This window comes from Cohnella xylanilytica (assembly GCF_014212175.1).
Lineage (GTDB): Bacteria > Bacillota > Bacilli > Paenibacillales > Paenibacillaceae > Cohnella > Cohnella xylanilytica.
This window is the reverse complement of the sequence record NZ_JACJVR010000011.1, coordinates 1-56095: the sequence shown is the minus strand read 5'-3', so window position 1 is coordinate 56095 and position 56095 is coordinate 1. Positions and strand designations below refer to the sequence as shown.

General features: G+C 59.5%; 56 protein-coding genes and 1 pseudogene. 16 read left to right on the top strand and 41 right to left on the bottom strand.

What is annotated here, in order from left to right; translation table 11 throughout:
* Window positions 1-172 precede the first annotated feature (172 nt).
* The 3 genes from H7B90_RS03675 to H7B90_RS03665 form a co-directional block, all read right to left on the bottom strand.
* Window positions 173-832: a hypothetical protein gene (locus H7B90_RS03675; RefSeq protein WP_185134521.1), complete on the bottom strand. Its 660-nt coding sequence runs from the start codon at window positions 830-832 to the stop codon at window positions 173-175.
* Window positions 833-1305: 473 nt separating this feature from the next.
* Window positions 1306-2184 carry a UTP--glucose-1-phosphate uridylyltransferase GalU gene (galU, locus tag H7B90_RS03670; protein ID WP_185134520.1) on the bottom strand — a complete coding sequence of 293 codons (879 nt, stop codon included), beginning with the start codon at window positions 2182-2184 and terminating at the stop codon, window positions 1306-1308.
* A 17-nt stretch (window positions 2185-2201) separates the two neighbouring features.
* On the bottom strand, window positions 2202-3572 hold the full coding sequence (locus tag H7B90_RS03665; protein WP_185134519.1) for a UDP-glucose dehydrogenase family protein: 1371 nt from the start codon (window positions 3570-3572) through the stop codon (window positions 2202-2204).
* Window positions 3573-3867: 295 nt separating this feature from the next.
* On the opposite strand from H7B90_RS03665, the gene H7B90_RS03660 reads away from it, so the two are divergent.
* A complete protein-coding gene (locus H7B90_RS03660) occupies window positions 3868-4089 on the top strand; it encodes a hypothetical protein (protein WP_185134518.1) in 222 nt (73 codons plus the stop codon).
* Window positions 4090-4158: 69 nt separating this feature from the next.
* On the opposite strand, the gene H7B90_RS03655 is transcribed toward H7B90_RS03660, so the two are convergent.
* The 4 genes from H7B90_RS03655 to H7B90_RS03640 form a co-directional block, all read right to left on the bottom strand.
* A complete protein-coding gene (locus H7B90_RS03655; protein ID WP_185134517.1) occupies window positions 4159-6681 on the bottom strand; it encodes a U32 family peptidase in 2523 nt (840 codons plus the stop codon).
* 129 nt (window positions 6682-6810) lie between these two features.
* On the bottom strand, window positions 6811-8724 hold the full coding sequence (locus H7B90_RS03650) for a stalk domain-containing protein (protein ID WP_185134516.1): 1914 nt from the start codon (window positions 8722-8724) through the stop codon (window positions 6811-6813).
* Window positions 8725-8743: 19 nt separating this feature from the next.
* Window positions 8744-9865 carry a S1C family serine protease gene (locus H7B90_RS03645; RefSeq protein WP_185134515.1) on the bottom strand — a complete coding sequence of 374 codons (1122 nt, stop codon included), beginning with the start codon at window positions 9863-9865 and terminating at the stop codon, window positions 8744-8746.
* A 213-nt stretch (window positions 9866-10078) separates the two neighbouring features.
* Window positions 10079-10285, bottom strand: coding sequence for a hypothetical protein (locus H7B90_RS03640; RefSeq protein WP_185134514.1), 207 nt, complete (start codon window positions 10283-10285; stop codon window positions 10079-10081).
* Window positions 10286-10516: 231 nt separating this feature from the next.
* Between H7B90_RS03640 and H7B90_RS03635 the strand changes: the two genes are divergently transcribed.
* The 5 genes from H7B90_RS03635 to H7B90_RS03615 all read left to right on the top strand — a co-directional run bounded on the left by H7B90_RS03635 (window position 10517) and on the right by H7B90_RS03615 (window position 15614).
* Entirely contained in the window at window positions 10517-11245 is a 729-nt protein-coding gene (locus H7B90_RS03635) for a hypothetical protein (RefSeq protein WP_185134513.1), read from the top strand.
* A gap of 54 nt (window positions 11246-11299) precedes the next feature.
* Window positions 11300-11818: a DinB family protein gene (locus H7B90_RS03630; protein WP_185134512.1), complete on the top strand. Its 519-nt coding sequence runs from the start codon at window positions 11300-11302 to the stop codon at window positions 11816-11818.
* A gap of 166 nt (window positions 11819-11984) precedes the next feature.
* Window positions 11985-12773, top strand: coding sequence for a hypothetical protein (locus tag H7B90_RS03625; RefSeq protein ID WP_185134511.1), 789 nt, complete (start codon window positions 11985-11987; stop codon window positions 12771-12773).
* An 8-nt stretch (window positions 12774-12781) separates the two neighbouring features.
* Window positions 12782-14968, top strand: a complete 2187-nt coding sequence (locus H7B90_RS03620; RefSeq protein WP_185134510.1) for an ATP-binding protein — start codon at window positions 12782-12784, stop codon at window positions 14966-14968.
* Window position 14969: 1 nt separating this feature from the next.
* Window positions 14970-15614, top strand: a complete 645-nt coding sequence (locus H7B90_RS03615) for a response regulator transcription factor (RefSeq protein WP_185134509.1) — start codon at window positions 14970-14972, stop codon at window positions 15612-15614.
* 75 nt (window positions 15615-15689) lie between these two features.
* Here H7B90_RS03615 and H7B90_RS03610 read toward each other — a convergent pair whose 3' ends face one another.
* The 6 genes from H7B90_RS03610 to H7B90_RS03585 form a co-directional block, all read right to left on the bottom strand.
* Window positions 15690-16442 (bottom strand): SDR family NAD(P)-dependent oxidoreductase, encoded by a 753-nt coding sequence (locus tag H7B90_RS03610; RefSeq protein WP_185134508.1) that lies wholly within the window; start codon window positions 16440-16442, stop codon window positions 15690-15692.
* 296 nt (window positions 16443-16738) lie between these two features.
* Window positions 16739-17575, bottom strand: a complete 837-nt coding sequence (locus H7B90_RS03605) for a DUF817 domain-containing protein (RefSeq protein ID WP_185134507.1) — start codon at window positions 17573-17575, stop codon at window positions 16739-16741.
* A gap of 191 nt (window positions 17576-17766) precedes the next feature.
* A complete protein-coding gene (locus H7B90_RS03600) occupies window positions 17767-18486 on the bottom strand; it encodes a YwaF family protein (RefSeq protein WP_185134506.1) in 720 nt (239 codons plus the stop codon).
* A gap of 143 nt (window positions 18487-18629) precedes the next feature.
* Window positions 18630-19301 carry a response regulator transcription factor gene (locus H7B90_RS03595; protein WP_185134505.1) on the bottom strand — a complete coding sequence of 224 codons (672 nt, stop codon included), beginning with the start codon at window positions 19299-19301 and terminating at the stop codon, window positions 18630-18632.
* Complete coding sequence (locus tag H7B90_RS03590; protein ID WP_185134504.1) at window positions 19298-20761, bottom strand: sensor histidine kinase; 1464 nt, start codon at window positions 20759-20761, stop codon at window positions 19298-19300. The genes H7B90_RS03595 and H7B90_RS03590 overlap by 4 nt, the downstream gene beginning before the upstream one ends.
* Before the next feature lie 109 nt (window positions 20762-20870).
* Entirely contained in the window at window positions 20871-21467 is a 597-nt protein-coding gene (locus H7B90_RS03585) for a TetR/AcrR family transcriptional regulator (protein WP_185134503.1), read from the bottom strand.
* A 160-nt stretch (window positions 21468-21627) separates the two neighbouring features.
* Here H7B90_RS03585 and H7B90_RS03580 point away from each other — a divergent pair, with 160 nt between their 5' ends.
* Window positions 21628-22518: an ABC transporter ATP-binding protein gene (locus H7B90_RS03580; RefSeq protein ID WP_185134502.1), complete on the top strand. Its 891-nt coding sequence runs from the start codon at window positions 21628-21630 to the stop codon at window positions 22516-22518.
* Entirely contained in the window at window positions 22515-23327 is an 813-nt protein-coding gene (locus tag H7B90_RS03575; RefSeq protein ID WP_185134501.1) for an ABC transporter permease, read from the top strand. Before H7B90_RS03580 ends, H7B90_RS03575 begins: the two co-directional genes overlap by 4 nt.
* 5 nt (window positions 23328-23332) lie before the next feature.
* On the opposite strand, the gene H7B90_RS03570 is transcribed toward H7B90_RS03575, so the two are convergent.
* The 3 genes from H7B90_RS03570 to H7B90_RS03560 all read right to left on the bottom strand — a co-directional run bounded on the left by H7B90_RS03570 (window position 23333) and on the right by H7B90_RS03560 (window position 29677).
* Complete coding sequence (locus H7B90_RS03570) at window positions 23333-26626, bottom strand: ATP-binding protein (RefSeq protein ID WP_185134500.1); 3294 nt, start codon at window positions 26624-26626, stop codon at window positions 23333-23335.
* Between the two features lie 143 nt (window positions 26627-26769).
* Window positions 26770-27447 carry a ribose-5-phosphate isomerase RpiA gene (gene rpiA / locus H7B90_RS03565; RefSeq protein WP_185134499.1) on the bottom strand — a complete coding sequence of 226 codons (678 nt, stop codon included), beginning with the start codon at window positions 27445-27447 and terminating at the stop codon, window positions 26770-26772.
* Window positions 27448-27469: 22 nt separating this feature from the next.
* Window positions 27470-29677: a LuxR C-terminal-related transcriptional regulator gene (locus H7B90_RS03560; RefSeq protein ID WP_185134498.1), complete on the bottom strand. Its 2208-nt coding sequence runs from the start codon at window positions 29675-29677 to the stop codon at window positions 27470-27472.
* Between the two features lie 131 nt (window positions 29678-29808).
* On the opposite strand from H7B90_RS03560, the gene ilvB reads away from it, so the two are divergent.
* The 3 genes from ilvB to H7B90_RS03545 all read left to right on the top strand — a co-directional run bounded on the left by ilvB (window position 29809) and on the right by H7B90_RS03545 (window position 32835).
* Window positions 29809-31560 (top strand): biosynthetic-type acetolactate synthase large subunit, encoded by a 1752-nt coding sequence (ilvB, locus tag H7B90_RS03555; RefSeq protein WP_260410707.1) that lies wholly within the window; start codon window positions 29809-29811, stop codon window positions 31558-31560.
* Between the two features lie 8 nt (window positions 31561-31568).
* On the top strand, window positions 31569-32048 hold the full coding sequence (ilvN, locus tag H7B90_RS03550) for an acetolactate synthase small subunit (RefSeq protein ID WP_185134496.1): 480 nt from the start codon (window positions 31569-31571) through the stop codon (window positions 32046-32048).
* 346 nt (window positions 32049-32394) lie between these two features.
* Window positions 32395-32835 (top strand): hypothetical protein, encoded by a 441-nt coding sequence (locus tag H7B90_RS03545; protein ID WP_212960059.1) that lies wholly within the window; start codon window positions 32395-32397, stop codon window positions 32833-32835.
* A gap of 80 nt (window positions 32836-32915) precedes the next feature.
* On the opposite strand, the gene uvrA is transcribed toward H7B90_RS03545, so the two are convergent.
* The gene (uvrA, locus tag H7B90_RS03540) at window positions 32916-35774 is read right to left on the bottom strand and encodes an excinuclease ABC subunit UvrA (protein ID WP_185134495.1); all 2859 of its coding nucleotides are present in this window, start codon (window positions 35772-35774) and stop codon (window positions 32916-32918) included.
* 206 nt (window positions 35775-35980) lie between these two features.
* Here uvrA and H7B90_RS03535 point away from each other — a divergent pair, with 206 nt between their 5' ends.
* Both H7B90_RS03535 and H7B90_RS03530 read left to right on the top strand, forming a co-directional pair.
* The gene (locus tag H7B90_RS03535) at window positions 35981-36514 is read left to right on the top strand and encodes a GNAT family N-acetyltransferase (RefSeq protein WP_185134494.1); all 534 of its coding nucleotides are present in this window, start codon (window positions 35981-35983) and stop codon (window positions 36512-36514) included.
* Between the two features lie 30 nt (window positions 36515-36544).
* Window positions 36545-37336 carry an SDR family oxidoreductase gene (locus H7B90_RS03530; RefSeq protein WP_185134493.1) on the top strand — a complete coding sequence of 264 codons (792 nt, stop codon included), beginning with the start codon at window positions 36545-36547 and terminating at the stop codon, window positions 37334-37336.
* 59 nt (window positions 37337-37395) lie between these two features.
* Here H7B90_RS03530 and H7B90_RS03525 read toward each other — a convergent pair whose 3' ends face one another.
* From H7B90_RS03525 to H7B90_RS03495, 7 genes are all read right to left on the bottom strand, one after another.
* Window positions 37396-38460: a LacI family DNA-binding transcriptional regulator gene (locus H7B90_RS03525; protein ID WP_246578531.1), complete on the bottom strand. Its 1065-nt coding sequence runs from the start codon at window positions 38458-38460 to the stop codon at window positions 37396-37398.
* A 42-nt stretch (window positions 38461-38502) separates the two neighbouring features.
* Complete coding sequence (locus H7B90_RS03520) at window positions 38503-39474, bottom strand: glycoside hydrolase family 113 (protein ID WP_311772675.1); 972 nt, start codon at window positions 39472-39474, stop codon at window positions 38503-38505.
* Window positions 39475-39539: 65 nt separating this feature from the next.
* Window positions 39540-40496 (bottom strand): ABC transporter ATP-binding protein, encoded by a 957-nt coding sequence (locus H7B90_RS03515; RefSeq protein ID WP_260410702.1) that lies wholly within the window; start codon window positions 40494-40496, stop codon window positions 39540-39542.
* Window positions 40486-41472: an ABC transporter ATP-binding protein gene (locus H7B90_RS03510; RefSeq protein ID WP_185134491.1), complete on the bottom strand. Its 987-nt coding sequence runs from the start codon at window positions 41470-41472 to the stop codon at window positions 40486-40488. Before H7B90_RS03510 ends, H7B90_RS03515 begins: the two co-directional genes overlap by 11 nt.
* Before the next feature lies 1 nt (window position 41473).
* On the bottom strand, window positions 41474-42373 hold the full coding sequence (locus tag H7B90_RS03505; protein ID WP_185134490.1) for an ABC transporter permease: 900 nt from the start codon (window positions 42371-42373) through the stop codon (window positions 41474-41476).
* A gap of 38 nt (window positions 42374-42411) precedes the next feature.
* The gene (locus H7B90_RS03500) at window positions 42412-43374 is read right to left on the bottom strand and encodes an ABC transporter permease (protein ID WP_185134489.1); all 963 of its coding nucleotides are present in this window, start codon (window positions 43372-43374) and stop codon (window positions 42412-42414) included.
* Between the two features lie 70 nt (window positions 43375-43444).
* A complete protein-coding gene (locus H7B90_RS03495) occupies window positions 43445-45379 on the bottom strand; it encodes a peptide ABC transporter substrate-binding protein (RefSeq protein ID WP_246578521.1) in 1935 nt (644 codons plus the stop codon).
* On the opposite strand from H7B90_RS03495, the gene H7B90_RS32690 reads away from it, so the two are divergent.
* Window positions 45369-45722 carry a hypothetical protein gene (locus H7B90_RS32690; protein ID WP_260410721.1) on the top strand — a complete coding sequence of 118 codons (354 nt, stop codon included), beginning with the start codon at window positions 45369-45371 and terminating at the stop codon, window positions 45720-45722. The genes H7B90_RS03495 and H7B90_RS32690 overlap by 11 nt on opposite strands.
* Window positions 45723-46533: 811 nt before the next feature.
* The gene (locus H7B90_RS03490) at window positions 46534-46959 is read left to right on the top strand and encodes a PH domain-containing protein (RefSeq protein WP_185134487.1); all 426 of its coding nucleotides are present in this window, start codon (window positions 46534-46536) and stop codon (window positions 46957-46959) included.
* Window positions 46960-47002: 43 nt separating this feature from the next.
* Here H7B90_RS03490 and H7B90_RS03485 read toward each other — a convergent pair whose 3' ends face one another.
* The 5 genes and pseudogenes from H7B90_RS03485 to H7B90_RS03465 all read right to left on the bottom strand — a co-directional run.
* On the bottom strand, window positions 47003-47230 hold the full coding sequence (locus tag H7B90_RS03485; RefSeq protein WP_185134486.1) for a hypothetical protein: 228 nt from the start codon (window positions 47228-47230) through the stop codon (window positions 47003-47005).
* A gap of 51 nt (window positions 47231-47281) precedes the next feature.
* Window positions 47282-47632 carry a VOC family protein gene (locus H7B90_RS03480; protein WP_185134485.1) on the bottom strand — a complete coding sequence of 117 codons (351 nt, stop codon included), beginning with the start codon at window positions 47630-47632 and terminating at the stop codon, window positions 47282-47284.
* 83 nt (window positions 47633-47715) lie between these two features.
* A complete protein-coding gene (locus H7B90_RS03475; RefSeq protein WP_260410695.1) occupies window positions 47716-48045 on the bottom strand; it encodes a DUF3024 domain-containing protein in 330 nt (109 codons plus the stop codon).
* A 31-nt stretch (window positions 48046-48076) separates the two neighbouring features.
* On the bottom strand, window positions 48077-48517 hold the full coding sequence (locus tag H7B90_RS03470) for a GNAT family N-acetyltransferase (RefSeq protein WP_260410716.1): 441 nt from the start codon (window positions 48515-48517) through the stop codon (window positions 48077-48079).
* Window positions 48518-48550: 33 nt separating this feature from the next.
* Window positions 48551-48907: pseudogene (locus H7B90_RS03465) on the bottom strand (NUDIX domain-containing protein); the annotation flags it as partial.
* Window positions 48908-49061: 154 nt separating this feature from the next.
* Between H7B90_RS03465 and H7B90_RS03460 the strand changes: the two are divergent.
* Window positions 49062-49289, top strand: coding sequence for a hypothetical protein (locus tag H7B90_RS03460; protein ID WP_185134482.1), 228 nt, complete (start codon window positions 49062-49064; stop codon window positions 49287-49289).
* Window positions 49290-49355: 66 nt separating this feature from the next.
* Here H7B90_RS03460 and H7B90_RS03455 read toward each other — a convergent pair whose 3' ends face one another.
* From H7B90_RS03455 to H7B90_RS03400, 12 genes are all read right to left on the bottom strand, one after another.
* The gene (locus tag H7B90_RS03455) at window positions 49356-49730 is read right to left on the bottom strand and encodes a glyoxalase superfamily protein (RefSeq protein WP_185134481.1); all 375 of its coding nucleotides are present in this window, start codon (window positions 49728-49730) and stop codon (window positions 49356-49358) included.
* Window positions 49731-49767: 37 nt separating this feature from the next.
* The gene (locus H7B90_RS03450; protein ID WP_185134480.1) at window positions 49768-50289 is read right to left on the bottom strand and encodes a hypothetical protein; all 522 of its coding nucleotides are present in this window, start codon (window positions 50287-50289) and stop codon (window positions 49768-49770) included.
* A gap of 18 nt (window positions 50290-50307) precedes the next feature.
* Window positions 50308-50730, bottom strand: a complete 423-nt coding sequence (locus H7B90_RS03445) for a GNAT family N-acetyltransferase (protein WP_221481904.1) — start codon at window positions 50728-50730, stop codon at window positions 50308-50310.
* A gap of 24 nt (window positions 50731-50754) precedes the next feature.
* The gene (locus tag H7B90_RS03440; RefSeq protein ID WP_185134479.1) at window positions 50755-51138 is read right to left on the bottom strand and encodes a nuclear transport factor 2 family protein; all 384 of its coding nucleotides are present in this window, start codon (window positions 51136-51138) and stop codon (window positions 50755-50757) included.
* 12 nt (window positions 51139-51150) lie between these two features.
* Entirely contained in the window at window positions 51151-51597 is a 447-nt protein-coding gene (locus H7B90_RS03435; protein ID WP_260410693.1) for a VOC family protein, read from the bottom strand.
* An 8-nt stretch (window positions 51598-51605) separates the two neighbouring features.
* Window positions 51606-52127 carry a GNAT family N-acetyltransferase gene (locus H7B90_RS03430; protein WP_185134478.1) on the bottom strand — a complete coding sequence of 174 codons (522 nt, stop codon included), beginning with the start codon at window positions 52125-52127 and terminating at the stop codon, window positions 51606-51608.
* 30 nt (window positions 52128-52157) lie between these two features.
* Window positions 52158-52538: a VOC family protein gene (locus tag H7B90_RS03425; protein WP_185134477.1), complete on the bottom strand. Its 381-nt coding sequence runs from the start codon at window positions 52536-52538 to the stop codon at window positions 52158-52160.
* 505 nt (window positions 52539-53043) lie between these two features.
* Window positions 53044-53994, bottom strand: a complete 951-nt coding sequence (locus tag H7B90_RS03420; protein WP_185134476.1) for a peptidoglycan-binding protein — start codon at window positions 53992-53994, stop codon at window positions 53044-53046.
* A gap of 227 nt (window positions 53995-54221) precedes the next feature.
* On the bottom strand, window positions 54222-54539 hold the full coding sequence (locus H7B90_RS03415) for a GRAM domain-containing protein (protein WP_185134475.1): 318 nt from the start codon (window positions 54537-54539) through the stop codon (window positions 54222-54224).
* Window positions 54536-55075, bottom strand: coding sequence for a DUF4275 family protein (locus H7B90_RS03410; protein ID WP_311772674.1), 540 nt, complete (start codon window positions 55073-55075; stop codon window positions 54536-54538). The genes H7B90_RS03415 and H7B90_RS03410 overlap by 4 nt, the downstream gene beginning before the upstream one ends.
* 343 nt (window positions 55076-55418) lie before the next feature.
* A complete protein-coding gene (locus tag H7B90_RS03405; protein ID WP_185134474.1) occupies window positions 55419-55802 on the bottom strand; it encodes a retropepsin-like aspartic protease in 384 nt (127 codons plus the stop codon).
* Window positions 55803-56045: a hypothetical protein gene (locus H7B90_RS03400; protein ID WP_185134473.1), complete on the bottom strand. Its 243-nt coding sequence runs from the start codon at window positions 56043-56045 to the stop codon at window positions 55803-55805.
* Between the last annotated feature and the right edge of the window lie 50 nt (window positions 56046-56095).

Below are 56095 nucleotides of genomic sequence, written 5' to 3'. Positions count from 1 at the left end.
ACATCCCCCTTCGGAGTCCCTTGCGCCTCTCTAACTGACGTTTCTTCCGTTACATCCCCCTTCGGAGCTCCTCGCGCCTCTCTAACTTACGTTTCTTCCGTTACATCCGCAATCGGAGCCCCTCACGCCTCTCTAACTGACGTTTCTTCCACTCTGACCGCGCCTCACCACACTATTGAAAGTAACTAATTGCCATCCCGCTTAAAAAATAGCCGTGATATCGAATGCCTCCCGTTCCAGTCGGTATTAGCAGCTGTTTTTCTACCATGCGATGCAGCGTCTGACTTGTCGAACGCTGGCTTAGAAGCAAGCACTCGCTTGCCTCGGCCAATGAAAAGGAATCGTTGAGAGTCATCCCGAAGCGAAGGATTTCTCTTTCGTACACGGGTAGCTTGGAGAGTTTGGAGCGGGGGACGCTGCCGTATCTTCCGAGCAGCTCGTACACCGTCCGCCGACAGGCTTCGGCCCTCTTGTCCAGTTCATCGTTGCTGTAAGGGACATAGCGGAAGCCGCCTACGGTTATGGTGCGCACCCGCATCCGCTCGAACGAGAATTTGTCTCGGGTCAGGTTCTCTCCATGGGCGACGAATCCGTCGCTTTCGAACGCGGCCAGAAGCGGAGGATACATGGCGTCAATGTAAATGCGCACGCCGGACTGGCTGACGATCTCGTGCTCCAGGATGATTCCGTCCAACGTTTTGAGAGTCGGAAGCAGAACGGTCTCCACAAGCTTCTTCGTCCCGGACAAATCGCGGCCCAGCATCTCCAGTCTTTGGCCGCTCGCCTCTTTTTTCTGCTTCTCCAACAGTTCTTCGAAAGTCGTAATTCCCATCTTAATCCCTCCGAATTTTGGTTTGTTAAAGACTTGAATTAGTTGGTTAGCGACCTGTGGCGGATTGCGTACTTGCGGCTGCTTCGGCGGTTGCGGTCCTGATGTTCGGCACGAATGCGGATCATGTTGTCGTTAAATCGCTCGGCGCTATCATGGTTCGGTTGGTGGTTCGGTAGTTGGTTAGGTTCAGCAGTCGGCTCGGTTGCAGCGCGGTATGAATTCATTTCTTTGGTTCGGGCTTGTCCGATATCGCTCACCTCCTCTCAAGCCCATCCCCCTCCGCAAGCGAAAAAAAATACCGCCTGTCCCACCTAAGGGAACAAGCGGCATGTGCTTCATGCGCATAAAGCCTATTTATCATTGCTCGTATCTGCACCAATTTATCATTGCCAGCACATACACCAAATTACCATTACTCGCATCCACATCTATTTATCATTGCTAACCTCTAACCCTATTAACGATTTCTAGCCTTAAGGACGAAGCTTCTCTTCCAGATACGCCCTGACCTGATCCCCCAGATCCGGACGCTCCAGCGCGAAATCGATGATCGTCTTCAGGTAGCCCATCTTCTCGCCCGTGTCGTAGCGCTTGCCTTCGAACGTGTAGGCGTAGATGGCCTCGTCGCCCAGCAGCCGGAAGATGGCGTCGGTGAGCTGAATCTCCCCGCCCGCCCCGGTGTTCTGCGTCTCCAGAAGATCGAAGATAGCCGGCGTCAAAATATAACGTCCCATAATGGCGATGTTCGAAGGCGCCTTATCGGCGGCCGGCTTCTCGACGACCCCGCGGACGCGGATCAGCGACGAGTCGATATCCGCCCCTTCCGCGGGATCGACGATGCCGTAGCGGGAAATCTCGTTCTGCGGAACCCGCTGAACGGCGAGCACGCTGCTCTGCACTTCCTCGAACACGTTCATCATCTGCTTGAGGCAAGGCACCGGCTCGGAACGCACGATGTCGTCCCCGAGCAGGACGGCGAACGGCTCGTTCCCGATGAACTTGCGGGCGCACCAGATCGCGTGCCCGAGTCCCTTCGGCTCCTTCTGCCGAATATAGTGAATGTCCGTCAGGTCGGAAGCCCGCTGCACTTCGGAGAGCAGGTCGAACTTCCCCTTCTGAAGCAGGTTCTGCTCAAGCTCGTAATAGCTGTCGAAGTGGTCCTCGATAGCCCGTTTGCCTTTGCCGGTGACGATCAGAATATCCTCGATCCCCGATGCGACGGCCTCTTCCACGATATATTGAATGGCCGGCTTGTCGATGATCGGGAGCATTTCCTTGGGCATGGCTTTGGTCGCGGGCAGGAATCGGGTCCCCAATCCGGCTGCGGGAATGATGGCCTTGCGAATTCTCATGGTGCTGCATCCTCTCTCTATGGCTCTACTTCCGTTTGAAATGCAGTCAATTCCGCCGCGCCTAATGCGTCGGAGGGAGTCGCGGGAAGACGTCCGACCCCGATGCAGACGACCCCTTGGGCGTTCAGCGTCTCGGCGTCCAGCGCGTTGCGTCCATCCAGGAGTATCGGACGCTTCATCCAGTTCTTGAAGTCTTCCGCTTGAATCTTGCGGAATTCCGGCCATTCGGTGACGAGAATGGCCGCGTCCGCGCCGCGAAGCGCCGCTTCGGCCGAATCGCACAGCTGGACGGCGTTCGGCAGCGCCCGCTTCGCGTGCTCTCCGGCGGCGGGATCGTAAGCCGTCAGCACGATGCCCGGATGGCGGCGCAGCAGCTCCGTCGCCAAGCGGATGGACGGCGCCTCGCGCATGTCGTCCGTGCCGGGCTTGAACGTGAGGCCGAGCAGCGCGACCCGGCGGCGCGACGGCCCGGACAGCGCGGCCTCCAGCTTGCGCACCATGCGCAGCGGGAGCATGACGTTCGCGCGGATCGCGGCCGCGACGAGCGTCTGGGGCGCGCCCGCCTCGTCCGCCAGGCGGACCAGGGCGCGGGCGTCCTTCGGCAGGCAGGAGCCGCCGAAGCCGAGACCGGCCCCGAGGAAGTGCGGGCCGATCCGCGGGTCCATCCCGAGCACGCGCGCGATCGCGGGGTAATCGGCGCCGGTCTGCTCGGCGAGCGCCGCCATCTCGTTGGCGAAGCTGAGCCGGACCGCGAGGTGGGCGTTCGCCGCCAGCTTGGAGAGCTCCGCCGTCCGGCGGTCGGTGCCGAGAATCGGAGCGGGCAGCCGACGGTGGAGCAGGTCGAGCCGCTCGAACGTCTCCGGATCGTTCGTGCCGATCACGATGCGGGCCGGCTCGAAGAAGTCCCGAACCGCGCCGCCTTCCCGCATGAACTCGGGGATCGACGCGACGTGGACCTCGCAGTCCGCCGGCAGCCGGCTCCGGAGCCTCGCTTCGAGCCTGTCCGCGGTGCCGACCGGCACGGTGCTCTTGACGACGACGATCCGCCGCCCTCCGCCCGGCCAAGCGGTCAGCTTGTCGGCCGCCGCCCACAGCGGGGCGAGCTGCATATGGCCGTCATCCGCGCTAGGCGTGCCTACCGCGAGGAAGATCACTTCCGCCTGGCTCGTCAGCTGCTCGGGAGCGAGCCCGAAGCGCAGCCTGCCCGCCGCGACGTTGCGTTCGACGAGAGACTGCAAGCCCGGCTCGTGATAAGGAACGGCTCCGGCCGTAAGCAGCCCGATCTTCCCCGCGTCGATGTCGTAGCATTCGACCTGGTGCCCCAGCTCCGCGAACCCCGCTCCCGTCGTCAACCCGACGATACCGGCTCCTACCACCGCCAACTTCATGCTCCGCAGCCTCCTTGAACCTTATTCTTATTGTAAAGGAAAACGCCGCCCAATGCGACAAATGCTGGGAAACGTTCGTCGTACAACCTCATCATACGATCCCTCTCTCTAAATGCGAATGGGTGTTGACCGATTTTATCACCCGAACGACAGCGCATTTCCCGGTTTATGTAAACCCGCCGTTAATTCTGTACTCGGCTTCCGCCGCTTTATCGAAGACGGCGGTCGGGTCGTCCAACCTTCCACCCGAGGCTCCGAATAGCTTGTATCAGTCAAGGGGAAAAGGAGGGATCGCATGTCCAGCCGCAAAACCGCCGCGAACAAAGCGACAGCCGCCCGGGCCGCCAGCGCGGCCAAGAAGAGCCGCCAGGTCCGCAAGTCGGTGAACTCGGAGATTGCGCAGCAGAAAAGGGCGGCCGCCGCCGCCGTCCAGAAGCTTCGCGATTCGGTCGGTACGAACGCCGGCTCCGTCTTCTGCACCAAGGACGGGTGCACGTTCGCGCTCTTCGACGAGTGACGCGAAGATAAAAAAACGTCTGCTCCGGCCCCCTCGTATCAGGGAGCCGGGGCAGACGTCGTTTTGTTATCAGCGCACGAGCTGGCCGCGGGTGACGCCGAGCTGGTTGGTCGCCTTCAGCTTGCGCCACACTTCGCTTCCTCCGATGCGGCCGTCTAGGGCGGAGCGATACAGCGACAGCACCTCCTGCACCTTCTCCGCGTTCTCTTCCAGGAACTCGACCCGGTAGGACGGAACGCCCAGCTCCTTGAATTCGCTCAAGTATTCGGCGCCCGACTGCTCGATGGCGTTGTAGACGGTGTTGCGGCAGCCTTCGTCGACTCGCACCGGATGGGACATGCCGATCCGGTCCTGCAGCGAAGCGCGATGCTCTTCGCACGGACGGCCGCAGTTCGTATAGTCGGTCCCTTCGCTCAGGAACGTGCAGTAGACGCAGTGCTCCGTGTGGAACATCGGCAGATGCTGGTGGATGACGATCTCCAGCCTCGACGTGTCCGCCATCCGCAGCATGTCGACCATCTGCTGGATGTTGAGGTCGTACGACGGAGTTACCCAATCGAGACCCGCCTCGCGGAACAGCTCGACGGTCTTGTGGTTGGACACGTTCAGGGAGAAGTCTCCGATCAGCAGCGGGTGCTTCTCGCCCGGCTTCTCGGCGCGCTCCCTCAGGTAATAATAGAGCGCCCCCGTGTTGCGGACGAGCACCGCGTCCGGCTTCAGGTTCAGAATGTTGCGATGGTAGCCGTTCTCTCCCGGCATATGGATGCGCGGCGTCGCCAGCGCGATCGGCTTGCCCGCCTCGCGGCAGACGGCGATCGCGTCGGGGAACTGCTTGATGAACTCGAAGTCGGCGTAGATCATCGCCGCGTCCGTTCGCACGGCCGCCTTCACCTGCTCGAGCGTGCGGCAGAGCGCGGTCAACCGCGGCGAGGTTACCGGCTCCGGGTCCGCCTTGAACGAGACCTTGGGCGCCAGAGCGCCGGCTCCCTGCAGCCGGGTATACTTCGGCGGCAGCTCCCGCATCGCTTCGAGACGCTCTGCCGCGTCGCGGCGAATGCGGTTCAGCTCGCTCTTGGGCACGATAACCTCGCCCTCCAGCGACACCGTCAGCTGCTCGAGCCGATAGAGCGTTCCGCCCAGCCGGCCGAGCTGCTCCTCAAGCACCTCGCGGCCGAGCGGCCGCTTCTCGGCGCGCTCGAGCGGCATCTCCGACTGCGCGACGACGGTCGACCCTTTGTCCAGGTCCGTCCAGATCGTCCGCAGCGGCGCCCCTTCGCGCCCTTCCACCGTCACCGCCACCGGGAACGTCCGGTACGGCTTCTCGGTCTCGAACGTGCTCCGCAGCCGCTTGTCCAGAGCCGGGTCGCTCGTCTTCCAGATACGGTCGCCCTCGTGCAGGCGCGTCAGGTCGACGTCGCTGCGGCCCATCACGATCTCGATGCGCTCGCCTTCCGGCACTTCGCCCTCCAGCTTCGTCCCGCTTCTGCGCACGTCGTACACCCGTCCGCCCTCTTCCTTCTTCGTCGGGTCCCCCGCGTCGAAGACGAGGCCGTCGCCGCGCTTGAGCGGCGCTTCGATCGTGCAGACGACGCCGTCCCGCAGAATCTTCTCGACCCGGCCGAGGTACACGCCGCGGCTCTTCGGGAACGTCCCGTCGACGAGCTTCTTGTTGTTCGTCCCTTCCAAGAATCCGTGCGTGAACCCGCGCGAGAAGCTCTGCTGCAGCTCGCGCACTTCCTCGGCCGACGGCTCCGACTCGTCCCCTTCGAAGTACTTGTCGATGGCGCGCCGATACTTGCTCACGACGTTGGCGACGTATTCCGGGCTCTTCAGCCGGCCCTCGATCTTGAACGACGTGACCCCGGCTTCGATCAGCTCCGGCATCAGGTCGAGCGCCGCGAGGTCCTTCGGCGACAGCAGGTACGCGATGTCGCCCATCGGCTTCTGCACGCCGTCGACCATCAGGTCGTACGGCAGGCGGCACGCCTGCGCGCATTCGCCGCGGTTCGCCGAGCGGCCGCCCCAAACTTCCGACGTCAGGCACTGGCCGGAGTAAGAGACGCACAGCGCCCCGTGCACGAACACTTCCATCGGCAGCTTCGCCTGCTCGCCGATCTTCTTGATCTGCTTCAGGTTGTTCTCCCGGCCGAGGACGACCCGCTCGAGGCCGAACGGCTTCGTGAACTCGACGGCTTCCGGAGAAGTGATCGTCATCTGCGTCGACCCGTGGATCGGGAAGTCCGGGGACATCTCCCTTATCATTTTCACCAACCCAAGATCCTGCACGATCACCGCGTCCACGCCCGCTTCGATGCATGCGTCCACCAGAACGCGCGCGTCGCGGAGCTCGTCCTCGAAGACGAGAATGTTGAACGTCAGGAAGCCCTTCACCCCGTAGCGGTGCAGGAACCTCATGATCTCTGGGAGCTCTTCCATCTTGAAGTTGTTGGCGCGAGCCCGCGCGTTGAACTTCTCCACGCCGAAGAAGATCGCGTCCGCTCCGTTCGCGACCGCGGCCTTCATGCACTCCCAATCTCCGGCCGGAGCCAGCAATTCGATATCTTCACGCCGTATGACGGCTTTGTCTGTCATTGCGATTTATACCTCCATACCGCCGGCAGGCGGTCGACTGACCCTAGTATATCAAACCGCGCCGCGCGGGGCCAAAAGAAAAGTCCGGAAACGGCCTGCGAAGCCGATCCGGACCTTGCGAATCCTCTCTCAGGATTCCGTGAACTTGAAGGAGTTCATAACATCGTCCAATTGCTTGAGGTTGAATTCGGTCGCGTTCGGATTCTGAACCATCCACTGCACCAGATAGACGTTGCCGCCGTTCTCCAGAAGGTACAGCTTGACGAGTCCGCCGTCTCCTTCTTTGGCCGCCACGATCTTGAACGACATCTCGAACCCTTTCGCCGCGCCGACCGCGATCTCTTTCTTGTCGGTCAATTCCATGACCCCGGAGCTCGTATACTGCTTCTGCACCAGATCGGGGTACAAATCCAGCTTGGTGTCGGGGTTGACGGCGATCAGGAAGCTGAGCCCTACTCCGGAATATGTGACGCTCTCCTTCTCGAAATCCTTCTCGCCTCCGACCCAATACTTCGGAATCGAGACGCTGTATCCGTACTTCTTGCTCTTCTTGGCGACGACTTCCTCCAGCTTCTCCGAGTCGATCGGATCGGGCAGCTCGCCGATCGTCCGCTCCACCTGGGAGAAGTCCACCTTCATGTTGTCCAGAACGAGCTGGAGCGCTTCATCGCCCTTCGCCTTGTCCTTCTTGTCGAAGCTCAGGGAGATCATGTACTTGTAAGACCCGCGCACGGCGAAGATGTCGTATTCTTCCGACCAGCCCGTATCCGTCAGATACGAATAATGGACTTGCTTGGCCGGAACGCCGTTCCATACGATATCGGAGGATTCGGGTCCCGTCCGGGACGTCTCCGCGAAGAACTTCTTGAATTTATCCGTGTACTTCTCCGACCAAGCCGCGGCCGTGTCGCCGGAAGGGGCCGAGTAGACGTAGAAGGACAAATCCGAAGTCTCGTTGTAATAATAGGCGGAGGAATCCCCGTCGCTGTCTTCCACCCAATCGGGAGGCAGCTTGAGCTCCAGGCCGTAATCGTCGTTCGCGAAGGCGACAAGCCCGTCCTTCACCTTCGTCAAGTCCTTCAGCGCCTTGTTCGAAGCGTCGAACTTGACTTCGAAGCTGTCCAGAATGGACGAGCTCGCGTTCAGCTCGTCGACGGACTTGGCCTTCTTGCCGAAGGAGAGCGTGTAGAAGCGCCCGTTGGCTTGAATGCCGCGGTAATCGTAGTAGAACCCGGTCTCGGACGACTTGGCGACGACTCGCTGGAACGTCAGTCCCGAGCGCTTGACCGGCTTCGAATCGAGCACCGTCTCGTCGTACAGCACGTTGTCCTTCAGATAATCCAGTTGTTCGGCCGCATCCATCGGCTCTTCGGCCTCTTCCGCGCCGACGGACAAGTAGAACTCCTTCTTCACGTCCTGGAACGACAGGTAATCGCCGTTATCGGATTGGAAGTTCTGCGCCAGTCCCGTCGGGTAGTTCATGGACCACTGGAAGTAGCTGTCGCCGATCCGGGACTTGCCGGCATCGGTGTCGATGCCGCCGGCTCCTCCGGTGCCGGCTGCCGATCCGGTCGCGGACGTAATGCGGATCTCCTTCGTCGCGGCGACGACGGCGACCTTGCCTCCGAACGCTTCGACGACGCGAATCGGAACCATCGTCACGCCTTTGACCACGACGGGGGCGGCGGCCAGCGTCGCCTTCTTGCCGTCGATCCACGCCGTCTTGCTTCCGATCGTCAGAACGACCGTATGGGTCATATACTTCAAGGTAATAATCTTGTTATCCTTAAGCTGAAGGCTCGCGCCGAATCCCTTGGTGATGACGCTGAGCGGCACGTAGGTCGTTCCCGATTGTTGGAACGGCGCCTGCACGGCCACCGCCTTGCCGTTCACGGTCATCGATCCGCTGCCGGCCTTCAGGCGGATATCCAATCCCGAGGCGGCCGCTTCGTCGGCCGCCGAAGCGGACAAGGCTAACGAGAAGAAGAGCGCGATAACGAGTAAAAAAGATAAGGACGTTCGGGCGAAGCGATTCAGAACCATCGACGGATGTTCTCCCTTCCTATTTGGCCGAGCTCGCCGCGAGCACGAGCTTGCGATTGACGAGATCCCCGTCCGACAGCAGCGTAACCGTCACCGTCTGTCCGGGCAAATAACTTTTGAGCAATTCGTTCAGTTCGACCTCGGTGGAGACCTGTTTGCCGTTCACCGAGTACAAGGCGTCGCCCGCTTGAATTCCGGCGTTCCGGGCTTCGGCAGACGAGATTCCGATCACCTTCATCGGCTCCTCCGTCGGCAGCCCGACGACGGCCGACCAGCTCTCCTCCAGATCGAGGCCCAGCGTCGGCCGCATCACCTTGCCGTACTTGGCGATCTGGTGGATGATGTATTGCGCCGTGTCGGCCGGAATGGCGAAGCCCATGCTGTCGATATCGACGTCCACGAACTTCATCGAGTTGATGCCGACGACTTCGCCCTTCAGATTGACGAGCGGTCCCCCGCTGTTGCCGGGGTTGATGGCCGCGTCCGTCTGCAACAGGTTGTAATGCGACGAGACCGACCGGTTCATCCCGCTGATCACGCCTACGGTCGCCGTGTTGCGCAGCGAGAAGGAGACCGGGGTTCCGATGGCGACGACCGTCTCGCCGACCTGCACCTGGAGAGGCGAAGCGGCGAACTTCGCCGGCTTCAAGCCGGTCGCCTTGATCTGCAAGAGAGACAGGTCGCTGGTCGCGTCCATGTACTTCCGCGTCCCCTCGTATTCCTTGCCGTCGGACGTCACCACGACGATATGGTCCATTCCGTTCACGACGTGCGTGTTGGTCAGGATCAGCCCGTCGCTCTTCAAGATCACGCCCGTCCCGTGGGCGAGCGAGAACCGGTTCGAAGCGTTCTGGTCTTGGGGCTTGCCGATAATGGCGACGACGGAAGGAGACACCTTCTTGACGACGTCCGGCACCGCGTCGGCCGCGGCGTAATTGTACTTCTTCGTGCCGGGATCGTAAGACCCCGAACCGCCCAGTTGGGCGACGAGCGACGAGGCCTTGACGTAGACCTCTCCGTTGATGACCTGGGCATCCAAGGACGCCTTCGCGGGCGCCACCGCTTCCGCATCTCCGGCCGCGAATCCGATCGCGGCGCCTAGCGCGATAACCGCCAGCCGGCGGCTCGAACGCTGCTTCAAACCCTCTCCTCCAGTCAAGCAAATTAGGATTTTCTCAGACTAGAATAATTTAACATACTTCTCCGCTCCGCCACAGATAGATTCGAACGACATCGCCCACAAAAAATCGCTCCCGATTCCGCAAGATTCGCGGATCGCAGCGAAAAACGGCACAAAAAAGCGGGCCGGAGATTCTCTCTCCAACCCGCTTCCGGTTCGCGCGCTATGGAACCATTACCAGCCGCTGACCATCTTGACGTCTGCGATGAGGAATACGATCAACGCCACCAATCCGAATCCGATGGCGAAGAAGTTCTTCTTCGGGCGCGCCATCAGCAGACGCACGATTCCGATCGCAATCAGCACGGTAAAGATAACCATAAAGATGTCGAACGGAGTGAACAAGCTTGCCGATTCCTCCGCGTTTGCCGCCAGGAACATGGGTGCGACCTCCTTTTGTTCATAAGCTTCCCATTATCCTATATGTTATATTCCGGAAGCGTCGGACGCAAGTCCGAAAATTCCTCCGTAACAACTTTGTCACAAGACGGCCCCTTCCTAAAATGCCCCGTTCCTTCCGCATTTATGACGGTCCGCCATGGAAACATATGGTTCGGAAGTGACGTCTAAGTGAACAAACGAAAAAAACAAAGACGAATTGGGGGATAAGAGATGCGAATCGTCAGGCTCGCGGCCTGCCCGCTTCTCGCGATCGCGCTGCTGGCGTTGGCCTTGACGGGCTGCCGTGGCAATCCGCTGGTCCGGGCGAACGTCTCGATCGATTGGGTCGACTTCGTGAAGTGGGACGGCCGTTCCTATGAGGCGATGTACAACAGAGCGCTGACGGATCCCTCCGATATCGGGCCCGGCGTCGGCGAGGTGAAGTTCAAGCTCGAGGGCAACGTTCATACTCCCGGGTATCGGTCGAAGAACGGGGACGCCGCTTACCTCGAACCGGGCACGGTGCTCTATGAACTGAAGAGCCGCCCCGACCGGTCGATCCTCGCGGTTCGAGACGACAAGGCGATCGGCGGGTACGCGCTCTATGCCGACCCGGAGAAGCAGACCGGCTACCCTTGGCATTTCAAAGATATTCCGAAGGACAAAGTAACCCTCGTCGAGATCTATCGATACGGCCCGGACGACGAACCGGCGATGACGAATCTTCTCGAAGGCGAGAAGGCCGCCGCCTTCGTGAACCTGCTCGAACGGAGCGCCGCCTCCGAATCCTACTCCCCCGCTCCCGGCGGTCCGGATCCCGAGATCTTCACGGTCGTGCTGTCCGCGGGCGGGACGGTCGGCTTCCGATATCATCTTTTCCATGACGACAAGAGCTATTATTGGTCTCCGTGGGACACGGTTCCGCTGCCCGGGGAGATCGGAAGTTATTTGAATTCTTGACAGGACCTGCTCGGGAAAATAATCTACTATTAAATTCCGGTTAGGAGGGTTCTTATGAGAGGCAGACCAGGCACGGACGAATACGGCTCGTTCTTCGGCAATTACGTATCGCTGACGCCCGAAGGCGATCTGATCGAGATCTTAAGGAAGCAGGGCGAGGGTACCCTCGAGCTGCTGGGTTCCTTGACGGAAGAGCAGGGCGCTTACCGGTACGCGCCGGGCAAGTGGAGCCTCAAGGAAGCGTTCGGCCACATCGTCGACAATGAACGGATCATGAGCTACCGGCTGTTGCGCATCGCGAGAGGCGATACGACGCCCTTGCCCGGCTACGACCAGGACATTCTCGTCCCCGGCGCCGGCTTCGACTCGCTCCCGATCCGGCAGCTGGCCGAAGATTACGCGGCGGTGAGGCAGGCGACGCTGACGCTGCTTCGCGGCCTGTCCGAGGAAGCCTGGCTGCGCAAGGGAACGGCCAGCAACACGACGATCTCCGCCCGCGCGCTGGCTTGCGTCATCTGCGGCCACGAGCTCCACCATCTCCGGATCATTCGGGAACGGTATCTGAACGCTTAGCCGTCTCCCCTCTCCGAATAGGGACGGGTATCGACAAGTCCACTCTTCGTATCGGCGGATTCCCGGCGGAACTTCCCGGATTCCCGGGAAGCCTCCACTGGCTGGCCGCGGCCGACCGCGATTACGCTGGAGGAGTACGATACCATCCCTGAAGGAGAGATTTTCTATGGAAGTACAGACGCCTCTTGCTATGGAACGCCGGCCGACCAGATGGCGAATGGCGGTATTCCGCATTCTCGCCGCCGTGTTCGCATTGGGAAGCTTCGCCGCCCTCGACGGCTTTATCGAGCTGCTTCTGCCCTTCACGAGATCCGAGAGCTACTTGCCGTACGAGCTTCATTGGCACGGCGGCGTTCACGGCGCCTTGATCGGCCTGCTGCTCGGAGGCAGCCTTGTGATGCTGCTCTTCCGGCCCGCAGCCGGTCCCGCCGTACTCCGATTCTACATTCTCGGGCACGGGGTGTTCTTGGTCGCTCTCGCGATCACCGACTGGAACCTGTACGTGAAGAAGCTGTTCGTAACCGGAATGTTCGCCGTCGTCTGTCTCTCGCTGTATGCCGCTTATCCTTATCGGGACCAAGTCTTCCGGTCCTCCGGCGAGACGCGGACGCCGAGCCGCCCCGTCGCGATGTTGACGGCCGCGGCCGCCGCGGCTCTGCTCCCCTTGATCTGGAGAGGAATATCGAACCAATGGGCCGGCCTGGACGATGAGTTCCGGTGGGGAGAGAACTCCGCCCTCTACCTCAACTTAATCATGGCCGGCTTCTTCGCGGCCGGAAGAAGCCGCGACAGCGTCCGTCTTGGAATACTGACGGGAATCGTCTATCTCTATCTCGCCGCCGCTGCGTTGACAATTCCCCACCATGCTGGTAGTTTGGGGACATGGGGCGGAATCGCTTCGGCCGCGGTCGGAGCCGGGTATATCCTCTTGTCCGCCCGTCGCGACCAAGGGTGATCGATGGCATGCGAACGATTCGAATCGGCGCGCGCGGCATTCAAGCGTTCCGCTTCGCCGCGCTTCTGTGGAGCGGGCTTCTAAGCCTGCTTTTTTTATCGGGATTGCCGATTTATGACCGCTATCTCGAAGGCTGCGCCGGCACCTCATGTCCGGGGGCCTCGATTGAGATGCTGCCTTCCTCGCTGCGAGATTCATGGGGGCTGACTCCTTCCGGCCTGGCGGCGCTTTACGCGGGCTTCGATCTCGTCTGCTTCTTGATCTACGCCGGGGCTGCCGGCGTTCTTCTCCGCAAGCGCTCGCGCGAGCCCGTCCCGCTGGTCGGCTGCGTCCTTCTTATTTCCTACGCTTTTATCACGATGTATCCGGATTCCCTTCTTCACGCCTCCGCTTGGGAGGCGGTCCGGCCGATTTACCGGCTCGCGGACGCCGCGGCCTTCCTGTCCGTCTTCCTGTTCGGGCTTCTATTCCCGGGAAGCGGGGTTCCCCGCCGCTGGATGAGCGTCGCCGGCTGGCTCGTGTTCGTTCCCCGGTTCCTCTCGACCGCGGCTCCGCCGAGCTGGCCGATCTCCCTCTGGCCCTCATGGCTGACCGGCCTCTGGATGGTCGCCTTCTACGGCTTGCTGCTGTTCGTCCAGATCTATCGATACCGCTTCGCCGCGGACACGAAGCAGCAGGAGCAGACCCGGCTATTCGTGCTCGGCTTCAGCATAATGATCCTTGGCGTCGGCGCCGTCAATCTGCTTCCGCTCGCTTGGAACCCCGACTTCTACGAATCGCGCGATCCCGCGGGCATGCTCCTCGTGGAAGCCGCCAGCCGGCTGCTCTTCCTTCTGCTTCCATTGACGCTGGTCGTCTCCGTGCAGCGATACCGGCTGTGGAATATCGAACCGATCGTCAACCGCACGATCCTCTACGCGGCGCTCAGCGGCAGTCTAGCCGTCCTCTACGTCGGAACCGTATGGTACTTGGGCACGGTATTCGGAACGGGGAACCAGGCCGCCGTCTCCCTGGCCGCCACCGGGCTGATAGCGGTCCTCTTCGCTCCGCTTAAGGAGCGGATTCAGAACGGGCTTAATCGGCTCCTCTACGGGGAGAAGGAGGATCCGTTCGCGGTCCTGCTTCGGCTCGGACACCGCCTGAAGGAGCCGCACCGTCCCGAAGACGCGATGCTGCTCGTCGTCAAGACGGTTCGCGACACCTTGAAGCTCCCCTACGTCTCTCTTAAGCTGAGCCGCAACGGCGGCTTCGCCGAGGTAGCCGAAGCGGGCACGAAGCCTGCGGACGAGGACCGGTTCGAGGAATTGCCGCTCGTGGTGAACGGCGAAGAGTTGGGCATTCTGACCGTCTCCCGTTCCCCGTCCGGAGAGCCGTTCCCAGGTCAGGACCGCAGGATGCTGGAGCTGCTTGCCCGCCAAGCCGGCGTCGTCGTGGCGGGAGCGAAGCAGATGCTGGACATTCGGCTGCTGGCCCAGGAGCTGCAGCAATCGCGGGAGAGGATTATCCTGGCGCGCGAAGAAGAGCGGCTGGCGATTCGCCGCAACCTGCACGACGATCTCGCCCCCAGGCTCGCGGCGCTGGCGCTGAACGCGGATTCCGCGGAGGAATGGATGAAGCGGGACACGGAACGGGCGGGCGCCCTCGTGTCCGGGCTGAAGACCGTCATCCGACAGACGGTCGAAGATATTCGAGGGCTTGTCTACGAGCTTCGGCCGCCGGCCTTGGACGAATTAGGGCTGCTTGAAGCGGTCAAGCAGAAGAGGGACGAGCTTCGGGCGATCGCTTCTTCTCTCCCGGAGGTCTCGAAGGGCAGCGGAGGCCGCCTCGCGATCGAGATCGTCGAACCGCATGACCCTCTGCCTCCCCTGCCGGCAGCCGTCGAGGTGGCCGCCTACCGCATTCTCGTCGAAGCGATGCTGAATTGCGTGAAGCATTCCCGGGCCACGAGATGCGAGATACGCGTCGCCATGGAGAACGAAGGGCTGCGGCTGTCGGTCGCCGATAACGGCGCCGGGTTCGCCCCGGGAGCCGCCGGGGCCAGCAACGGCTCCCAGGTTCGCGGAATCGGACTCGCGTCCATGCGCGAACGCGCGGCGGAGCTAGGCGGGAGCTGGGCTCTGAGTTCGTCGCCTGGGAACGGCACCTCCATCGACGCATGGCTTCCTTGCAATAATTATTCGAGAGAGGAGCATTGAGATGAACGAGGCAATCCCAATCCGCGTGCTGGTCGCGGACGATCATCCCCTCTTCCGCCAGGGCGTCCAGACGATGCTTGAGACGGCGGAGGATATGCGTTGGATCGGGGAAGCGACGACCGGCGAGGAAGCGGTCCGACTGGCGGAAGAGCTTCAGCCCGACGTCATTCTAATGGATATCCGGATGCCGGGGATGAGCGGGATGGAAGCCGCCCAGCGGATACGCGCCGCCCGCCCGGAGGTCCGCATTCTGATGCTGACGATGTTCCGCGACGACGCGTCCGTGTTGACGGCCATGAAGGCAGGCGCCCGCGGCTATATCCTGAAGGACGCCTCCAAGGACGAGATCCTTCGCGCCATCCGCGCGGTAGCCGGCGGAGAGGCGATCTTCGGTCCGCATGTCGCGTCCCGCGTCATCGACTTCGCCACCCGGCAGGAGTATGGAATCGAAGCGCTGAAGGAGCTGACCCCGCGCGAGAAGGAAGTGCTCGCGCTGCTCATCGAGGACGCGGCCAATTCGGACATCGCCGCGGCTCTGGGGCTCAGCGCCAAAACGGTCGCCAACCATGTCTCCTCCATTCTGAACAAGCTGCAGGTCAGGGACCGGCATGAAGCGGCCCGTCTGCTGAAGGGGAATCGGGATTGAACGAAGAGCCGCTTCCGTTAAGGATACGCGGCTCTTTCTTCTAAGGATGGCGGGCTTAGCCGAACGTTCCTTGGTCTACCTTGAAGAGAATCCCTCCAAATTCCGGACGACCTCGCCCTGAGGATAGGCATTGCTGAACAGCAGATCCGCCAATCTCCCGGCCGTATGGGCGGCTGTAGACAACAAGCCGTCTTCCTTCGCTGCGACGAAGACGTCCCTTCCGGGGAACGCCGCGGCCGGCTGCTCTCGCGCCTCCGCTTGCATGGACGTCTCGATCATGCCCGGCCAGACGGAAGCGACCCGGATCGGATGCGCTTTGGCTTGCTGCTCGAGTCCCATCGTCCTCGTGAAGACGTCGAGCCCGGCCTTAGCCGTGCAGTAGCAGCTCATTCCCGGAAGCAAAATCTCCGCGGAAGCGGACGTGACGTTGAGAATCCTTTTGTCGCACGCCCAGAGTTCCGTATGGCGGGCGAACAGCGCGCACAGTACGACGGGAGCCGCAAGGTTGACCTGAAGATGATAGGCGATCTCCGCCGGACTCGAACTCTCCGCCCCCCTCAGCGGGCGGAGAACGGCCGCGTTGTTCACCAGGCCGATTCCTTCCGTCCGGGCCGAAGGCCCAGACAGCTCGAGCGCTTGCCTCAGCAACCGTTCCAAGGCGGCCGAATCCCCAAGATCCGCCGCGATCTCCCGATATTCCGCGTGGCTCCGCAGAGCCGCGTTGCCGCTTCGCGAGATGCCGACGACCCGATGCCCTCGCTCCAGCAGGGCCGCGGCCAAGGCCTCTCCGATCCCTCTCGATACTCCGGTTACGATAATGCTTGCCATATCCGCGCTCTCTCCCTCTCTATCCGATCGTTCTCTAGCGAAGAGCCGGGCGGCCGCCGGGCGGCATTCGCCCTTCTTGTCACGATCTTAATCTCCTCTCATAGAGTTTCGCCTCCCGAGTTCATCGTATTTCGGCGCCGCACCCCCGACAAGGGAAGGCCTCCCGGCTTCCCGGGAGAAACTTCCGGGAAAAATCCGGATCCGGGAGCATCTCACCTGGGCGAACGCAAAAAAAAGAGGATGGAGTTCGGGCTCCACCCTCGCCAGGTATTCATCGTATAAGTTGGACGAAGGTCTCATTCGGGAACGGTATCCGAACGCTTAGCCGTCTCCCCGCCGGCTGCCCCTCTACGAGCCCACGCGCGGGGGAGCAGCCGGTACTTGAGATCCTTCAGCTGAACGACGATGATGATGCTGATGATGACGAGCAGGAACCAGGAGCTGATTTTCCCCCAATGCACGAGATTCCAACGAACCTCCTGATTCGGATACTGCCAGGCTCCCAGATAAGTCGAGATGTTCTCCGCCACCCAGATGAAGAAGCCGATCAGGACGAACGAGACGAGCAGCGGCATCCGGTACACCCGTCCGCCCACCCGGAACGCGACCCAAGACTTCAGGAAGACGACGAGCAGCGCGGCCATAATCGGCCATCTCAGATCCGGAATGTAATGATGGGTGAAAAAGTTGGCGTAAATGACGACGGCGATCCCCGTCGTCGCGTACGGATTCGGCCAACGCTCGAATCTCAGATCGAACCTTCTCCACGCCTGGCAGATGTAGCTGGCCACGCTCGCATACATAAATCCGCTGTACAGCGGCACTCCCCCGACCTTCGTCCACGCTTCCTCCGGATACGACCAGGATCCCGCATGCACCTTGAACAGCTCCAGTCCGAGCCCGATGACGTGGAACAGCGTGATGACCTTCAACTCGTCCGCCGTCTCCAGCTTGAACAGGATCATGCCCGCCTGCACGGCGATGCAGATCAGCAGAATCAGATCGTAGCGCGGCACGAACGGGATCGACACCGCCTTCGTCGCCGCCATCGCCGCGAAGATCGCGACCGGGAACAGGCAGCAGAGCGCCTGCGTCCACCCGAATTCGATCAGCCTGCGGATTGCCTTCCCCATTCCGCTTCCCCCTCGACGCATTCTATCTTCGTTGTATGCCAAATGGTACGAGAGATGAACGCGGAAAGTTCAATCGGTCGCGGTTCTTTATTCCCTCTGCCTATTCGATGCTTCTGCTTGTTGCTTCCGGACGCGCCTTCCGCGGGCATACGTCTGTCGGAATCCGACATCGCGAGCCGTTGCGAAGAACCTTATTCGTTCGGCTTCAGCCTCCCGTAAGCTTCGTTAGAGCCAGCCAGACGGTCCGCCAGACGCACGAGTCCGAGCAGGGCCAGGCACAGCAGAAAAGCGACGACTTCGAGCTGGAGCAGATACCAAGGCCACGGCCCCAGCAGGTCGAGCAGCGAGGCCGTGTTCGGCTTGCGCGCCAGGTACATGAAGTTCGTTCCGAACGCGAGGTTGGCGATCGCGGCCGGGATAGCCAGCGCATGCAGCCAGGCGAGCGCCCGCAGCACGGAGGAGAACGTCGGCCGGAGCCGTTCGACGACGGTCATGTAGACGTTCGCCGCCACGATGGCGATATGCGCGATGAAGAAGTGGAAGTAGCCGAACTCGGGGAACGTCGCGCTAAGGTTCGGCGTCAGCAGCGCCTGCGTCGCGCCGAGCGTGCCGAGGAAGAACGACACCTCGTACAGCCTGCGGTTGCCGGTCAGCAGCAAGACCGCCGACAGCCACAAGGTGATGCTGCACAGCTCGAACGGCAGCGCATAGACGTCCCAGCCGCCTCCGACCGCATACGAGATTTGCAGCGCCGCCTCGCTCCCGGCGAGGAGGGCGGCGAGCGACCGTCGGGCCGCTCGGTTCGCGCCCGGCCGCCGCAGCCTCTCCCGCTGGCCGACGATGATGAAGAGAACCGCGGCCGCGACGGCGAGCGCCGCCCAGTGCGCCGCGTGGTACGCTTCGAATTCCATGGCAACCCCCTCCGTTCAAGCGATTGAGACCGCTCTCCCTAGTCTATCCTTGCAGTCTCATTGTAGAAAAAAAGCGCAAAAAAAATAGTACCATCTTCGTCTGGTACTACTCTCATCGGCTTATTCGCACACCGTCGGCCGCCTTAATCATCCCGGTCGAACAAGCCCATCTCCTTCGCTTGACGGGCGGCCTCCTTGGAGCTGCCCGCCTTCAGCTTCCGGAGGATGTTGCCCACGTGATTCTTCACGGTGCGGATGGAGACGAACCGCTTGTCGGCGATCTGCGACTGCGAATAGCCTTGATCGATCATCTCGAGCAGCTCCAGCTCGGACGGCGTCACGAGGTCCTTGAACTTGCGGACCTCGAACTCGCGCTCCAGCCGCTTCAGCCGGCGGAATTCCTCCCGCATCCGCTCCGCCGCCTCGGGGCTGATCGGCGACCGCTTGCGGGCGGCCGCGCGGACGGCTTCCGGCAGCTCCTCGAAGGCGGACTTGACGCGGTAGTCGATCGCGCCGGCCTGGAACGAGCGCAGGATGAGCTCCTTCTCCTCCAGCGAAGTCAGCATGACGACGCTCGCTCCCGAAGCCAAGGCGACCTCCTCGGCCAGCGCGATCCCTTCGGGGACGCCGTGCAGCATAATGTCCATAAGGACGACGTCGGCCGGGTCTTCGCTCTCGCGCAGCGTTCGCCGGACCTCCTCCGGCGAGCCGGAGGCGAAGCGGACCTCGATGCCGTCCTGCCGGTTCAGATAATCCGCCAAGCCTCGCAACCAATCTTTATCGTCCTCGACGATCCACACTCGAACCGGGTTCATCTCTGCCGCCTCCCGTCGCCGCCTCTTTCTCCGATTCCTTCGCCGATCCTTTCGACGCTTGCTTCTTTCCCCGCTTCTACCGCCGCCTCGGTCCCGCCGACGAACCGGGCCCGGACGCTTCTCTTCGGCAAATTCAAATAGACGCTCGCGCCTTCGCCCTTCTTCCCCGCGATATGCAGGGATCCCCCGTGCTTGCGCATGACGTGGTAGGCGTACGGCAAGCCGAGGCCGAAGTTCGTGCCGCCCCCCTTGGTCGTGAAGAACGGCTCGAGCGCCCGCGCGGCCTCCTTCCGGTCCATTCCCGGTCCGGTGTCGCGAACCTCGATGACGAGCTCCCGCTTCGTCTCCCGAAGAGCGATCCGCAGTTCGCCCCGCCCCTTCATCGCTTCGAGCGCATTCGAGACGAGGTTCGACAGCGCCTCCCGCAGCTGCTCCCGGTCGAGACGGCAGCGCCAGCCTTCCGGAGCGTCCACGCGCAGCCGGACATCCCCGAGCAGAGGCGCGAAGGACGCCGCCGTCTCGCGGACGAGCTCGCCCGGGTCGGCGTCGGCGAGGCGCAGCGCCAAATCCTCCGTGCGGCGATGCACGCGGGAGATCATCTCCTGCATATGGCGCGAAGCCGCCAGGACGGTCTCGATATCGGCGAGAAGCTCCGGCTGTCCCGTCTTCTCCGCGTACGCCTTCATTTTCTCGCCGAACAGCTTGATTTTCCCCGCGTCGTTCTTCATCGCATGGTTCAGAATCGCCGTTCCCGACGTCACCGCGCGCAGCGTCGAATCCAGCCTGCGCCGGTCGACCAGCAGCCGAAGCCCCATGAACCCGTACGTGAACAGGCCGACGACGAACACCGCCACTCCGAGTCCGACGAACCAGGTGTTGTACACCCACATCCGCAGCATGCCGAGGCTCGGAAGCACATAGTTCATGACCGCGAAAATAAGAGCCGGAGGCAGCACGGCCAAGCAGACGACCCAGTAGGCGGGCGACCACGCGGCATTCCGGGGGCGGCGCCACAGGATAATCGCGGCTCCGGCGAGCATGTACGGCACCGCCCACCAGACGGCGACGCCGAAGGCGATCGGAGTCCTCTCGTTGTACGGCGGCGTGAACAGCAGGCCGTAGACGATCGGCAGCAGCAGCGCCGCGGGCAGCGTATACCGGAGCTTCGGAGGAAGCTTCCCCCCGCGGAACGAGATCGCGAACAACAGAAAAAAATACGGAACTCCGTAATAGGAGGAGACCGAGCAGGCGGCCTGAACGCGATAAAGGAGCCTCTCCAAGCCCTCGTAGCCGCCCAACGATTCCAGGTGCGGAATGAACCGGGTATCCAGCACGGCGGCCAGCGCGCCGGTGCCCCCGAAGAAGGAGACCGCGCCGAGACGCTTCAGGTCGGCCGATCTTCGGTCGGCCAGCGCCAGGAACGCGGCCACGAGCCATAGGGCGATCCATACGAACAGCATCGGGAGCCTCCGGAGATTGAATTGTCGCCGGCGTCCGTCTGACGTCGGCTTCGTCCTCTCTTTTTTTCGACAAGGACGCCCTCATCCCCTGCCGCCAGCCGGACCGCGGCTACCGATCCTCCCCGCACACGCCGTAATAGAACAACCGGATGATCTCCTCCACGAAGGCTTCCGGGTCGCCGCTCTGCTGCGCCATGTCCAGAATCGTCTTCGACTGATCCTTGAACATGTTGAAATACATCACAAGCGTCGGAGTAGACAGCTTCGAAGAGATCTCGCCCCTCTTCTTGCCCTCTTCGATGAACCGTACGACGAGCGGCATCGCCCGATCGCGGTAGATCCGCTCCATATACTCGTACATCTCGCGGTCGTCGACGAGGAACTCCCGGAAGAAGTCCGGCGAATAGGCATGGATCGCTTCTTTGTCGTAGAAAAGCGAGTACTGCACGATCTCCTTCATCGTCGGTCCCGTGGCTATGAACGCTTCGAAGTCGGCGAAGGACTTCTCCATGTAATCCTTGAACGCCTCGCGCAGCAGCGACTCCTTGCTGCCGAAGTAATTGTAGATCGTCACCTGCGACACGCGCGCCTCGGCGGCGATGTCGGCGATGCGGATTTTCCGCGGCTCCCACGTCTTCAGCATCTCCAGCACGGTCTTCTTGATCTTCTCCCGGATCAACTCCGCCCTCTTCGCGAATCCGTTCATGCGTCCTCCTTCATCCAGTTCCGCTTGGCTTCAATAATGAAATTATAACACATAAATATTTCACAACCTATTGACGGCTGATGACGCCCGATCTATCATAATTCATGAAATCGTTCGGTATATATATTTCATAACTATGCAGGAGAGGTGGCCCGAACCTATGTTGAGCGTCGATGGGCTGACGAAGATTTTCTCCAATGGCAGAGGGATCTCGGACGTGTCGTTCCGGGTGGAACGGGGAGAGGTATTCGGCTTCCTGGGCCCGAACGGAGCGGGCAAGTCGACGACGATCCGCCACATCATGGGCTTCATGAAGCCGGACCGGGGGCGCGTGACGATCGGCGGCCTGGACGCCTGGGAGAAGCAAGGCGAAGTTCAGAAGCTCGTCGGCTACTTGCCGGGGGAGATCGCGTTCATCGAAGGGATGACGGGCCGGGCGTTCCTCGACTTCCTCGCTTCCATGCAGCGGAAGGACAGCCGGGCGAAGCGCGAGCGCCTGATCGAACGCCTGCAGTTCGACGCGAACACGCCGATCCGGAAGATGTCCAAGGGGATGAAGCAGAAGGTCGGCATCGTCGCCGCGTTTATGCACGACCCCGAGCTCATTCTTCTCGACGAGCCGACGTCCGGACTCGATCCGCTTATGCAGAGGACGTTCATCGAGCTCGTGCTCGAGGAGAAGGCGAAGGGGACGACGTTCCTCATGTCCTCCCACAGCTTCCCCGAGATCGAGCGCACGTGCGACCGGGCCGCCATCATCAAGGACGGCAGGCTCGTCGCCGTGAACGACATCCATGAGCTGCAGTCGATGCAGAGGAAGCTGGTCGAGATTATTTTCGAACACGCGGGCGACGCGGAGAAGTTCGCGGAGACGGAGGGAATCCGGGCGGAGAGCCGGGACGGCAGCCGGGTCGTCGTCGCGGTGCAGGGCGATTACGACTCCTGGCTCCGGGAGACGGCGAAGTATCCGGTCCGCAGCCTGGACGTCGCCGCGCAGAACCTGGAGGACGTGTTCATGCATTTCTACGACAGGAAGGGGAATCGGCCATGAATGCTCCTCTATTCCGGCAGATGCTGAAGGTTAACCTGAAGGGCTTCTCCAACTACGCCTTCGGTTCCGCCTTCTATATCTTGTTCATGATTTGGCTGTATCCCGGCATCGCCGACAATTCCAAGGCGCTGAACGACCTGGTCGAAGCGCTGCCCTCCGGCGTCACGAACGCGTTCGGCTTCCAGGGAGGCTTCGGCAGCATGGAGTCGTTCATCTCCGGCGAATACTACGGACTAATCCTCCCGCTGCTGCTCTCGATCTTCAGCCTGATGCTGTCGACGCAGCTCATGGCCAAGCTCGTCGATCAAGGCTCGATGGCCTACCTGCTGTCGACGCCGACGACTCGCGGCCGGATCGCCTTCACGCAGGCGCTCGTCCTGACGTGCGGTCTCTTCTTCATTTTGGCCGTGACGACCGGCGCCGGATTTCTCGGCTACGCCTGGTTCATCGGCGACCGGTTCGAGTTCGACGCTTCCCGGTTCGCCCTGCTCAACGTCATGGCGTTCCTGCTGTTCTTCGCGATCGCGGGCGTCTCCTTCCTCGTCTCCGCGCTGTCGAACGACGAGAAGCGGGCGCTCGGCATCTCCGGCGCGATCACGTTCGGCATGTTCTCCCTCGACCTGCTGGGGAAAATCGGGGAAAGCATCGATTGGCTGCGGTATTTCTCGCTCTTCTCGCTGTTCCGTCCGAGCGAGATCGTCCTTGGCCGGGACGACGTCTTATGGCAGGCGGCGCTGCTGCTCTTGATCGGTCTCGCCGGGTTCGCCGCCGCGATCGTCTCGTTCCGCCGCCGGGACTTGCCGCTGTAAGGCGCTCAGCCGGGGATGCGGATCGTCACCCGCGTCCCTTCGCCCGGCGCGCTCGCGATGTCGAGCCCGGTTCCGTACAAGGTCCGAAGGCGCCGGTCGATGTTGGCCAGCCCGACCCCTTGGCGGGTTCGGCCGGCGGAGCGCGCGTCCGCGACTTGCCGCGCGTCCGCGGAGTCCGAGCCGCGGCGGCCGGCGCGCGATTCGGCTGCGGCGATAAGCGATTCGCCCGTGGCGATGCGCGATTCGGCCGAGGCCGCCGCCCAGGCGCCCGCTTCCATGCCGGGCCCGTCGTCCTCGACGACGAGCACGAGGCCGCCTTCTTCGGCCCGGCGGGCGACGATCCGGACGGTGCCGCCCTCGGGCCGCTTCGTGACGCCGTGACGGACCGCGTTCTCCACGATCGGCTGCAGGATCAGCGGCGGAATCTCGGCGTCCGCCTCCTCGTCGACGGCGTACTCCACGCGGAGCCGTTCGCCGAACCGGGCCTGCTCGATGAACAGATATGCGCGCACGAGGTCCAGCTCCCTATGCAGCGGAACCCGCTGCTCCCCGTTGTCGAAGTCGAAGCTCTCCCGAAGGAACGTACCCAGCTTCGTCAGCAGCTGCCGGGCTTCTTCCGCGTTCCGGTGGCTGACCGAGATGACGGTGTTGATCGTGTTGAACAGGAAGTGCGGCTTGATCTGCGCCCGAAGGAAGTCGAGCTCCGACCGGATCAGGTCGGCAGCCGACTTCTTCATGCCGAGCAGCGTCCGCACCCGGGCCCGCAGCTCCTCCGCTTCGACGGGCTTGCCGAGGAAGTCGTTCGCGCCCGCCGCGAAGCCGGCGATCATGTCCTCCGCCCGGTTGCGCGCGGTCAAGATCAGCACCGGCAGCTCGGACAGCGAATACCTCCCGCGAACCGCCCGGCAGACGTCGTAGCCCGACAGGCCGGGCATCATCAGGTCGACGACGAGCAGGTCGAACGGCCGCCGCTCGTCCAACCGGCGGAGCGCTTCGGCTCCGTCCGCCGCGGCGACGACGGAATAGCCTTCCAGCGTCAGCAGGTTCAGCAGCACCTGCCGGTTGGCGGCGTCGTCGTCCGCGATCAGGATCGTGAATTCCGATCCCCGCCCCTTCGGCGCGGACGGCTCGTGCCGAGACGCGGAGGCCGCCGCTGCCGATCCGGAGTCGGCCCGAACGGCCTTCCGCTTCGCGAACCCGATATCTCCGGGATCGGATCGCGCGGCTTCGGCAGCCGCCGCTCCCCCGGCCGCGGGGAGCGTGAACGAGAAGACCGACCCGGCTCCCGGCTCCGATTCGACCCGGATTCGCCCTCCGTGCAGCTCGACCAGACTCTTCGTGACGCTAAGCCCCATCCCCATTCCGCCGTATTCCGAGGCGATGCCGCTGTCCGCCTGCTCGAACGAGTCGAAGATCGCTTCCTGCCGGTCCTTCGCGATTCCGATGCCGGTATCCTTCACGCCGATCGTGACGACGCCGTTCTTCTCGTGCGCGAAGACGGCGACCTCCCCTTCCTTCGTGAACTTGAGCGCGTTGCCGATCAGGTTGAACAGAATCTGCGTGAGCCGGTCTTCGTCGGCGAGCACCGGAGGCAGGTCGGCCGGAAGCCGATCCGCCAGCCGGACCGGCTTCTTCCCGGCGAGATGGCGGAACATCTCGAAGATGACGCCCACGAGCGGACGCGCGTCGACCGGACTCGTCCGCAGAACGATCTCCCCGTTGCGGAGCTTCGAGAAGTCCAGAATGTCGTTCACCAGGTTCGCCATCCGCTTGCCCGACGCGACGATGAGGGACAAGTTCTCCTCCTGGCCCGGCGACAGCTTCCCGGCCGCTCCTCCGAGCAGCGACTCGGCGATGTTGATCATGCCGTGAAGGGGCGTGCGCAGCTCGTGGGACGTGTTGGCCAGGAACTCGTCCTTCAGCTTGTCGAGAGACTTCAGCTTCTCGGACAGCAGCTCCACCGTCGCGAACGCGTTCGTGAACCGCTTGGAGAGCAGGACGACCTGGGCGAACATGAATCCCATGAACGCCAGAGGCTGCATGAAGTAAGCCTCCATCGCCCCGCCGTTGTACAGATAAGAGCCCATGTTGATCAGGAAAAGGAACAGGGCGCTGATCGCCATAAGGGCGGCTCCTTCCAGCTTGCGGACGGCTCCGGCGACCATGACGTACATCGCGTAGAACATCAGGGCGAAGCTGAGGAGATAATAGACCCAGTCCGCGTTCGAATAGACCGAGGCCGGCGCCGCCAGCACGACGGCGAAGCGGGCCGCGAGCTCCCATTCGAACGCTCTCACGATTCGCTTATGCGACAGGCGGGAATAAGAGGTCCGGGTATAGCGAAGCAGGAAATACTCCGAGAGAATGCCGGAGAGGAACTGCGTTTTCGTAAACCATTCGTATGGAATAGCGGGGAACGCCAGTCCGAGCAGCTTGTCTCCGTGGGTCAGGATGTAGACGGAATTGGCCAGGCAGGAGAGGCCGAACAGGAGCCAGGGCTTCTCCCTCCGCCTCATCCGGTACAGGACCAGGAAGTAGCAGCCGAGGATGAAGAGGGCCAAGCCGACGATCGCGTCGAGGGCGATCGAGTAATCGCGGTAGGAGACGATCCTTGCTTGTTCCCCGAGATAGACGGGGTGCGTGATTCCGCCTTTGGCATAGCTGAAGTTGGCGACCTGGATAACGATCTCCGCGGTTCCGCCGTTCTGCTGGAAGAAGCGGGAGTACGGCAGGTTGACGGCCTTCGTCTCCGCCTTGCTCTCGCCGGGGACGCCGCCTTCGCCGATCGGCTCCCCGTCGGCGAACAGACGGTGGGACGTCTTGATATTGTTGACGACGATCCCGTAGATCCGATGAGAGTCGGACTCCGGCAGCCGAATCCGCAGCCGGTACGTTCCATAGCCGTAAGGGGACTTCCCGTTCTCGCTCTTGTCCCCGTCTTCGCCGTCGGCGACCCAAGGGCCCGGCACCTCGGCGTACCCGGTCCGTACGGGGCGGCCGTCTCCGGCTCCGGCTCCGGCTCCGATCCCGGCTCCGATCTCGCCTTCTACGGTGCCGTCCTCGAAGTCCGCCGGCTCGAGCAGCTGGCCTCCGTAGAACTCCCATTGCCCGTTCAGAGGAACGATCCCCCGATCCGTCCAGCTCCAGCCGCTCAGGTCGACGACCCCCTTCTCCGCCCGCGGCGCGTCGGACGCGATTATCCGGTTGAAGGAGAACCAGTAGGCGAAGACGAGCAGGACGACGAGCAGCAGAAGCGAAGACGGAAGGATGGATTTAAGCGTTCTCAATGGCATCGGCATGGGGAATCGGGGGCTCCGTTCGAATAAGCGTCTTCCCCCATTTTACACGGTTCCCTCACTCCGGTCAGCCCGATCTTCGAGCGAATTCGACAAAAAAGGACAAAAGGCCGGGGCGCCTTCCGCCGCCCGCGGCCTTCTATCCGTTACGGCTTCAGAACCTTGACGCCGCCGTCGCTTCCGGCCGCCACGACCGCCCACGTCATGCCGACGAACAAGCCGTTGTCCACGACTCCGGGAATCTGGTTCAGCCGGACGGTCAGGCTCTTCGGATCGTCGATCGTCCCGAACCGGCAGTCGGCGATCCAGTTGCCGTTGTCCGTCACGTAGCGTTCCCCGCCGGACTCCCGGACGATCGGGTCTACGCCGAGCTCCTTCAGCCGGTTCAGCGTCAGATTCGCTCCGAACGGAACGATCTCCACCGGGAGCGGGAATGCGCCCAGCGTGCCGACCAGCTTCGTCCCGTCCACGATGACGATGAAGCGGTCGCTGGCGTCCGCGAGCACTTTCTCCCGGAGCAGGGCGCCGCCGCCTCCCTTGATGAGGTTCAGGCGGTCGTCCACCTCGTCCGCCCCGTCGATCGTCACGTCGAAGCGGCCGATCGCTTCGAGCGGAACGAGCGGGATGCCCAGCTCCTCGGCGAGCCGCTCCGAGCGAACCGAGCTGGCCGCGGCGCGAATGGACAAGCCCTCCTTCACCCTCTCCCCGATCCGGCGTATGGCCCAATAGGCCGTCGAGCCGGTTCCCAATCCGACCGTCATTCCGTCTTCGATCCATTCGACCGCTCGCTCGGCCGCTATTCTTTTCAAATCATCGGCATTCATGGGTATGCCCCTCTCTCGCAGGTCAGGAGTTGATAAGATGATTGGCCAGCTGCGTGCGGTTCTTCAAGCCGTACTTGGACAGCATGGCGTTGACGTGCTTCTTGACGGCGGCTTCGCTGACATAGATCTTGCCGGCGATCTCGGCGTTCGTCAGCCCGAGGACCAGAAGCTCGGCCACCTCCCGCTCCCTGGGCGTCAGCTCGTTCCGGCCTTGAACCGCGTTCGGGCGGGCCGGCGCGGCGGCCGTGCCGGGAACGCGGACCATACGGCGCAGCAGGTCCCGGAGCTTCTCTCTTCTCGTATCCAGCGCGTACGTCGTCGCCGGGCGGTCCCCGCCGTAATCCGCATGCTCCGCGCCCGGCAGCGGCTCGAAGCCGAGACTCGTTTTCCCCAGACGGTAATAATCGTGCGGAGGAGGCGACTCGATCAGCAGCCGTCCGGCCAGTATCGGCTCGAGCAGCGCGTGAACGATGTCGGAGCGCAGCTCTTCCCTCTCCAGGCTCTCCACGTCGAGCACGTAGACGAAGCGAATCTCCGTATCCGAGGATGAGGTCCGGATCCGGCTGCGTTCCTCCGCGCTTAGCGAGGCGATGTAGGCCCGGGAGACGGGGGACTTGGACAGCCAATCGTACGTCCTCCCGTTCACCGGAACGATCGCGAACAGGCCGACGACCCGTCCTTCCGGGCTTCGCAGCAGCCGGACCGATTCTTCCCCCGTCTTCGCCAGCTCGCCGAGCGGGATCAGGTTCAGCCGGGCTCTCCCGAGATCGGCGGACAGCTCGAACCGGTACAGCTCGCCGGATTCGGCATCCGAGCAGAGCACCTTCCACGATTCCTCCTGCTTCTGCCTCCGTCTCACGTAGGCCTGCGCTTCTTCCAGATTCGCCTCGCCGAGCGGCTCCAGGTAATTGCGGGACGTCCTCGCATGCCGGTAATGCGCGCGCAGCACGGGATTGTCCGCGTATCGGAGCAGTTCGCCGAACTCCCAGACGATGTCCCTTCCCTGCGCGAGCCCTTCCTCCAGCTTCGCCAGGTAATGCTCCGCCGCCCGGTCGCGGTACGCCGCGTACGTGTCCGGCATGCGCTCGCGGAAATGCCGCCTCACCGTCTCCCACACCAGCTCCTGCAGCTGCCAGCCGTTGGCCGTCCGGGAGACGAACGACAGGTCCGTCAGCCGCTGGAACAGCGTAGACGGAACTTCCGCTCCCATCAGCTTGGACAGGAGGTCCTGATGGAACGTCCGCACCGCCGAGGCGGCGAAGAGAAGGCGGCGCAGCTCGTCGTCGGGCGCCTCCCGCAGCCAGTCGTCCAGGAGCGCCTGCAGCGGGTCCTCCTCCTCCGCGGCGGCGGCATTCGGGGGCCGGAGTCGACCGGCGGCAGCGGCGGCCGAAGCGCTCGCGGCATTCGCGGCATTCGCGGAATTCGCTGCATTCGGGGCATTCGCTGCATTCGGGGCATTCGCTGCATTCGGGGCATTCGCTGCATTCGCGGTCTCCCGGTTGTCAGGCGTCAGCAGGGACAGCGCCAGCGGATGGCCCATCGTCCGAAGCCAGACGGCGTCGGCCTCCTTCTCGTCGTCGACGCCCCATTGGCGCAGATACGTCCGGATATCCCCGTAGCTCAGCTCCGCGAGAGGCAGACGGACGATCAGCTTGCGCCACGCGGGCGTATGCCGCCACGGCCCCTCCAGCGGGAAGCGGCCGCTGATCATGACGAGCACATTCCCGCTTAAGCCCGGCAGGAACGACGTCCGCAGCCAGTGATCGAGACCGCCGATCTCCTCGTAGCCGTCGAAGGCGAGAACGACGCGCCGCCCCTCCGCGATTCGGTTCAGCGCTTGCAGGCATCTCTCCTGCAGTTGGAGGGCGGAGGCCGGCAGGCCTTCCGGCGGCGACAGCGACAGTGACGGCGACGGCGACGACGATATTGGAAGCGTCGACGGCGTCGGCTCCATCTGCTCCAGCAGGCTGGAGAGCAGCCGCTCTCTCCGGTTCAAAGCGTCCCGTACGTCCGCGCGGGCATAGAACGCCCCGAGCTCGCCGGCGATCCGGGCGAAGCGTTCGAGCAGATAGGTTTTGCCCATGCCGGCCGTTCCGTATACGTTTAAAATTCTCTCGTCTCTCTCGTCGAGCTGCGCGAGCCGCTGCCGGAAGTATTCCAGCTCGAACTCGCGTCCGACGAAGTGATCGTCCATCCATCGGAAGATGCGATCCCCGAACGTCTGACTCATCGGCGTTACCTCGGTTCAACCGCGTTTTATCGAAAAGTATACTACCAAAGTAACCGAAAGGGTAGAGTGCCTTCGGCCGGCTCCGTGTTACGTTTATAGCGTTCTTTACGTTACCGGAGGAGGTTTGGATGATGAACGGATTATTGTCCGCGGATGCCCGCGAGCGGATGCTTAAGCGGGACGAGATATCGGGTTCGGAGATTTTGCTGCGCACCCTGCTGCTGGAAGGAGTCGAGTGCGTCTTCGGCTACCCGGGCGGGGCGGTTCTCTATATTTACGACGCGATGCACGGCAATCCCGACTTCCGCCACCTGCTGACGCGGCACGAACAAGGAGCCATCCATGCGGCCGACGGCTACGCCCGTTCGACGGGCAAGACCGGCGTCTGCCTCGCGACCTCGGGGCCGGGCGCGACGAATCTCGTCACCGGCATCGCGACGGCCTATATGGATTCGGTGCCGCTCGTCGTCATTACGGGCAACGTCGCCACGTCGCTCATCGGCACGGATTCTTTCCAGGAGGCCGACATTATCGGCATCACGCAGCCGATCACGAAGCACGGCTTCCTGGTGCGGCGGGCGGAGGATCTGGCGCGGACCATTCGCGAGGCCTTCTACATTGCGAATACGGGGAGAAAAGGACCGGTTCTCGTCGACATCCCGAAGGACGTCTCGGCGGATATCGTTCCGTTCGTCTACCCGGAGACGATCGAGCTGCCCGGCTACGCGCCGGAGACCGAGCCGCGGGAAGCGGACGTCCGGGAATTGGCGGACGCCATTCTGGAGTCGCGGAAGCCGCTGCTGCTCGCGGGTGGCGGGGTCATCTCCTCGGGGGCTTCCGGCGAGCTCGCGGAGCTGATCGGGATGACGGGGATTCCCGTCACGACGACGCTCCTCGGTCTGGGCGGCGTTCCGGCTTCGCACGAGCTGTGGCTCGGCATGCCGGGCATGCACGGCACGTACGCGGCCAACCAGGCGCTGATGCAGTGCGATCTTCTCGTCTCCGTCGGAGCGAGGTTCGACGACCGGGTGACGATGCGGCTCGACGGCTTCGCCCGCCGCGCGCGGATCGCCCATATCGACATCGACGCCGCCGAGATCGGCAAGCTGGTGCCGACCGCCATCGGCGTCGCCGGGGACGCGGCCTTGGTGCTGCGGACGTTGAACGAGGCGCTGCGGGAGCGGCTGGAGGAAATCGAGGATTGGATCGAAGAGTCCGCTCCGTGGGCGGATCACGTGCGGCGGATGAAGCATGAGGTTCCGCTGCGGTACCGGGATTCCGAGACGGAGCTGAAGCCCCAATACGTCATGGAGATGATCGCCCGCACGACGGGGGGCGACGCCATCGTGACGACCGACGTCGGCCAGCACCAGATGTGGGCCGCCCAGTACGGCCGCTACGAGCATCCGCGCACCTTCCTCTCTTCCGGCGGGCTCGGCACGATGGGCTTCGGCTTCCCGTCCGCGATCGGAGCGCAGATCGGCAACCCGAACCGGCTCGTCGTCTCCGTGAACGGCGACGGCGGCATGCAGATGTGCTCGCAGGAGCTGGCCGTCTGCGCGATCCATAACATTCCGGTGAAGATCGTCGTGTTCAACAACCGGACGCTCGGCATGATCCGCCAATGGCAGGAGCTCATCTACGAGAGCCGCTACAGCCATATCGACCTGTCCGGCAGCCCGGACTTCGTCAAGCTGGCGGAAGCGTACGGCGTCAAGGGGCTTCGCGCCTCGAACAAGGCGGAAGCCGAGAGAGTGTGGCAGGAAGCGCTGGAGACGGACGGACCGGTGCTCATCGACTTCGTGATCGCGAAGGACGAGCTCGTGTTCCCGATGATTCCTCAAGGCAAGACGCTCGCGGACATGATTCTAGGGGAGGAGTGATGGAGCGGATGGAGACGAAGGAATATATATCCGTGCTCGTGCTGGATACGCCGGGCGTCCTTCAGAGGGTGTCCGGGCTGTTCGCCCGGCGAGGCTACAACATCGACAGCATCACGGTCGGCAGCTCCGAGCGGGAAGGAATGTCGCGCATGATCGTCGCCGCCCGGGGGGACGACCGGCAGATCGGGCAGATCTGCTCGCAGCTGGCCAAGCTGATCGACGTCGTAGCGGTCATCCGGCTGAACGAACGGCCGGCCGTCGCCCGCGAGCTCATGCTGATCAAGCTGACCATTACGCCGGAGCATCGCTTGGAAGTGCAGCACCTGATCGACACGTTCCGCTGCTCGATCATCGACGCGGGCACGAACGTGCTGATCGTCCAGGTCGTCGGCGACAAGGAGAAAAACGACGCGTTCCTGCAGCTCGTGAAGTCCTACGGCATCCTCGAGGTCACCCGGACCGGCGAGACCGCCATGAATCGGGGATAGCGGAATTTCGCGCGGGCCCGTAAGTCGCTATGCGGCTTACGGGTTTATTGCTCTCCAGTCGCGATCTAATCCTTCGCACCTCGTACCTCGCCGCAAACGTCGTCCCCAGCGACAGGCTCGTCCTCTACGACGTATATCGTATATCCGCGCATGGTTCTCTCCTATTCCGTATTCCCCCTGCGATACGGCGATTCCGGGTCTTGGGCAAGCCAGGCTCCGGTCGAAGCAGTCGCGCTTTTAAGAAGAATATGTCCAATCTTACCGTCTCGACGCCAAACGGTAGAGCCCGGCCGATGTTCGTTGTATGATTCCGGTAGATTCTACTAAAATTTGAGGAGAGATGAAAATGAAGAAAGGTTGGAGCAAAGCGGTTGCCGCGAGCTTGGCTGCGGCGGCCATCGTCATCGGGGCGTCCTCCGCGTACGCCAATCCGGTCATCAACGAAAATCCGAAAGGCACGGGCGGCTACAGCATTACCCAAACGTCCTTCAACTTCGACAACTACGGTTATATGGAGGGCGGCACCCCGATGGACAGTTGGAAGTTCTCGAATGACGGCGTCTCCTCCCATACGCTCGCCTTTACCGTGGATACGCCAGGAGCGTCCGGCGGCTTCGTGCTTTACGACACGACCGTAAGCGGGACGAGCAGCTACGTCTTCGGCGCAAGCGGCATCACGGCGGGCAGCCATTCGTATTCGTTGACGCTGAACCCGTACCATAGCTACACGCTCTACGTTCAGCCCACCGGTCCGAGCGCTTATTCGTACCGCTTCACGCTGAGCTGAGGCGACTGAAGGGACAACCGCAATAAAGCCGCCCCGTCTCCGATTGTCGATGGGACAATCGAAGACGGGGCGGCTGTGCGTTACGATTTGGCCAGGGCCGCTTCCGTGCGGGCGCGGTCGCGCTCGAGGATCGGGCCGAGGTACTTGCCCGTGTACGACTTCGAGTTCGCGGCGAGCTGCTCCGGCGTGCCGGTGCCGACGAGCGTTCCGCCGCCGCTGCCGCCTTCCGGGCCGAGGTCGATGAGATAGTCGGCCGTCTTGATCACGTCGAGATTATGCTCGATGACGAGCACGCTCTCGCCGGAGTCGACGAGCCGCTGAAGCACCTCGAGCAGGCGGGCGATGTCGTCCGCATGCAGACCGGTCGTCGGCTCGTCGAGGATGTACAGCGTCTTGCCCGTGCTGCGGCGGTACAGCTCGGCGGCCAGCTTCACGCGCTGCGCCTCGCCGCCGGACATCGTCGTCGACGGCTGGCCGAGCGTCATGTAGCCGAGGCCGACGTCGAGCAGCGTCTGCAGCTTCCGATGGATGCGCGGCAGGTTCTGGAAGAACTCCGTCGCGTATTCGATCGTCATCTCCAGCACTTCCGCGATGCTCTTGCCCTTGTACTTCACTTCGAGCGTCTCGCGGTTGTAGCGTTTGCCCTTGCACACTTCGCAAGGAACGTACACGTCCGGAAGGAAGTGCATCTCGATCTTGATGATGCCGTCTCCCTTGCACGCCTCGCAGCGTCCGCCCTTCACGTTGAAGCTGAAGCGGCCCTTCTTGTAGCCGCGCACCTTCGACTCGTTCGTCATCGCGTATACGTCGCGGATGTCGTCGAACAAGCCGGTGTACGTCGCCGGGTTGGAGCGCGGCGTCCGTCCGATCGGAGACTGGTCGATGTCGATGACCTTCTCCAGGTGCTCGATGCCGAGCATCTCCTTGTATTCGCCCGGCCGCGTCTTCGCCTTGTTCAAGTCTCTCGCGAGCGTCTTGTACAGGATCTCGTTGACGAGCGTCGACTTGCCGGAGCCGGATACCCCCGTCACCGCCGTGAATACGCCGAGCGGAATCTTCACGTTCAGGTTCTTCAGGTTGTTCTCCTTGGCTCCCTTGATCTCCAGCCACTTGCCGTTCGGCTTCCGGCGCTCCAGCGGAACGGGAATGAACTTCCGGCCGCTAAGGTACGCGCCGGTCAGCGACTTCTCGTCCGCCATCACTTCCTGCGGCGTCCCGTGAGACACGACCTGGCCTCCGTGCACGCCCGCGCCCGGACCGATGTCGATCAGGTAGTCGGCCGCCATCATCGTATCCTCGTCATGCTCGACGACGATCAGCGTGTTGCCGAGGTCCCTCATATGCTCGAGCGTCTGGATGAGGCGGTCGTTGTCCCGCTGGTGCAGCCCGATGCTCGGCTCGTCGAGAATGTACAGCACGCCCATCAGGCTGGAGCCGATCTGCGTCGCGAGCCGGATGCGCTGCGCCTCGCCGCCGGACAGCGTGCCGGCCGCGCGGGACAGCGTCAAATATTCGAGGCCGACATTCACGAGGAAGCCGAGCCGGTTGTTGATCTCCTTCAAGATCAGGTTGGCGATCTGCTGCTCCTTCTCGGTCAGCTCCAACCCCGAGAAGAACCGCTGAGCCTCGCCGATCGACAAGGAAGTGACGTAAGCCATGTTCTGGTCGCCGACGGTAACCGCGAGCGATTCCCGCTTCAGACGATGGCCCTTGCACTTGGCGCACGGCTGGGCGCTCATGTACGCCTCGATGAACTCGCGGATGCCTTCGGACGCCGTCTCGCGATAGCGCCGCTCGAGATTATGGATGACGCCCTCGAACGGAACCTGGGCATCGCGCGAATGGCCGAACTCGTTCTCGTAGCGGAACCGGATCCGTTCGCCGCCCGTGCCGTACAGAATCGTGTTCATCTGCTTGTCGGTCAGCTCGGACACCGGCACGTCGGTCGGGATGCCGTAATGCGCGCAGACGGCAGCGAGGAACTGCGGGTAGTAGTTCGACGTGCTGCCCGCCCACGCCTCGAACGCGCCGTCGTCGATGCTGCGGCTCCGGTCGGGCACGAGCAGCTCGGGATCGATGACCATCTTCGCGCCCAAGCCGTCGCACTCCGGGCACGCCCCGAACGGCGAGTTGAAGGAGAACATGCGCGGCGCAAGCTCCTCCATCGAGAAGCCGCAGATCGGACAAGCGAGGTTCGAGTTGAACATCAGCTCTTCCTTGTCGATGACGTCCACGATGACCTTGCCGTCGGACAGCTTGAGCGCCGTCTCGAGCGAATCCGCGATCCGCGTCGCGACGTCGTCCTTCACGACGATCCGGTCGACGACGACTTCGATCGAATGCTTCTTGTTCTTCTCCAGCTCGATCTTGTCGGCCAGATCCCGGATCTCGCCGTTGACGCGCACGCGAACGAAGCCCTGCTTCTGCACGTCGGCCAGCAGCTTGCTGTGCTCTCCCTTGCGTCCGGAGACGATCGGAGCGAGAATCTGAAGGCGGGTCCTCTCCGGGTACTCCATAATCCGGTCGACCATCTGCTCCACCGTCTGCGACGTGATCTCCACGCCGTGATCCGGGCAGTGCGGACGCCCGACGCGGGCGAACATGAGGCGGAGGTAGTCGTAGATCTCCGTGACGGTGCCGACGGTCGAGCGCGGGTTGCGGCTCGTCGTCTTCTGGTCGATGGAGATGGCGGGCGACAGCCCTTCGATGGAGTCGACGTCCGGCTTGTCCATCTGGCCGAGGAACTGGCGCGCGTAGGCCGACAGCGACTCGACGTACCGGCGCTGGCCTTCGGCGTAGATCGTGTCGAACGCCAGCGAGGACTTGCCCGAGCCGCTCAGCCCCGTCAGAACGACGAACTTGTCGCGCGGGATGGTAACGTCGATATTCTTCAAATTATGGGCCCTTGCGCCCTTAATGACGATATTCTCGATGGCCAACGGTATAGCCCCTTTCGTTACGGTCACAGCGGGGCTTGCGTCAAACCGGCCGCGGTAGTCCGTTCGATAAGAATATGTGTTCCCATCCATTATAACGGAGGCTTTATTAGGTTGCAAATGGAAATCCTAGACGCAAAAGAACGCCTGCCGCGGCCCTGCCGACCGGTTGTCCCCCGCCGCCGCCTCGGGTAGAATCGAAGAAGATCATGAGAAGAGGAGCGACGCCGTTGGAGAACGACCGGGAGCTGCGAATCGAATTCGCCCGCAGGGAAGATTTGCCCGCCATCGTGGACATTTATAATAGTACGATCGCGTCCCGCCAAGTGACGGCCGATCTCGAGCCGGTGTCGGTCGAGAGCCGGCTGCCGTGGTTCGAGGCGCATACGCCGGACCGGCGGCCCCTCTGGGTGGCGCGCGACGGAGAACGGATCGCGGCTTGGGCGAGCCTCAGCACGTTCTACGGCCGTCCGGCCTATGACGCGACCGTGGAGCTCAGCATCTACGTCGCCGAAGAGAGCCGGGGCAGCGGCGTCGGAAGCCGGCTGATCCGGCACGTGCTCGCGGAATGCCCGCGGCTCGAGGTGAAGACGGTGCTCGGGTTCGTGTTCGGGCACAACGAGCCGAGCCTCGGCCTGCTGCGCAAGTTCGGCTTCGAGCAGTGGGGCTATTATCCGCGCGTGGCCGTGCTCGACGGCATCGAGCGGGACCTGGCCGTATTGGGGAAGAGAATCGAAGCCTGATCGGGTCTATTCGAAGGGAGAAGATCGGATATGGAGACGGGTCTGCGAGGAAAATCGGTATTCGTCGCCGCGGCCAGCAAAGGCCTCGGCAAGGCGATCGCGCTCGAATACGCGCGCGAAGGCGCGAAGGTGACGATCGCAAGCCGCGACTTGGCGCAGCTGGAGGCGGCCCGCGAAGAGATCGCGGCGGCGACCGGCAACGCGCCGTTCGCCGCGCGCCTGGATGTCCGCGACGCGGAACAGATCAAGGAAGCCGTGCGTGCGGCGGCCGAGCGGCACGGCGGGCTGGACGCGATCGTCACGAACGCGGGCGGCCCGCCGCAGGGCGGGTTCGAAGCGTTCGACGACGCGGGCTGGCAGAGCGGCTTCGAGCTGACGCTGATGAGCGTCGTGCGGCTGATCCGGGAATCGCTCCCGCATCTGCGCGCCGCGGCGGACGGCGGACGCATCGTGAACGTCGCGTCCATGTCGGTCAAGGAGCCGATTCCGGGCCTCGTCTTGTCCAACGTGTTCCGCGCGGGCGTCCAGGCCTTGACCAAGAGCCTGTCGCAGGAGCTGGCCCCGGACCGCATCCTGATCAACACCGTCGCTCCCGGCCGGATCGGCACCGACCGGCTGTTCGAGCTGGACCGGAAGCGCGCGGAAGAGCAAGGCGTACCCGTCGAGGAGATCCAGCGGGCATCCGCCTCGCAGATTCCGCTCGGACGCGTCGGCGCGCCGGAGGAGTTCGCGCGGGCGGCCGTCTTCCTCGGCTCGTTCGCCAACACGTACGTGACGGGCCAAGCCCTGCTCGTCGACGGCGGCATCGTCCGGGGGCTGTAACCCTTGCTTTTCCCGTCGCCTCGCCCGTCTCCTGGATGGAGGTCCCGCAAGCCCGCACGCTATTCGGTCCCCCTCGGCTCCTTCCGGAACGACTCCCGAAGAAGCAGCTCCCCTCCGATAAGCGCCTTCTCGAAGGGGCGCTCGGGATCTTCCAGGCGGGCGAAGAGCATCTCGACCGCGCGTCTGCCCATTCTGGCGTTCGGAACGTGAATCGTGCTCAGGGCGGGAAGGCGCGGATCCCTCTCTTCGTCGGTATGGTCGAACCCGGTCACCGACACGGCCGCCGGCACTTCCACCCCGTTATTCGCGAGCGCCTTCAAGACGAGGTACGCCAGGAAGTCGTTCGCGCACACGAAGGCCGAAGGAAGCTTGTTCTTCGCGAGGAGCGCCGGCACCTCCCTGTCGATCACGAGATAGGCGTCGTCCTCCAGCTGAAGGAGAAGATCGTCTTCCGGCGCGGGAACCGGCAGGCCCGCTTCTTCCAGGGAGCTCCGGAAGCCCAGCCAGCGGTCGTGGAAGCTCCGCGAGTACTTCGGGCTGCCGACGAACCTCGGATCGCGATGGCCGGACTGGACGACCAGCTGCGCGAGCTGGCGCATGCAATCGTAATTGTTCATGAACACCGTGTCGGAGGGAATGAGCGGGTCCTCGTGATCGACGAGAACGAAGGGAATGCCTTGATACCGGATCTCCAGAAGCAGCGGGGTGGCGATGAAGCCGATTCCGACGAGACCGAGCACGCCGTCCGGGTTGATGCTCTTCAAGGAACGGTCCGAGTAACTCTCGGTCACCATCATGACCCCGATCTCCCGTTCGGCGAGCGCCGCCGCCGCCCCGTCGATGATCCGCCCCCAATACAGAGACTCCCGGCTCTGGAAGCGAACGTTGGGCATCAGGATGACGACCGTGTTCTTGGCCCCTCCGGGGCGCCGGCCTCCGGAATCCGTTCCCGATAACGACGGCCGGAGCCCGAGCGGCTTCGGTCTCCGGAAGTAGCCCAGCTCGTTGGCCGTCTGGATGATTCTCATCCGCGTCTCTTCCCCTACGCCGGACTTGCCGGACAGCGCTTGGGATACCGCGAACTTCGAGACGCCGGCCCGTTCGGCGATCTGCTGCATGGTCACTTTTTTCAATCGAGGTTCACTCCGTTTGCTCGACTTCCTACGTTACCGCGGCTTCGCATACCATTCCTTCAGCACGCTCTCCGCCTTCTTGCCGTAGATGTCGAAGCCGGTGTTCGTCTTCGCTTCCTCGGGCGGATACAGCCGGACGCTCCAATCCCACCAGAAGAAGCCCGCGAACCAAGGCTCCTCCCAGAATGTCTTCAGGACGGAGCCGTAGAAGTTCGCCTGCTCCTCCTCGCTCGCCGGCAGCTCCGTATGCGAGAAGTCCCAAGGCATCGTCGCGCACCCCAGGGCGCTGCGGCAGCCGATCTCGAGGAAGGCGATCGGCTTGCCGAACCTGGCGTGCAGCCGCGCCAGCTTGTCCTTCACCGGAAGCCAGTTCCGGTTCATGGCCTCCTCGCTGTCGCCGGGCTTGTTCGCGATCGGATAGTAGGCGCTGGTGCCGATGAGGTCCACCCGATCGAACCAATCGACGCCCTCTTCTTTGCCGTGATTCGCGTTATAGGTAATCGGACCGCCGTACGCTTGTCGCACTCTCTCGATCACGGCGGTCCAATGGGCGGTCTTCTTCTCCGTGGAGACCATCTCGCAGCCGATGCAGAACATCTCGCAGCCCAGCTCCTCCGCCAGTTCGGCATAGTGGCACAGGAAGTTCGCATACGAGCGGAACCAAGCGTCCCAGTACGGCTCGGCCCCTTCCTCCTCCGGGAACCCGATGTGGGCGCGCCAGATGCCGTCGGCCGAGTTGACGACCGGCTTCAGGCATACCTTCAGTCCGAGCGCGTGGGCTTGCTTGACCGCGTATTCGATATCCCGGTCGGTCATCGTCCTGCCGTAATCGAAGGGGATATCGGTCGAATAAATATTCGGCTGCAGCGTATAGAAGGCCAAGGCGATCCATTCGCTGCCGGTCTCCTTCAGCTTCCGAAGCGAATCCAGCGCGTAAGGCTGTCGGTAAGCGCCCCGCGAGCTGTTCCAGCCGTAAGTCATGCCTTTGATAAACAACGGCTTCACTCCCTCCGTATCCTCAATAGCTTTTATTTATCTCTTGGCGCTTGCTCTCGCCCCGGCTTGTCGGCTCATTGGACTAGATGGCAAGCCGCGATATGATGCTCCGAGACCTTCTTCCGTTCCGGTTTAACGGTCTTGCACGCATCCGTCGCGAACGAACACCGCGGATGGAAGGCGCAGCCGCTTGGCGGATTGAGCGGCGACGGCACCTCGCCTTGAATGGACACCATCGTCTGCCTGTTCTCCGGGCTGTCCGGAATCTTCAAGATCGAATTGAGCAATACCCGCGTATACGGATGCGTCGGCTTCTTGAACAGCTCGTCGGCCGGCGCCTGCTCCACGACTTCGCCCAAGTAAAGAACGGCGACCTCGTCGCTCAAATATTCGACCACCGCCAAATTATGAGAGATGAAAATATACGCAAGGTTAAATTCCTTCTGCAAATCCCGCAGCAATTGAATGACCTGAACCTGAATCGACACGTCCAGAGCGGATACCGGTTCATCGCACACGATGAGCTTCGGATTCAGCGACAGGGCTCTGGCGATTCCGACCCGCTGCAGCTGCCCGCCCGACAGCTCATGCGGATAAGCGAACTGAACTTCATACGGCAGCCCGACCCGCTCGAGCAGCTCGACGACGCGCTCGCGCCGGCTCGCCTTCGTTCCGATCTCGTGAATAGCCATGGCGTCTTCGATAGCGTCCCTGACCGTCATGGTCGGGTTCAAGCTCGCTCTCGGATCCTGGAAAATAATCTGCATATCCTGGCGCAAGGCGCGCAATTTATTCTTCTTCAACTCGGTAAGATCGACGCCGTCGAACACGATCTTGCCCTTGTCGGACTCCAGCAAGCGCAAGACCATGCGTCCCAGCGTGGATTTGCCCGAACCGCTCTCTCCGACGATTCCGAGCGTTTTCCCCGCTTCCAGGGTGAAGGAGACGTTCTGGACGGCGCGCAGCTTCTTCCCGCGCGTTCGGAACGTCTTCGAGACATTCTCTACTCGCAGCAACGGATCAGACGGCAAGGGAAGCAACCTCCTCCGCGCGATGGCACGCAATGTAATGGTCGGCATTGAGCTTGCGCAGTTCGGGAACTTCGTTGTCGCATCGCTCGGTCCGGTACGGGCAACGTTCGGCGAACGGGCAACCGGCCGGCGCTTGCGTCATCGTCTTGGCGGCCCCCGGAATCGGCACGATCGCCTTGCCCCTGTGGCCGACTTCGATGATCGAGCGCTTAAGTCCCAGGGAATACGGATGCATCGTCTTCCGGATGAATTGGTCGGTATCGGCCATCTCCATGATTTGGCCGCCGTACATGACGACGATCTTGTCGCAGAAGTTGGTGGCGACTCCGAAGTCGTGCGTCACCATGACGACGCTCATCCCGCGCTTCCTCCGCAGTTCCTGCAGGAGCGCCAGGATTTGCATCTGGACCGTGACGTCCAGCGCCGTCGTCGGTTCGTCGGCGATCAAGAGCTGCGGCTCGCACGCCAAGGCGATGGCGATCATAATGCGCTGGCGCATCCCGCCGGAGAATTCGTGAGGGTAATTCTTGAACCGCGCCTTCGGATCCGGGATGCCCATCTCGTGCAGAAGATGGAGGGTCCTCTCGAACGCCTCCTTGCGGCCGGCGTATTGATGCGTCAGCATGGCCTCCATGATCTGGTCCCCGATGCGCATGACCGGGTTCAGGCTCGTCATCGGATCTTGGAAAATCACGCCGATGTCGCGGCCGCGGATGTCCTCCAATTGCTTGGGGCGCAGCTTAAGCAGATCTCTTCCTTGGAAGTTCGCCGTCCCCGCCGTGATTTTGCCGTTCTCGCGAAGCAGTCCGATCGACGACATCAGCATGACGGACTTGCCGGATCCGCTCTCCCCGACGATGCCCAGAGTCTCGTTCTCATGAATCGAGAAGCTGACGCCGTTCACGGCATAAACCTGGTCTTCGCTTCTGGCGAATTGAACGTGAAGATTCTCGATAGCGAGCAACGGTCCGCTCATGTCAGTGGCCTCCCTTCGGGTTGAATGCTTCCTGAAGACCGTCCGCTACGAAGAGAAAGGCAAGCAAGGTGATCGCGAAGATGCCCGCCGGAAAATAGAGCAGCCAAGGGAAGCCGAGAATGTTGTCGCCGGCTTGCGCCAGCATGTTGCCGAACGACGGGATCGGCGGCTGAAGGCCCATGCCGAAGATGCTGAGGCCCGCGATCTGGGCGAGATCGCCGGGAATGCCGAACGCCAGCGACACCGCCATGCTGCCGGTGACGTTCGGCAGCATGTACCGTCTGGCGATATGCGCTTGGGAAGCGCCCAAGGCTCTCGCCGCTTCCACCATCTCGCCGTTGCGCATTCCGAGGACCAGGCTTCGGACCAATCTCGCGTAACCCGCCCAGCCGGGAATGCCGATCGCCAGGATGAGCGACCAATACCCGCGGCCCAGCAGAACGACCAGGATCAAGGCGAACAGGAATCCGGGCAGCGTCATCATGAAGTCGACGCCGCGCATGATAATCGCGTCCGCGAGGCCGCCGCGCAAGCCTGCCCACAGCCCCAGGACGACGCCGATCACGAAGCTGACCAGCGTCGCCCCCACGGCGACGATGAGCGCGCTTCGGATGCTGTACAGAATCTGGCTGAACATGTCGTGCCCTACGTTGTCCGTGCCGAATATATGAGTCCAGGACGGTCCTTGATTAATCGCCAGGAAGTCGCCGATGCGATAGTCGTACGGGGCCACCCAAGGCCCGATGATGCCCGCAATGAAAAAAAGGACGACCCACGCCAAGCCGACGACGGCGAGACGGTGCTTCTTGAAGCGCTTCCAGCCTTGATAGAACGGAGACCGGTTCCTGTTCTTCTTGCGTACGGCAACGTCAGATGAAGTTGCTGCTGCTGTACCCGCCAATGGTTCTCCCTCCTAGAATCGGATGAACGGAATGCCGTTTACAATTTGACTCGCGGATCGATCAGCGCGTACACGATGTCGACGAGCAAGTTCATGATCATAATCATGGATCCGAGCAGGAACACGGACGTGATCGCCAGCGGATAATCGAAGCTGGTGAAGGCTGACTGCATGACCTTGCCGAGTCCCGGAATCCCGAAAATTTGCTCCACCCAGATCGTTCCCATTACCGTTACGGCGAATTGAGGTCCGACGACGGTGATCATCGCCGTCAGCGAGTTTTTGACCCCGTGCTTGTAGATCATCGGCCAGTATTTGACGCCCTTGGCCTTGGCCGTGCGGATATAGTCCTGCCTCAAGGTCTCGATCAAGCTTCCGCGCATATACCGCGCCACGACGCCGATGTTCGCGGCCGACAAGCAAACGATCGGCAGCACGGCATCCTTCCAAGTGCCCCAGCCGGCGATCGGCAGAATTCCCGGAAGGGCGACGCCGAACAGCAGAACCATAATAACGGCCAACACGAAGGAGGGAATGGCCTGGCCGGCCAAGGAGACGGTGCCGACGACATAATCGATCCACGTATTCCGCTTCAACGCCGCGACAATGCCGAGGGGAACCCCCACGACGACGGATAGAAGAACGGAACCGAACGCGAGCAGCGTGCTGATCGGCAACGTTTGCTTCAGCTGCGACATAATGGTCAAGGACGGGTTCTGCATCGAATTGCCGAAGTCGAACGTTAATTCGTGCCAGACGTACTTCACGATCTGCTGCCACAGAGGCAAATTCAGTCCGTACCGGCTTTGGAACTGATCCATGACTTGTTGGTAGAGGATCGGGTTCTGGCCTTGCAGCGGTGCCAGCACCGTAGCCATCGTCGTCGTATTCATGAATCCGCCGGGCGAATAGTACATCATGATGTAGCTGACCGACATGACCAGGATTAAGGTAATGACGATTTGAACGAAGCGCTTCAGAATAAATGTGGCGACTGCCATGATCCGCCCTCCTTTACCGACCGGAGGGCACCCGAACCGGTGCCCTCGAGCGGTCGTTATGCAATTGCGGTTATTCTACGTTCAGGTAATGGAGCTCGTAGAAGTTGCCCCAAGCCCACGGGTTGGACATGACGCCGGTAACGCCCGGCTTCACCAGGAAGTACTGCTTCTGATAGAACAACGGGATCGCGTAGGCATCGTCCAGGAGGCTGTTCACGACTTTGGCGGCGATCGGAGCCGCCTTCTCGACTTCCAGCGCGTTCACGAATTGCGCCTGCCACATTCTCAGATCCCGGATCTTATCCGATTCCGACGTATACTTGTTGTAATACACCTGGACGTCCAAGGCGTTCTGGTTCAGTTTGCCGCCGGGCGCGTTCGGAGCGACGAACGTCCAGGCGGTGACGAAGGCCGCATGCTTGTCGGCGTCGGTTTTCGCGTTTTTCCAGCTGTCTACGATCTGCTGCCATTGCTCTCCGGCCGTCGGGACACCCGGCTGCTTCAAGTAAGGAAGCCATTCCGCCGGCTGCTTGGCGGTCCACTCGTCCAGATAGGCGATATCCTCTTGGGCCGCCTTCTCGAGCGCCGCCCAATCTTCCCACTTCACGCCGACCTTGGCATCGTTCGGATCGCCGTATTGCTCGATCGCCGGCTTGTAATAGACGTCCTTGCTCCATTCGATGAACTTCTGGGTCGCTTCCAGCGGGGCATCCAGCGTTCCGAGAGAATAGAGCTGCTGAGTCGCGCCCATATCGAGGCCTCCGGGTTCGCTCCAGTTCGTCGCGCCCGATGCCAAGATAAATCCAGGCTGCGCTCCCGGCTGCGGGCCGCTGTATTGATAAGCGTTCCATTCCGTCTCGTTGAGCTGCTTGATCTCCGATTGAATGCCCAGATTCTGCTGAAGCAGCTGCCCGAGAGCGAGCGCGATGGATTCGCCCTGAGGATCTTTCTCCTTGATGCCGATATACAGCGTCAGCTTCGGCAGGCCTTTGCCGCCTTCGTAGCCGGCGTCCTTCAACAGCTTCTTGGCTTCCTCGACGTTCTCTTCAAGCCCCTTCTCGAGCTCGTACGTCGGCCAGCCCGGGGAGGCGAAGATATTGGTGGCTCCGCCCATGCCGTTCAGAACCGAATCGACGATCGGCGAGCGTTGAATCGCTTTGGCGATTGCCTGGCGCACTTCCTTCTTGTCGTATGGAGATTCCGTCGCCGGATTGCTCCAGGCCATGTACCGGATCGAATAGTTCGGCGCCGTGTAGAGCTGGGATTTCAAATCGTGCGTCTTGACGTATTGCAAGTCGGACGTGGACTGAACCAATGCGACGTCCGTCTTGCCGGCCATGTACACTTCAACCGGCACGGTCGACTCCGGAAGAACGGTGATCGTCTCGACGTTGCCGCGGTTGAGTTGGCCCTTGACGCCTACATAGTTCGGGTTCGTCACCATGACGAGTTCCCCGTTAGGCGTGAACGACTTGACCACGTACGGACCGTTGCTGACGAAGTTCTGCGGTTCGAACCAATCGGTCGGATGCTCCTTCAGAACCTTGGAATTGATGGGCATCGCGCCGGCCAGAACCAAGCTTCCCAAGATGGCGTGAGGCAGCGTCGTCGTGATTTCGAGCGTGTAGTCGTCGACGACCTTCAGCCCGACCTCTTCCTTGCTGACGGAACCCGCGTGGTAGGCGTAGGAGTTCTTCACGTAGTTAAGCACGCTGAGCCAGAGCTGCGCGGTCGTGTTCTTCGGATCCAATTGGTACATATAAGCGTTATAAAAGTCATGGGCCGTGACCGGATCGCCGTTCGACCACTTGGCGTCCTGCCTCAGCGTGAAGGTCCAGGTCAGACCGTCCTCGGAAGTCTTGTAGCCCGTTGCGATCTTCGGCACGATCTCGTGGTCCTGGTTGTACCCGTACAACCCTTCGAGCAGCGTCCCTTGCATCACGAGAATTTGTCCCTGCCACTGGGTCGGATCCAGCGTCGGAATCTTGGGGTTAATGACCTTCACCGAGCTCCCCGCCTTAATCGCGGGATCGGAAGCGTTTGCATTTTTGACCGGCATTTGCGCGCCGTTGCTGTCCGCGGCGGAAGAGCCCTTCCCGTTGCCCGTCGCGTCCGCGCTGCTCGACGCGCTTGGGCTATTGCCGCCGCCGCTATTTGAGGCGTTCGTGTTGGACTTATCACTCGAACATGCCGTTAAGGATGCCACGACTAACGACAGAGCCAAAGCCGATATCGCCATCTTCTTCTTCATACTCAGGCAGCCCTCCAGTTTTTTGTCTTCTCGAAAAACAACTTGCCTTCTTCCCCGTAACAACCTCCTCTTCTTCCCCCTAACAAAACAAAACTAATTCAATAAAAACCACAAAACAAACCTAACCACTTCTCGATTCAATCAGATTCATGTTATCGCTTTCATTCTAAATTTTGCACCTTTACATGTCAATAGTATTTTCGAAAACGTTATTATTTTGTTTTTGTAAAAAACTTTCACCTAATTTTGTTTGAATAATGGTAGATATACAAGCAGATCCGCGAACAATTCGAGCTGGATTATTTGGTCGATTTTTGGTGATTAATATGTACGATTTGGCTAACGGTATGATTTTAGGTCGACGGACCCCGCTTCTTGGAAAGGCAAGTAGCAGCGAAGGGGTTCGTCTCACCCCCGCGCTGCTACTGTGTGCCAAACTAGAAGTGCAAGCCTTTAAAAGCGCTCCACCGCATCTCGGTCCCAAGCCGTTAAGTCGCCTCGTTCAGGCTTCCCGGGCAAGTACTCGAGAACAACGCTGTTCTCTTCATCGTAGATGACCGTTACTTCCTCCCTCGCCTTCGTGAGTTCCTCCACTCCTTGAAAGTGCCGTTTGCGACTCGCCCTGTCTCTATCAGGCGAATTCGTTGATTCGCCCTTATCTGGCTGACGGCCGTCAACACGGCGCCGGTCAAGAAAATGGCTACGGCTGCCGGCAACGAGCGGGCATCCTTCGAGAGGGAGATCGTGAAGAGGACGGCTCCAATCAAGGATAGAAACAAGCTTATTTTCGTAAATCGGCTCCCTAAACGAATCTTGAATTTCTTTGCCGAAGGAATTGTTCGCATGATTTGCCCGCTCCGCTTATATAATGAATCCGGTTCTAATTCCACTCGACGGGAGGCTTCCCCATGGGCCTGTTCAACGGTCTCTTCGGCAATTATTCCGAAGTATCCGTTCAGGAGCTGCAAGAGCAGTATGGAGCTTATCTGATGCCTGACGAGAAGATTCAGACGGGATTCCGGTTAATCCGCGATACTTGTATTTTCACCGACGAACGGTTGATTCTCATCGATCACCAAGGCGTTACCGGCAAGAAAACGAGGGTAGCCTCCATTCACCTGAACTCGATCTACGAAGTTACTCTCGAGACGGGCGGCCTCGGCTTCGACGACAGCGAGCTGACCATTCACTACATCGTTTCGCCGTATTACAAGTCGAATAACCTCTCGACCTCCGCTTACAAATTCGAGTTCGGCAAACGATTTAATGTCCGTCCCGTCTATACCGCCTTGGTGTCCATCGCGCATCAGAACAATAAAAGATGGAATGGCTGAAAACTCCTCCACCCCATAAGGGTGGATTATTTTGTCGCTCCCGTCATACGGATTTGTCGACATTGTTCCCTTTATTGGAATCCGTAATGGCCTGTCTCAACATCTCCATCTGCTTCATCATTTCTTGGTGATGTCGGTTCATCTGATGTTGAAGGGACCTAAAGTCCTCATTCAAACTGGAGATCGACGCATGATCGATCGCCGTCCTGACGATCAAATACAAGACAAAACAACTGATCGCCGTGAAGATGAGCCAGAGAAAGATCGCCATATCCTCATCCTCCTATAAAAACGGACCTGCTTAGCAGATCCGTCATGCCACTCATTTATTCTGAATAAGCCCGATGCCGTTCCCTACAGGATCGACCAGGTATGCCAAGTAGAAGCGGTCGAATTCCATCTTGTCTCGGACGATCTGGGCTCCCGCCTCTACGGACTTCCGAATAGCCGCTTCGATATCGTCTACTTCGATTTGAATGCGGGTGCCATGCGGATAATCGCTCGGTCCCTTGGCTATGCCCCCGTCGATTCCCGGCCTCCCTTCCTCGCCCGTCGTAACAGGGTAGTATCCCCAATTGGGCTCCCCGACCTTCCATCCGAACACGGACGAATAGAAGGCTGCCGCACGTTCCGGATCTTGGCTGCTAAGCTCGAACAAAACTACTCTTCCCATAGGATCGGCCTCCACAAATGGAATTCTAATCCATTCTATTTTACCGAATGTATGTTCGTATGTAAAGTCGATATTGCGTTCTCCTATCCCCAGAACAGGCCTGTTTGATCTTGGTCGACGATTCTCAATTGCTTCTCGAAGTCTTCGTCCGGAGCGATCTCTTCGATCCAATGCCATTTATTCCGGCTGTCTCTCCAGTAGACCTTCCACTTGTTCTCGTCCAACCGGAACTGAGCCCGATCCAACTCCACCCACTGCTCGCTCCTGAAAGCCGGACGTTCTTCAACCAGAGTGACGTTGTTCCCCCTGATTTTGAAGTTAAGCCTCATTTGATCTCTCACGTGCTTGGGAACCTTCTGCTCCACGTAATCCGTCATGATCTTCGTCAGTCTCTTCTTCGTAAAAGGATCCAAGACCCGCTCACCTCTCTAGTCGATTCATGATTTAAGTAGTCTCCATCCTCATATGGATCGAGTAAGGCTCGAACCCGGCCTTCGCCCAGAACCTGCGCCCTCTCAGGTTGGAATCCAGCACATCGATACCAATGCTCTCGGCGCCTTTAAACCGCTTTTCCTTCAACAGCTCGATGCCAGCCAACCCATAGCCCTTCAACCGATGTTCCCGCTTGATAAAATACTGCCTCAAGTAGACATGCCGAAGGTTGGGGCGGAAAGGGTCTTCACGGAACTGATATAAGGCATAGCCCACGAGATCCGAACCGTTCAGGATCAGATCGGCCTGCCAGGAATCGTTCAAGAAATCCCTCATTCGACGCTGCAGATCTTCCAGCCCCATCGGATTGGAGCTGCCCTCGTCCTCGATGAGCTGCTTGTTCATGACGGCCAACTCGGGAAGATCGTCTTCATTCGCCGCGCGAAGCTGCATAGGCACGGCCCGCTCCCCCTCTCTTTTCCTCTATTAACCTTTAACCTGCTCAAAAATCGCTTTATCCGTCGTTCTTCTCTCGAATATCTCTTGGGGATACGGGTTGGCGATTGGAGGAATCTCATTCTCCTTAAAGAACTTCAAGTCCTTCATCTCTTCGTTATCGGGATTCAGCTCTCCGCCCGTAATCGTACATTCGAATACGATCGTCAGGTATTCAACCTTGTCGCCGTTGCGATAAGCGAATCGGTGCTTCTCTCCCCCGAATACTCCGATGATTCTGTCGGGTCGAACGATCAATCCCGACTCCTCCAACGCCTCCCGACAGACGGCTTGAGCCGGAGTCTCGCCAATCTCGATAGCCCCGGCGATCAATCCCCAGTTCTCTTCTCCATGCTTCCTTTCCTCAGGTTGTGATTTTCATCACATTCATCGAAGCCATGGCGTTTTAAAATAGAGCCATCAACGGAAGTTCAAGATGCGGATGAAGCGGTTCAGGTTGTTCTAAGCAATGCCAAATTGTATCCGGATTGGAGGAATCCTAATGTTGCTCTCGATCAGCGAAAGCGTGGCCAAGACGGCCGCGGTAGGCGGTCAATTGTTCGCGGACAAACTCAGCGTGTTCGGGTTCTTTGCCTTCTGCCTTCTCTTCGTCGGCTTCTGCTTAATCGCCCCGGCTCATCTCTATGAGAAGTATTATAAAAACGTAGACGACGCCCCCGACGCGGCAGCCGAGCCCGATCATCCCCGGACAACCGATCCGGCCGCATGACCGGGCAATCGGTCGCTCAGAACCAACCGTCCTGCAGGGCGGTTTTTCTTTTGGCGGCAGGTTGCTTTATCCCTCTTCTTCGTCGTACTCATAGAAGATAATCCGGTTCCCGAACGGATCGGTCACGCAGCACTCCTGACTCCCCCAAGGCTTCTTCTCCAAGCCGGGCCTTGAGTAGGAATATTGCTTTTCTATAAGCTTCTGATGCAAATCGGCGATTCCCTCGACCTCGATTCGAACGGCGGCGCCAGGACTGCAATCTCCATAATGCTCGCTCAGATGCAGCTTGATAGGTCCTTTCGAGATCTGTATATACAAAGGGAATCCTTCTTCGAACCGATGCTCCCAATCCTCCTGGAACTCCAAATAGTCCAAATAGAACTCTCTCGCCTTAGGCACATCAAAGATCCGCAAAATAGGAACGATCTCTTTCAGGATCATCCTTGTCCCTCCAATTTAAAGCAATAGTGCACCCACTTCATCCGACTAGCGATCGAAGCTCCTCCTGGATGTCCTCTGGAAGACCTTCGACGTTAAGAAAATAATTTACTGCATCTGCATCCACGGCGGATGGATGGCGCTTGAGATAGTCTAGAAGCAAGCTCGCTTTAGACGTTCGGCCCATAAGGGAATAGGCGACAAACCAAACTTCCGGGCTCGATACGTTAATGCCGTTCCATTGTCGACGAATGCGAATCGGCATTCGAACCGTCGCTTCGCCGGACCGCAAGGCAAATCCGCCGATAAAATCGATGTTAGGGGACGCGATACTTATCCGATACTCGCTGGCAAAGGGGAAGTCGCCGCTGCTTTGCTCGATCCAGTCGTAATCGCGAATCGCTTGAATTAAAGTCTCTTTGGGGCAATCCACCGCCAGATCCCAGTCGTTCACAGAGTCGATTCGATTCAGACCGTATAACAACCCGCTCCCGCCAAGCGCGTAGGCGATGTTATGCTCCTTTAACTGGTTTACGATCGGCATAAGTTCAGATGGTTCCATCTTAAGGTCCCCTTTCGCCTACTCTAGATGCTTTACGAAAAACACCTCTCCTACGTTGCCTTCATTAATCTCGCTTAGGATTCCGCATTCCTTAAAGCCCATCTTGCGGTGCCATTCCTGAGGGGGAGGTTCGTTTACCTGCGACGAGCTGTACAGGGCCGCGATCCCCTTCTTCTTCAGATGCTCCTCGACGAACTGCAACAGTCCTTTGCCAAGACCGTTGCCTCTGCGATCCGGCTGAACGATGATGAGACCGATGTAGGGGAACTTGGACCATAGATATTCCAATCTGAGATACCCAACGAGGTTCTCGTTATCCGCGGCAACGACGATTTCTTGATTTTGCAGCTTCCATTGTAAAATGCGATCGGGAACCTGTCGGTCGACATTGACGACCTCTTGAAAGTCCGCCATTGTTGCATATCGAATGGTGATTGCCACTTTGGATGAACGCCCCTACTCTTTTTAACTGTGATCTTCAAGGACGATGATTTTCCCATTCTTCACGTAGAAAATCGATTTTCCGCCAAGCCTGATGGTCTCTCCGGCTTTCAAGCCATTCGGAAGGTCGATGGCCGGCGTCCCTACATAATCAATCTCGATCTCGGCCCTGTCTCCGTCGATCGTCATCTCCTTGATCGTCTGACGCCTCTGCGCGAAGAGCTTCGCAGATTGCTCGGCCAGCATCCGAAACTCCTCGATCCCCTTCGTCTCCGTATCCACGACGCCGTTCGAGATGTTCCGGAACACTACCTTCTCATGCAGCAGCCTAAGCATCCCTTCGACGTCGAAATCGTTGTACGCCTCTATGTAACTTGTAATCAAATTGCTCATCTCATTGTCGTTCATCCAAACAACCTCCTATTCCTTCTTCTTCCCGGAGCCGAAGGCAATGACATACTGATCCGGGTCTTTAACGGAGAATTCCTTCCACACTCCCCAATCGAACTCATACACTTCCGGCTTTTGATGGAGGATGGCTCCTTTGCTTTTCAGTTCCTCATACAGCTCGTCCAAGTCATCATGCGTTTCAACATAGGCGTAAGTATCCCATACCTTCTCTTGCCCGTCTCCGATCCGATTGGGCCGCACATCCTCCGCCGACTTGCCTTCGATCAACTTAAAGCCTAACCGGAAGTCATCTCTCACCGCCCAGAAGTCATTGACCTCGCAGCCTAGAACATCTTGGTAGTAGGCTTTGGATCGTGCCAAGTCCGAAACGACGAGCACCTGTACGGAAAATTGGACCTTGCTCAAATGAAGCCCTCCTATAGCGAATATATCGATGCGGCCGACCCATAATTCCATGACATGAATCATCCTGAATTCTTTGGGCTTAATGTTTTTGTGAAATACAGTATAATATCGTCATCAACGGCTATGTTCTCTCCATAATGAATATACCGTTGACCGTTATGAATTCCGTTTCCATCCGGGATATAACCGCGCTTCACGTAAAGCACCTGAGCATTTCCATAGTCCGAATAAATCCCTACGCCGATACCGGCAACTTCGGATCGTTCGCTTATGAGTTCTTCAGCTCTGTCCATTAGCTTAGATCCGATTCCCATCCGCCGATATTTGAGGAGCACGTTAAAATCGTTTATCTCAGGGATATTTAATTCTCTAAAGGATGGGTAATACGATTCCCAGACTACGTTCACGTACCCAGCAAAGATTCCGTCGACTTCGGCTACTAAGGTGATTCTTGCGCCCCTGCATTGTTCTGCAAAATAACTTTGATATTGCTCAACGGGTTTATTCCAACCTTGTTCTTGAAAAGCATTCGAGATGACGGTTGGATCGTCTTCCGTTAGCTCTCGAATCCGTAGATTCATATTAGTCTCACTCTCTTCATAAACGCTTTTCTAACTGGAACAAGTACAAATCATAAGGATATTTCCGTCCGGATCCTTAAAAGAGAACTCAGAAAGATCCGGATAAGTAATAATTTCGGTCACCATCTCCGCTCCGAGATCTTTAACGTGTTGGTATGCTGCATTTATATCCGAGGCGCTCAAATTGAAAAGCGGTTGATTCTGCGGGATGAATTCATAATGGTCATCGAAACAGTGATTATCAAGCGTTAATCCAGGCCGACCAGCCCCCATGTCGAATGTATGGATGGGGCCATGAACTTCTCCTATCATCTCCACGCCAAGCAGCTTGCTGTACCATTCAACCGATTTCTCTAAATCCGTCACATGAATAAATATCGTATCCACTCTATTGGCTATTGGACTTTTCATACGACCTCCGAATATCCTCTATTTATTTTTATTTTTTCGTATTTGAGCGAACCATGTTCGAATTCCATAATACGTTATGGCTAAAAGCAAAAATCCACCCATTCCCCAAAGGAGGGTTATCCAGCCGCTTCTGCCGACAATTCCGAATGAGACTTTATGTTGTAAATAATCGATTGACTCATAGCGGTTAACGATTTCGGGTACATATTTCTGCGTTGTATAGTAACCTCGAATGATTTCCCACCCAATAACCGTTAGACTAATAAGGATTGAGACTACGATCGATTCAATGAATACTCGCTTATTAATCTTCATCCTGATCACCTCTTTATAACAAGACCCGGCCTCGATAGTTCCTATCTTAGGCCGGGTCGCATGTTGTCTCAGGTCATCTTCCATGATTATACATCCCATAACCAAGAGACGAAAGCCCCTCTGGCAACAGTGAAACCCATCTCTCTATACAGAGAAATGGGTTTGTTGATTGATAACGTTCCTTATGAGCTTACGAACGCAACTTGCTCCAAGTCGCGGATCCAACAATACCGTCCACAGTCAGGCTCTGCGCTCGCTGGAAATTTTTAACCGCAGTTTCCGTACCCGATCCAAATACCCCGTCGGCTGTTACCGAATATCCCTTCTTCGTAAGCAGACGCTGTAGAACCTTAACTTCGTCGCCGGTGCTGCCTGAACGGAGAGTCGTTGTAGTGGTGGCCAAGGAACTGAGCTTGGACGAGGTGGCGGATCCTACTTTGCCATCTACGGTAAGTCCGTGCGCGGACTGGAACTGTCTCACGGCGTTATCGGTTCCGCTGCCGAAAATCCCATCCACGGCTACCGAGTAACCAACCTTATTCAGATTTGTTTGCAGCGTGGTGACCGCTGGCCCTGTACTTCCTACACTCAATACGGAACCGTTAGAAGACAGTTCGTGATGGACGCCATCCTTTGTCGGGAGCGGGAACTTAAGACCGGCTTCTTCCGCTACGGCAATCAATGAACTGCTTACAGAGGTCATGCTATTCAGCGCAGTACCGCTTGCATTTTTTACCGTAGCATCAAATGCAATACCGGCCGTATGAGGAGCCGTATAGGAAGGTACTGCAACCTCGGTGCCTAAGCCATGCTTGGTTTTTTCCGCGCTGCATGCCGTCGGGTTCTGCGAGATCTCGTATAAGTGCTTTTGATATTGATAGGGGCGGTAGGCGGAGTTATAGGTAATCGTCCACCCCTTCGCTTTGATCAGACTCTCGTAACGGTTCTTCGCTGCGAGCAAATCGGCAGTGACTCCGTCCCAGATAACGGTCTCCCCTGCCTCCATTCGTAGAGCCAACGGGTCCGTCATGGTCGAGAGAACGCAGGTACCGGCAGCTTGGGCAGGAGCGGTTAGGAACGTTGCAGCCAAGAGCGATAGGAAGACGGTGAGAGAGAAAACCTTCTTTTTGACGACAGACATAATTCATACCTCCAAATGGATATATTTGCACCTATACCAATAATAGCCAGGTGCAAATCTAGCATACTTCAACGAGATATCCACTGTAAACGGTTGAAATAGATAGTTTCATAGGAGGTTTTGTAGACTCCTGTCGACGTTCCGAAGGGTCCAAAAAGAAATAACCCACGATTTACGTGGGTTTAATTCCCAAATAACATTTCTTCTGCTCCCGAGCCTTCGAACCCTTAGACCTGGGTCCTTCCAACGATCCTTTTGTCTATAAAATCGATGATCTTTTGCCTGTTCCAAACCACAAATTTATACTCCTGTCCGTCCCGAGTTTCGACCAATATCCCATTTGGCACGATCCCTAATGTATTCCGTTTGCTAATAGACGTAATCTGGTCAATAGGGATCTCGGTGCTTCCTCTTTGAATATTGATGGCGTGCGAATGGAAGACCATGCTGCGCTCGGATATCTTCAGCCGTCCGCCGACGGATTCCACGCCTCGGAAGAGATTCGCTGCTACATTGAAATGGATATTCTCTGGAGTATCGCTCACTTGAATCCCCCTGCCAGGTGAAAATACGGGCCGCAATACGATTCATGAGTATGTACATAAGTCCAAGTGAGATCTTTGTCAAAGATATAAATATCTTCTTCGGAATCAAAATCCGTGGAGACCGTATCTTTTGCATTTTTCAACATAAGTACGTAAGATTTGTTTTGATACATCACATAGAGCTCATCCTTGGCGGCGGCATCAAAGGCGTTTCTTGCGGCTTCTTCCTTCAAACAGTTTTTTATCTGATAGCTGAAAATATGCCATTTGATTTGATCGTAATAAACGGCTTTTTTGGTGTCCATGCTGATGTCAGAAGCAAACGAATTGTCCCATAACTCATTAACGGATTGAGCTTCTTTCTGGAATAACTCCGAGAGGATCGCGCCTTTATCCTGCAAGTTTTTTCTAAACAAATAGTCCTTTTGCAAGACCTCAACGGTCCAATAAACCTTCTCTAGTTCTTCATCCGGGAGGTTGTCTAAAATTTTTTTGATCTTCTCTTTTATCCTAATCTCCCCCTGATCTGTGAACACTCATGTCTTTTAATATTTACGACGCGAGCCGGCCCTTAGATATTCCTATCTGAAGCCGGCTTATTCTATGACCAGCTTTATATTCTCATTTACCTCAAAATACGCCAACACTCGCTCTCGATTCCTTTGGTCCTTAAACTGATACCTGTGTTCACGACATCCCACCGACTTAAGCGGCCGACGGGAGCGGCGGCGATGCGGTTTATCGGTGCGGATGTGTCGCTGAATCCACTTCTCACAAAATTGCATCCCTCGGACCGAGGAGCTGCAGGCCCCGATGCGAGAACTCTGTGTTAGAGTAGGTTCTATCCTTCCTAGAAATTGCTTACAAAAAAATCTGCAATCAGGATTGCAGACGAAGAAGTTCTAATTTGTTTAGATCTATATTGAATTTTCCAGCCATTAATACATCTAATCCTAACAATCCGTTTACGCCTTGATATCTAAATGCTGCAAAATCCAATTCTATATTTTCTATTCTGTAATCTTCAATCTCTATGGCTTCAATAGTTTTTATAAATGCATGCTCTTCTCCGCCAATACCAAAACTCGTTATAAAATGATCATCTCTGGTCACACGAATTCCAAGTTCATCCACTTCATCCTGGGAGATTAATGTATGACTTGCCCCCGTATCAATGACTACATTATTAATAATCTTACTACGCCCATTAAAAGTAACCTTAATTTCAGTAAATAGAAGACCATCCTTCCATTCAATCTTCATTTATAGAAATCTCCTCAATCCAATGTTTTTTCGGATCTTAACAATTACTTGGTTTTTGGATGTATGATACACAAGCGTACGATCTTTACTATTTAAAAGCTCCTTTGTCGCATCCTCATCTTTAACGGGTCCAATCAAAGCAACTTCATCAATAATTTCATTGCTGTCTTCTTCGAACGAGTGCAAGATTTCAAATTTTACAAACTGGTCGGGGTAAATACTTTGTACTTCTTCCCATTTCATTATCATCCCTCCCATGGATTTGAATTAATCTTATCCTGAATTTCGAAAGT

Bases quoted from the DNA above. Each gene is read 5' to 3' on its own strand.
- H7B90_RS03500 (WP_185134489.1), bottom strand. From the start codon at position 43,374: ATGGCAGTCGCCACATTTATTCTGAAGCGCTTCGTTCAAATCGTCATT.
- H7B90_RS03530 (WP_185134493.1), top strand. From the start codon at position 36,545: ATGGAGACGGGTCTGCGAGGAAAATCGGTATTCGTCGCCGCGGCCAGC.
- H7B90_RS03580 (WP_185134502.1), top strand. From the start codon at position 21,628: ATGTTGAGCGTCGATGGGCTGACGAAGATTTTCTCCAATGGCAGAGGG.
- H7B90_RS03635 (WP_185134513.1), top strand. From the start codon at position 10,517: ATGCGAATCGTCAGGCTCGCGGCCTGCCCGCTTCTCGCGATCGCGCTG.
- H7B90_RS03400 (WP_185134473.1), bottom strand. From the start codon at position 56,045: ATGAAATGGGAAGAAGTACAAAGTATTTACCCCGACCAGTTTGTAAAA.
- H7B90_RS03665 (WP_185134519.1), bottom strand. From the start codon at position 3,572: ATGAAGTTGGCGGTGGTAGGAGCCGGTATCGTCGGGTTGACGACGGGA.
- H7B90_RS03455 (WP_185134481.1), bottom strand. From the start codon at position 49,730: ATGATCCTGAAAGAGATCGTTCCTATTTTGCGGATCTTTGATGTGCCT.
- H7B90_RS03435 (WP_260410693.1), bottom strand. From the start codon at position 51,597: ATGGAATTATGGGTCGGCCGCATCGATATATTCGCTATAGGAGGGCTT.
- H7B90_RS03660 (WP_185134518.1), top strand. From the start codon at position 3,868: ATGTCCAGCCGCAAAACCGCCGCGAACAAAGCGACAGCCGCCCGGGCC.
- rpiA (WP_185134499.1), bottom strand. From the start codon at position 27,447: ATGAATGCCGATGATTTGAAAAGAATAGCGGCCGAGCGAGCGGTCGAA.
- H7B90_RS03450 (WP_185134480.1), bottom strand. From the start codon at position 50,289: ATGGAACCATCTGAACTTATGCCGATCGTAAACCAGTTAAAGGAGCAT.
- H7B90_RS03625 (WP_185134511.1), top strand. From the start codon at position 11,985: ATGGAAGTACAGACGCCTCTTGCTATGGAACGCCGGCCGACCAGATGG.
- galU (WP_185134520.1), bottom strand. From the start codon at position 2,184: ATGAGAATTCGCAAGGCCATCATTCCCGCAGCCGGATTGGGGACCCGA.
- H7B90_RS03590 (WP_185134504.1), bottom strand. From the start codon at position 20,761: ATGCTGTTCGTATGGATCGCCCTATGGCTCGTGGCCGCGTTCCTGGCG.
- H7B90_RS03650 (WP_185134516.1), bottom strand. From the start codon at position 8,724: ATGGTTCTGAATCGCTTCGCCCGAACGTCCTTATCTTTTTTACTCGTT.
- H7B90_RS03620 (WP_185134510.1), top strand. From the start codon at position 12,782: ATGCGAACGATTCGAATCGGCGCGCGCGGCATTCAAGCGTTCCGCTTC.
- ilvB (WP_260410707.1), top strand. From the start codon at position 29,809: ATGAACGGATTATTGTCCGCGGATGCCCGCGAGCGGATGCTTAAGCGG.
- H7B90_RS03575 (WP_185134501.1), top strand. From the start codon at position 22,515: ATGAATGCTCCTCTATTCCGGCAGATGCTGAAGGTTAACCTGAAGGGC.
- H7B90_RS03485 (WP_185134486.1), bottom strand. From the start codon at position 47,230: ATGGCGATCTTTCTCTGGCTCATCTTCACGGCGATCAGTTGTTTTGTC.
- H7B90_RS03610 (WP_185134508.1), bottom strand. From the start codon at position 16,442: ATGGCAAGCATTATCGTAACCGGAGTATCGAGAGGGATCGGAGAGGCC.
- H7B90_RS03570 (WP_185134500.1), bottom strand. From the start codon at position 26,626: ATGCCGATGCCATTGAGAACGCTTAAATCCATCCTTCCGTCTTCGCTT.
- H7B90_RS03585 (WP_185134503.1), bottom strand. From the start codon at position 21,467: ATGAACGGATTCGCGAAGAGGGCGGAGTTGATCCGGGAGAAGATCAAG.
- H7B90_RS32690 (WP_260410721.1), top strand. From the start codon at position 45,369: ATGACCTTCACCGAGCTCCCCGCCTTAATCGCGGGATCGGAAGCGTTT.
- H7B90_RS03430 (WP_185134478.1), bottom strand. From the start codon at position 52,127: ATGAATCTACGGATTCGAGAGCTAACGGAAGACGATCCAACCGTCATC.
- ilvN (WP_185134496.1), top strand. From the start codon at position 31,569: ATGGAGACGAAGGAATATATATCCGTGCTCGTGCTGGATACGCCGGGC.
- H7B90_RS03605 (WP_185134507.1), bottom strand. From the start codon at position 17,575: ATGGGGAAGGCAATCCGCAGGCTGATCGAATTCGGGTGGACGCAGGCG.
- H7B90_RS03545 (WP_212960059.1), top strand. From the start codon at position 32,395: ATGAAGAAAGGTTGGAGCAAAGCGGTTGCCGCGAGCTTGGCTGCGGCG.
- H7B90_RS03420 (WP_185134476.1), bottom strand. From the start codon at position 53,994: ATGTCTGTCGTCAAAAAGAAGGTTTTCTCTCTCACCGTCTTCCTATCG.
- H7B90_RS03425 (WP_185134477.1), bottom strand. From the start codon at position 52,538: ATGAAAAGTCCAATAGCCAATAGAGTGGATACGATATTTATTCATGTG.
- H7B90_RS03510 (WP_185134491.1), bottom strand. From the start codon at position 41,472: ATGAGCGGACCGTTGCTCGCTATCGAGAATCTTCACGTTCAATTCGCC.
- H7B90_RS03440 (WP_185134479.1), bottom strand. From the start codon at position 51,138: ATGAACGACAATGAGATGAGCAATTTGATTACAAGTTACATAGAGGCG.
- H7B90_RS03535 (WP_185134494.1), top strand. From the start codon at position 35,981: ATGAGAAGAGGAGCGACGCCGTTGGAGAACGACCGGGAGCTGCGAATC.
- H7B90_RS03630 (WP_185134512.1), top strand. From the start codon at position 11,300: ATGAGAGGCAGACCAGGCACGGACGAATACGGCTCGTTCTTCGGCAAT.
- H7B90_RS03560 (WP_185134498.1), bottom strand. From the start codon at position 29,677: ATGAGTCAGACGTTCGGGGATCGCATCTTCCGATGGATGGACGATCAC.
- H7B90_RS03480 (WP_185134485.1), bottom strand. From the start codon at position 47,632: ATGGGAAGAGTAGTTTTGTTCGAGCTTAGCAGCCAAGATCCGGAACGT.
- H7B90_RS03595 (WP_185134505.1), bottom strand. From the start codon at position 19,301: ATGAACCCGGTTCGAGTGTGGATCGTCGAGGACGATAAAGATTGGTTG.
- H7B90_RS03675 (WP_185134521.1), bottom strand. From the start codon at position 832: ATGGGAATTACGACTTTCGAAGAACTGTTGGAGAAGCAGAAAAAAGAG.
- H7B90_RS03405 (WP_185134474.1), bottom strand. From the start codon at position 55,802: ATGAAGATTGAATGGAAGGATGGTCTTCTATTTACTGAAATTAAGGTT.
- H7B90_RS03640 (WP_185134514.1), bottom strand. From the start codon at position 10,285: ATGTTCCTGGCGGCAAACGCGGAGGAATCGGCAAGCTTGTTCACTCCG.
- H7B90_RS03470 (WP_260410716.1), bottom strand. From the start codon at position 48,517: ATGCAGCTTCGCGCGGCGAATGAAGACGATCTTCCCGAGTTGGCCGTC.
- H7B90_RS03600 (WP_185134506.1), bottom strand. From the start codon at position 18,486: ATGGAATTCGAAGCGTACCACGCGGCGCACTGGGCGGCGCTCGCCGTC.
- H7B90_RS03655 (WP_185134517.1), bottom strand. From the start codon at position 6,681: ATGACAGACAAAGCCGTCATACGGCGTGAAGATATCGAATTGCTGGCT.
- H7B90_RS03460 (WP_185134482.1), top strand. From the start codon at position 49,062: ATGTTGCTCTCGATCAGCGAAAGCGTGGCCAAGACGGCCGCGGTAGGC.
- H7B90_RS03615 (WP_185134509.1), top strand. From the start codon at position 14,970: ATGAACGAGGCAATCCCAATCCGCGTGCTGGTCGCGGACGATCATCCC.
- H7B90_RS03490 (WP_185134487.1), top strand. From the start codon at position 46,534: ATGGGCCTGTTCAACGGTCTCTTCGGCAATTATTCCGAAGTATCCGTT.